This is a genomic window from Streptomyces sp. NPDC056061, from assembly GCF_042266885.1.
GTDB lineage: Bacteria > Actinomycetota > Actinomycetes > Streptomycetales > Streptomycetaceae > Streptomyces.
On sequence record NZ_JBHJWQ010000032.1, the window covers coordinates 1 to 57,671 of the forward strand.

The window sequence follows — 57,671 nt, forward strand, 5'->3', positions numbered from 1 at the left end:
GTTTGTGGGGGGTTTGTTTTTTTATTTGACCTGCTGGGTGGGTGGGCCCCGCGTGGGCCCCCCCCGGCTCCGCACCGCTGTCGCCCGGTGGTGGAGGATGAGGCGATGACCACCTCTCCGCGCGGCTGGAAGCGCACCGAACGGCTCGACGCCCACCGTCTCGCAGAAGCCCTGTGCACCGGGACGGGCGTCCGCCTGACGGTGGAGGGACCGTGTCCGGGCGGCGAGGTGGGGGCCGCGTACGTGCGATGGCCGGACGGGCACCGGTCGGTGCTGAAGTCGCGGCCGGGCGCCCGGATCGAGGACCTGCGGGCGGGTCCGCTGGCGGTGTGCGAGGTACTGCGGCGGCACGGGTACCCCTGCCCGTCGACGGAGTTGGCGCTCCAGGTGGGCGGCGCGGCGGTCCTGGTCCAGGAGCTGCTGCCGGGCGCGCCGGTCACCCGCCCGGACCACGCGGATCTGGACCGGGCACTCGCCCTCAACGAGGCGCAGGCGGGGCTGCTCGCCGACCGCGCGGACGTCCCGGAGATGAACCTGTACCTGGTGGACGACGGTCCCGGCTACTGTCTTCACGAGCCGCTGCGTCGACACGGTCGGCGCAGCGGTGACCTGGAGCGCCGGATCGCCTCGCTCGGGGCCGCGCATCCTCCCCGGCTGTCCGGCGGGGACGTGGTGCACCACGACTTCCACCACGGCAATCTGCTCCGCACGGACGGTGCGGTCACCGGTGTCATCGACTGGGACGGCGCCTGCCGCGGGGACCGCCGGTTCGACCTGGTCACCCTGCGCTTCGGCCTGCACGCGGACGAACAGGCCCCGGGGGTGGTCGACCGCCTCGACGCGATCCTGGACGGTATGCCCGACGACGTCCTGCGGCTCTCGTGGGCGCACATGGGGCTGCGGATGGTCGACTGGGCCATCCGGCACTTCGCCCCGGGCGATGTGGACCACTGGATCGACCTGGCAGAACAACGTCTTTGACGCGGACGCGAGTTGACGCCCGGAGCGTGCCGCTTGCGCTCCGGCGCCGCTGTTCCGGGCGGTGGTTCGGAGCGGCGCGTGGGGTGCTGTAGGTTCCCGTGGTGATCGTTGACGGGAAAACGGACCGAACAGTCGGCACCCCGCGGGGCGGCCGAACACGACCAGTGGTCCTCGGTGGTCCTCCGCCCGCCATTGCCCCGCCCGCCCCCGAGCCGCGCGGAGGGAAGGCGTGAACACCGCGGCGGACCGGGACACCCCGCGCCTCGCCCCCTTGCGCATACCGGCCTTCCGGCGATTCGTCCTCGCCAATCTCGTCTCGGCGACCGGCACCGCGATGGCGCCCCTCGCGCTCGCCTATGCGGTGATCGGCCAGGGCGGCGGAGCCGGCTCGCTCGGTGTCGTCCTGGCCACGAACTCCGTCCCCACGATCGTCCTCACGGTCGCGGGCGGCGTCCTGGCGGACCGGTTGTCGCGCAGCCGGATCCTCTTCCTGGGCAACCTGCTGGCCGCCGCGGCGCAGGGGGCCCTCGCCCTGCTGGTGGTCACGGAGCAGGCGACCACCGCCTCGATCGCCGCCTGCGGCTTCGTGTCCGGGACCGCCGCGGCATTCATGGCACCGGCCGCGACGGGTGTGGTGGCGCAGGTGGTCGCCGCGGAGCAGTTGCAGCAGGCCAACGCGTTGCTGCGGCTTCCGAGCAATGCGGTCAAGGTGCTCGGACCCGTCCTCGGGGGCGTCGTCGTCGCCTTCGGCGGCCCGGCGTGGGCGCTGGCGTGGGATGCGTTCAGCTTTCTCGTGGCGGCGGTCCTGCTGCTCGGACTGCGGCTGAGCGCGCCGGTCACGACCGGCAGCGTGCTCGCCGACCTGCGGGGCAGTTGGTCCGGGTTCCGGTCCCGCACGTGGCTGTGGACGTACACCGCGGCCGGAACCGTGGTGGTCGCCGCGTGGCTCGCCGGTTTCCAGATGCTCGGGCCGGTGGTCGCCGACGCGCACTACTCCGGCGCGCGTTCCTGGGGGCTCGTCCAGGGCGCTTTCGCCCTCGGGCTGTTGGCCGGGACGGTGGTGTGCCTGCGCTGGAAGCCGTATCGCCTGCTGGCCGTCGCCGTCCTCACCGGGGCCGCGCTCTGCCTGCCGCCGACGGCGCTCGGGCTGGGCCTGGCCCTGCCCTGGGTGCTGCTGGGCGCGGTGCTCGCGGGGGTCGGGCTCGACATCGCCATCGTGGCCTGGACGACGGCGCTCCAGCAGCACGTGTCCCAGGAGGAGTTGGGCCGCATGAGCGCGATGAACGGCATCGGGGAACGCGTCGCCGTGCCCCTGGGCTACCTCGGCGCCGCACTCGCCGCGCACGCCTGGAGCGACCGCTCCACGCTCCTGGTCTGCGCCGGCGCCATCGTGGCGGCGACCGTGCTCAACCTCTGCGTGCGCGACGTGTACCGCGTCAACCGCCGCTGAGCGCGGGGCGCGCGGACGGCGCGCCCCGCGGGCGGACCCGCGTGGCGACGGGCTCAGTAGGAGTGGCCGGCGGTGACGTCGGCAGACAGATGAGGGGTCCGCTGCGCCGCGGTGGCCCGGAGCGGGAGCAGGGTCTGGGCCAGGGCGTCGACGGTGACCGGGTGGGCGATGCGGCTGGTCGTGGTCTCCAGTCCGAAGACGAGGTCCTGCCCGCCCGCCACGAGGGTGTGCGTGCAGATCTCGCTCAGTGGTGACTGGGCGTAGCTGGTGAGACCGACGACCTCGGCCCCGGCCTCACGGGCGCGGCGGGCGGTGTCGACGGTGCTGCGGGTGGCAGCGGTATGGCTGATGGCCAACCGCTACGGCCCGGGCCACACCCGGTTCGACAACGACTGGGACCGGGAGATCGGCTCCGCGCTCGCCCTCAACGACACCGCTGTGCTGCTCTACGACGCGCTCGGGACGGAGCGGCTGGGCCGGATCACCGGGGCCGTGCGGCACTACACGCCCGATCCGAACCTCTGGCGGGCCGACCTGCAGACAGCGACCGGCGCCAACCGGGTGTGGATCTCCACCGTGGTCGCCGTCAACGCGGTCCTCCGCGACAACGGCGACGACCTGGCACGGGTCCGAGACGCCCTTCCGGCGTCGAGGGGTTCCGGCGCCAACGGCGTCCTCAACGGGCACGAGGGCGGCGCGGAGTACGACCTGCCGCGCAAGATCGGTGCGCTGCGGGGCGTGTTCGGCCGCTGAGGCCGGGGGGCACCCGGGGTGGGTCCCGTCACCGGCCCAGCGCCGCCATCGCGGCATTGTGGCCGGGCACCCCGCTGACCCCGCCGCCGCGCACCGCGCCCGCCCCGCACAGCAGCACATTGGCGCGGTCCGTCTCGACACCCCACCGTCCGATGGACTCGGTGGCGTACGGGAACGCGAGATCGCGGTGGAAGATGTGGCCTCCGGGCAGTCCCAGCTCCCGCTCCAGGTCGAGCGGGGTCTTCGCCTCGATGCACGGTTCGCCGTTCCCGTCCACGGCGAGGCAGTCGGCGATCGGCTCCTCCAGGTGCGCGTCGAGCTGGGCGAGCGCGGCGGACAGCAGCTCGGCGCGGGCCGCCGCGTTGTCGGCGGCGAACAGCCGAGCGGGGGCGTGCAGGCCGAAGAGGGTCAGGGTGTGGTGGCCGCGGGCGGCGAGGTCGGGGCCGAGGATCGAGGGATCGGTCAGCGAGTGGCAGTAGATCTCGGACGGAGGGGCCGTGGGGATCCGGCCGGCCGCCGCTTCCCGGTAAGCGTCGGCGAGTTGCCCGTACCCCTCGGCGATGTGGAACGTCCCGGCGAACGCCTCGCGCGGGTCCACGGACCGGTCGCGCAGTCGGGGCAGCCGGGTGAGCAGCATGTTCACCTTCAACTGCGCGCCCTCGGCCGGGGCGGGCGGCTCGTCGCCGAGCAGCGCGGCGAGGGCCTGCGGCGAGGCGTTGACGAGGACCTTGCGGGCCGCGACGACGCGTTCCGCTTCGGGTGAGCGGACGGTGACCTCGGCCCGCGTCCCGTCGGTCTCGATGCGGGTCGCCTCGTGCCGGACGCGGATCTGCGCCCCCGCCCGCCGTGCGGCCAGGGCGAGGGCGTCGGTGAGCGCGCCCATCCCGCCGACCGGTACGTTCCAGTCTCCGGTGCCGCCGCCGATGACGTGGTAGAGGAAGCAGCGGTTCTGACGCAGGGACGGATCGTGGGCGTCGGCGAAGGTGCCGATCAGCGCGTCGGTGAGCACGACGCCGCGGACCAGGTCGTCGTCGAAGTACCGCTCCACGGCGACCCCGACGGGTTCCTCGAAGAGCATCCGCCAGGCGTCCGGGTCACCGATCCGTTCCCGCAGCGCGTCCCGGGTGGGCAGGGGTTCGGTGAGCGTCGGGAAGACCCGCTCGGCGACACCGCCCGTCATGCCGTGGAACCGCTGCCACGCCTCGTGCTCCCGGTCCGATCCGGTGAGTGCGGCGAAGGATTCCCGGGTGCGGGCCTCGCCGACGAGCAGCCCGGTGGCCCGGCCCCCGCGCACGGTCGGGGTGTACGAGGAGACGGTCCGTCTGCGGACCGCGAAGTCCAGGCCGAGATCGCGGACGATCTTCCGGGGCAGCAGGGACACCAGGTACGAGTAGCGGGACAGACGGGCGTCGACGCCGTCGAAGGGCCGGGTGGACACGGCCGCTCCCCCGGTCGTGTCCAGACGTTCCAGGACCAGGACGGACTGTCCGGCGCGGGCGAGGTAGGCGGCGGCGACCAGGCCGTTGTGGCCGCCGCCCACGATCACCGCGTCGTAGCGGTCGGGTGCGGGCATGGCCCTTCGTAGCACGGGATGCTCAGGTGTGGCCAGAGGCCGTGCGTTCCGGGCCGTGCGGCGGTCCTTCGGGCGCCTCGCGCAGCGCCGCGGCCCGGCGGTGCAGTTCGGCGGCCTCCACGCCCCGGCCGACCTGTTCCAGGCAGTGTGCCTCGTCGTCGCGGGCGGCGAGCGTGTCGGGGTGGTCGGCGCCGAGCGCGTGCTCCCGGGTGTCGGCGACCTGCCGGTAGCGGGCGAGGGCCTCGTCCCAACGGCCGAGCCAGCCGAGGCCGACGGCGACCTCGCGGCGGCTGACCAGGGTGTCCGGGTGGTCGGGGCCCAGGACGCGCTCCCGGATCGCGCAGACGTCGCGCGCCTCGGCAAGGGCCTCCTCCCAGCGGGCCAGGCGCCCCAGGTTGACACCGAGGCCGTGCCTGGCGCGGAGCGTCTCGGGGTCGGCGTGGCCACCTACCCTGGTCCGGTCGCCGACGAGGGCGCGGTACAGCTCCAGGGCCTCCGCGCTGCGGCCCAGCCTGCCGAGTCCGATGCCGACCTCGTAGCGGGCGGCGAGAGTGTCGGGGTGGTCGGGGCCCAACGACCGGACCCGGCCCCGGACGACTTCCTGGTAGGTCCGCAGCGCTTCCGTCCACCGCCCCAGCCGGCCCAGCGCGTATCCCACCTCGTAGCGCGTGGCGAGGGTGTCGGGGTGGTCGGCACCGAGCACCCGGGCACGGGTGGACGCCACCTCGCGGGCCACCCGGCAGGAGTCCTCCGGGCGGCCGAGTCGGCTGAGGTTGACGGCGAGGTTGTGGCGGCAACGCAGGGTGTCGGGATGGTCGGGGCCCATCGAACGCTCGCGGGAGGCGAGGACCGCGGCGTACACCTGGTGGGCCTCGGCGTGCCGCCCGAGCTGCCCCAGCACGTACGCCGTCTCCTGGCGGGCGGCGAGGGTGTCCGGGTGGTCGGCGCCGAGGACATCCTCCCTGCCCCGGGCCACCCGGCCGAACTCCCGCAGCGCGTCCTGATGCCTGCCGGTGCGCGCCAGGGAGAAACCGACCTCGTACCGGCTGGCGAGCGTGTCGGGGTGGTCGGGGCCCAGGACCCGCTCGCGTTCGGCGGCGACCTCGCGATGCACCTCGCCCGCCTCCTCCCAGCGGCCCAGCCGGCCCAGGTCGAGGCCCGCCCCGTGCCGGCCGGCGAGGACGGAGAGGAGTTCGGGCGCGGGGGTGGGCCGTTCGCTCCCGGCCGACGACTCCTCCACGTGGCCGGTGAGGTGCCGTGTCCCGAAGGCGGTGGTCCACACGCCGGTGAGAGCCGCGCCGTGATCGGGCGCGGGGATCGCGGGAAGGCCGCCCACCGCCTTGTGCCCGGTGGTCATGCCACGGGTCCAGTCCGGCAGTCCGGACCCCGGACGCACACCCGGCACGGAGGGCGCGAGCGGGAGCGCCCGCCCGCCGGGCCGGTGTTGTTCGCCGGTGCGGCCCGTGACGATCCGTCGGCGCAGGTCGCCCGCGTCGGCGGGGCGCTCGGCCGGTGCCTTGGCCAGCAGGTCGAGCACGACGCGGTCGAAGAATCCCGGGAGTTCGGCGCGGCGGGTGCGCGGCGGCTCGGGCTCGGTGTCGCGGTGCCCGACGAGCACCCCCCAGGTGTCGTCGAGGTCGAACGGCGGTGCCCCGGTGGCGATCTCGTACAGGACGCAGCCCAGCGAGTAGAGGTCGCTGCGGTGGTCGACCTGGCCGCCGCTGATCTGCTCCGGCGACATGTAGTGCGGGGTGCCCATGGCGATGCCGGTGCCGGTGAGGCGTGAGGTGAAGCCGATGTCACGGCCCAGTCTGGCGATGCCGAAGTCGCAGATCTTCACGGTGCCGTCGGTGAGGCGCATGATGTTCGCGGGCTTGAGGTCGCGGTGCACGATGCCCTGCCGGTGGGTGTAGCCGAGGGCGTCGGCAACCTGTTCGGCGATGTCCACGACGTCGGGCACCGGAAGCGGGTGCTGCTCGTTGTCCTCCAGGAGCTGGCTGAGGTTGCGGCCGTCGAGGAGTTCCATCACCAGGAAGAGGACGCCCTCGTCCTCACCGAAGTCGTGGACGACCGTGACGCCGCGGTGCTGGAGCGAGGCGGCGACGCGCGCCTCGCGGCGGAAGCGCTCGCGCAGGACACGGGTGAACGACTGGTCGTGCTGGGAACCCAACGGCTTGAGGCACTTCACGGCCACCTGGCGCCCCAGCGACTCGTCGCGGGCCCGCCACACCTCGCCCATGCCTCCGCGCCCGATCAGATCGAGCAGTCGGTACCGGCTCTGGACCAGCCTGGTGTCCGCCATGTCCTGCTGTCGCCCCCGTCGCTGCGCCCACTGCCTCTGTGCCCTCCCCGGCCCGTCCAGTATGGCGTCCCGGCTGCGTGGTTTGTACGCGGTGGGACGGCTTTCGCGACCGGGTCGGTCCATCGTGTCCGTGATGCGTCCGGGCAAAAGCGCCGGCGGGGCCGGCCGGGAACGCGGCGCGGCACGTCCCCGGCGGCGCGCGGCCGGCGGTCGGCGCCGTGAACGGAGGACGCGGGTCGCCGGTGGGGATGGGGGTACGGGGCGGCGGCCCGTGGACGACGTGCGGCCCGCAGGTCCGTTCCGTCAGGCCGACGCGGGCCCGGCGGGGGTGCTGCGCGTGTACGTGAGGAAGAGCGCGCCGCTGCCGAGGACGTGGTGGTCGGTGAGCTGCCAGGTCCTCGGGTCGAAGCCGTGGTCGTGGCGGCCGAAGAGCGGGATGCCGGTACGCAGCGTCATCGGGGCCGTCTTGAGGACGAGTTCGTCGATCTCCGGGTAGAGGGCACCGGCCAGGTCGCCGCCGCCGATCAGCCACACGTCCTTGCCGTCCTGCCGCTTCAGTTCCCGGATCGCGGCGAGGGGGTCGTCGGCGACGATCTCGACGGCCGGGTCCGGGCTCTTCCCGAGGGTCCGGGAGACGACCAGGTGACGCAGGTGCGGGTAGGCGTCCGTCAGGCCCGCCCGGAGACCGATCTCGTAGGAGCGGCGACCCTCCACGACGGTGTCGAACCGCGTGCCCTCGACGGTGATCCCGAGTGCCTGCCGGGCCGGGCCCGGCAGGGTCTCCGGGTAGTGCTCGGCCAGGTACCGCAGATAGTCCTCCGGGATGGGCCAGAAGCCGTCGGGCCCGGTGGGGTCCGCCCCGTCCGGTCCCGCGACGAAGCCGTCCAGCGTCGACGCGACGTAGTACACGAGCTTGCGCATGAGGAGCTGCTCCTTGAAAGGGGTGGCCGGGCAGCGAGGGGCTGCGGCGAGGTGCGACCGCGCCCGGTCGGGCGTCAGTCGCTGCCCAGCATGGGCTCTTCGCCTGATCTGCGACAATGCCCGAATTCGAAGCGTCTGCTTAGCAGAACTCAGCAATGACGGGGATTTGATGGAGCGTCACGAGATCGAGGCATTCCTGGCTCTCGCGCAGGAGCTCCACTTCCGGCGCACTGCGGAACGGCTGCACCTCAGCAGCGGCCGGATCAGTCAGACCATCGCGAAGCTTGAGCGCCGCATCGGCTCGCCGTTGTTCGAGCGGAGCAGCCGCCAGGTGCGGCTCACCGAGATCGGCCGCCGTCTGTACGACGACATCGCGCCGCATCACCGGGCGATCGGTGAGGCGTTCGCGCGGGCCGCGTCCGCCGCGCACGTCGGCCGCGACGCGCTCCGGGTGGGGTTCCTGGGCCCCGCGACGGGCGCCGTGCTCTCCCGTGTGATCGGCGTGTACCGGGACCGCCATCCGGGCCTGGAGGTGCGGGTGACGATGGAGGCGCCGCTGAGCAACCACGTCGGCGCGCTGCGCGAGGGCGAGGTCGACGTGATGGCGACCATGCTTCCGGTGGAGGAACCCGACCTGGTGACCGGTCCGGTCCTGCTGCGCGAGGGACGTGTCCTGGCCGTGCCGAGCGGCCACCGCCTCGCGGAGCGCGAGCATGTCGTGCTGGAGGACCTCGCCGACCGGACCGTCATCCACGCCGCGAGTCCGGCACCGGCGTACTGGCAGGAGTACCACCACCCCAGTCGCACTCCCGCAGGCCGCCCCATCCACCGGGGACCGGCCGTCGACACCGTCCAGGCCGCGCTCACCCTCATCGGCGCGGGGCTGGGCATCGCCGTGGCGACGGCCCAGGCGGGCCAGTACTTCCGGCGCCCCGACATCGTCTACGTCCCGATCCTCGACGGCGCCCCCGCCGATTTCGCCCTGGTGTGGTCCGCGGCGCACGAGAGCGAGCAGATCCGTGCCTTCGCCGCGGCGGCCCGTTCCCTGCCCGCCCGGTGACGTCCGGCCGGGGCACGGTCGACGCGTCCCGGTCGGCGTCGCACGGCGGACCGGCCCCGGACGTCCGGAGCGGCACGGGCCCGCAACCGGAACAGTGGGCCTGCTCCCACCATCTGCGCCTGCTGCGCAATCTCGACCCGGTGGTCGGCACGCGCAAGGGCCGCTCGGTGGTCTCCTCCCTGTACGACAAGACACGTCTGCGAACCGCTCGACCGGGCCCCGTACCACGTCGAGCACCTCCGGCTCGGCCTGAGCGACACCGCCGCAGCCGTCGCCGAGCCGGAACGGGAGACGGTGGCCACCCCGAGCGCCTGATCGCCCTCGGCGAGGGGTGTGACGCTTCGTGCTCACAGGAAAGGTCTTCTCGGAGAAGATCAGCACCCGGGTCAAGGTGCGGCCGGATTTCGTCAAGCCGATGGCCCTCGCCCGCACCATCGGGAAGGCCGTCCCCCACCCACGGGTGATCTTCACGGTGCACGAGATGAAGCGCCCGGGACGCGGCGTCGCCGAAACCCCCGGTCCCCGAGAGCGCCCGCAAGCTGCTCATCGCCTCGGGCAAGAACCAGGGCGAGCGGCCCTCCCCCGCCCCCGTCCACCGCATCCTCGCCGAGGACACCGAGTGAACCCGGACGCATTCAGAGACTCATGATCAACTCATTGTCCCTTTGACCCGCATCCCGGCGATACCCGATCCGGACGCGTCGCCCTTCTCCCGGGGCTCCCGGGGCCGTGTGCCCGGTGCGGCCCGCGCGTGTCGGCCACCGCGTGGGGGCGGGTCCGCACGGAGCAGGACTCGCCCCCACGGTGCCGTGCGGGCGCCCCGGTCAGCCGCCGACGTAGGCCGCGAGGTGCTCGCCGGTGAGGGTGGAACGGGCGGCGACGAGTTCGGCGGGCGTGCCCTCGAAGACGATCCGTCCGCCGTCGTGACCGGCGCCGGGGCCGAGATCGATGATCCAGTCGGCATGCGCCATGACCGCCTGGTGGTGCTCGACGACGATGACCGACTTGCCGGAGTCCACGAGCCGGTCGAGCAGGCCGAGCAGCTGCTCGACATCGGCGAGATGCAGGCCGGTGGTCGGCTCGTCGAGAACGTAGACACCCCCCTTGTCGGCCATGTGCGTGGCCAGCTTGAGCCGCTGCCGCTCGCCGCCGGAGAGCGTGGTGAGCGGCTGGCCGAGGCTGAGATAGCCGAGCCCGACGTCGGCGAGCCGTTCGAGGATGCGGTGCGCAGCCGGTGTCCGCGCCTCGCCGCCGCCGAAGAACTCCGCCGCCTCGGTCACCGACATGGCGAGCACCTCGCTGATGTCGCGGCCCGCGAGGTGGTGGTCGAGCACCGATGCCTGGAAACGCCTGCCCTCGCACTCCTCGCAGGTGGCGGCGACCCCGGCCGTCATCGCCAGGTCGGTGTAGACGACGCCGATGCCGTTGCAGGTGGGGCAGGCCCCCTCGGAGTTGGCGCTGAACAGGGCCGGCTTCACGCCGTTGGCCTTCGCGAACGCCTTGCGGATCGGGTCCAACAGCCCGGTACAGGTCGCCGGGTTGCTCCGCCGGGAACCGCGGATCGGGCTCTGGTCGACCGACACGACCTCCGCGCCGGCGGGGATCGAACCGTGCACCAGCGAGCTCTTCCCGGAACCGGCCACGCCGGTGACGACGGCGAGCACGCCGAGCGGGATGTCGACGTCGACGTCGTGCAGGTTGTTCGCCGTCGCACCCCTGATCTCCAGCGTACCGATGGGCTCGCGCACCGCTTCCTTGACGGCGACCCGGTCGTCGAAGTGCCGGCCGGTGACGGTGCCGCTGCCCCGCAGCCCGGCCACCGTGCCCTCGAAGCAGACGGTGCCGCCCGCCGTTCCGGCGCCGGGGCCGAGGTCGACGACGTGGTCGGCGATGGCGATCGTCTCCGGCTTGTGCTCCACGACGAGCACCGTGTTGCCCTTGTCCCGAAGCCTCAGCAGCAGGTCGTTCATCCGCTGGACGTCGTGCGGGTGCAGGCCCGCGGTGGGCTCGTCGAAGACGTAGGTGACGTCGGTGAGCGAGGAGCCGAGGTGGCGGATCATCTTGGTGCGCTGGGCCTCGCCGCCCGACAGCGTGCCCGACGGGCGGTCGAGCGACAGATAGCCCAGCCCGATCTCCACGAACGAGTCCAGGGTCCGGCGCAGCGACGCGAGCAACGGCGCCACCATGGCGTAGCCCCCGCTCGTGGTGTGCGGGGAGGACTCGCCGAGGCCGCGGATCCAGGCGGCCAGATCACTGATCTGCATCGCGCAGGCGTCCGCGATGCTGATGCCCTCGATCTTCGACGACCGGGCCGGCTCGGCGAGCCGGGTGCCGTCGCACTCGGGGCAGGTGGTGAACGTGACCGCCCGGGCGACGAACTCCCGGATGTGCGGCTGCATCGCTTCCGGGTCCTTGGAGAGCATCGACTTCTTGAGCCGTGGGATCAGCCCCTCGTAGGTCATGTTGATGCCCGCGATCTTCATCCTGGTCGGCTCGCGGTGCAGGAAGTCCTGCAATTCCTTCTTCGTGTACGCGCGGATCGGCTTGTCCGGGTCGACGAGTCCGGATTCGCTGTAGAGGCGGTGGTTCCAGCCGCCGGACTTGTACCCGGGGATGGTGAGCGCGTCCTCGGCGAGCGACTTGGACTCGTCGTAGAGCTGGGCGAGGTCGACGTCGGAGACCGTTCCCCGGCCCTCGCAGCGCGGGCACATGCCGCCCGTGCGGTTGAACGTCGCCTTCACCGCCTTCTTGGCACCGCGCTCGACGGTGATCGCCCCGCTCGCCCTGACCGAGGGGACGTTGAAGGCGAACGCGCCGGGCGGGCCGATGTGGGGCTCGCCGAGCCGGCTGAAGAGGATGCGCAGCATCGCGTTGGCGTCGGTGGCGGTGCCGACCGTGGAACGGGGGTCGGCGCCCATGCGCTGCTGGTCGACGATGATCGCGGTCGTCAGCCCGTCGAGCACGTCGACCTCGGGCCGGGCGAGCGTCGGCATGAAGCCCTGCACGAAGGCGCTGTAGGTCTCGTTGATCAGCCGCTGCGACTCCGCAGCGATCGTGTCGAACACCAGTGAGCTCTTGCCCGAGCCGGAGACACCGGTGAACACCGTCAGCCGACGCTTCGGTATCTCGATGCCGACGTCCTTGAGATTGTTCTCGCGTGCGCCGTGCACACGGATCATCTCGTGGCTGTCCGCGATGTGCGGCGTGGGCGGCTGTGCGTCCGGCGTCGTGGCCGTGCTCATCGTCTCTCCATCCGTTCGTGCGGCGTCCCGGTCGTGCGGCGCCCGTCCGTTGCGTGCCGTGCCCGTCGGCGCCGGTCGGTGCGGTCCGACCGTTGTTGCGAGGTGTGCCCGGCCGTCCGGCGTCGGCGGGCTCGCGGCATCGGCGCCACCTGCGGTCCGGGCGGTGGCGCCCCGGCACATGTCCACCGGGCGTGCCGACCGAGGATACGCGGGGTACGGGGACCGGGATGTCCGTGCGGCTTCGGCCCCCGCGGGGGCGGTGCGGTCCCGGCGGGCCGGGCCGATCAGTGGCCGTCGTGCTCCGGGCCGCGGTGGGCCCGGCCGTGCGCGGTTCGCCGGGTCCGGGGACGGCACGGATCGACTCGGCGGGCCGGTGCGCGTCCCCGGGTCCCGGTCTCAGCGCTTGCGGGTCTGGGTGAGGCGCACCATGTTGCCGGCGGGGTCGCGGAAGGCGCAGTCGCGGACACCGTAGGGCTGGTCGACCGGCTCCTGCAGCACCTCGCCTCCCGCGGCGCGGACGCGCTCGAAGGCGGCATCGCAGTCGTCCGTGCCGAAGATGACGCCGCGCAGCAGCCCCTTCGCCAGCAGTTCCGCCACGGCCTGCCTGTCGGCGGGCGAGGCGTTCGGGTCCGCGAGGGGCGGTTCGAGGACGACGCTCACCCCGGGCTGCGAAGCCGCGCCCAGGGTCACCCAGCGCATCCCCTCGAACCCGACGTCGTTGCGTACCTCCAGGCCCAGGGCGTCCCGGTAGAAGGCGAGCGCCTTGTCGTGGTCGTCGACGGCGATGAAGCACTGCGAAATGTTGATCTCCATGTGCTTCACGCTACGGGCGCGGGTCGGGATTCGCTTCTCCGTTCCTGACCGGTCGCGTGTAGATCTTGGCGATGCAGGCCGGGACGGCGGCTCCCTCGTCGTGGCGGCGGGCCCGGTACGCGCTCGGGCTCTCGCCGACGAGCTCGGTGAAGCGGGAGCTGAACGACCCCAGCGATGTGCAGCCGACCTCGAAGCAGACCTCCGTCACCGTCCGGTCGCCCCGCCGCAGCAGGGCCTTGGCCCGTTCGATCCGGCGCGTCATCAGGTAGCTGTACGGCGTCTCCCCGAAGGCGGCACGGAAGCTGCGCGAGAAGTGGCCCGGCGACATGAGCGCCACGCGCGCCAGCGCCGGGACGTCGAGCGGCTTCGCGTAGTCGCGGTCCATCAGGTCACGGGCCCGGCGCAGCCGGACGAGATCCTCCACCATCACCCGGCCACCCTGCCACACGGCCGGAGACCGGGAGGCGCGGCCGGCGCACGGCCCGTGGCCGGGGCAGGCAGGCCGTGGTCGAACGGCACGGAGGCGTCACTCGTGGGGGACGATGGCGACGGGGCAGCGCGCATGGTGAACCGCGGCCTGGGCCACCGGTCCGAGGTGCGGCGCCAGGGGGCGGCGGCGCCGCCGTCGGCCGACGACCAGCAGTGCGGCGCCCTCGGCGGCCCGTGCGACGGCCCTGGACGGGCTCACGAGTGCGGTGCCGCCGTCCACCTCCACCCCGGGGAATCTGTCGCGCCAGGGGCCCAGGGTCTGGTCGAGGAGCTGCTGCGCGTCCCGGGCGAGTTCTTCCGCGACGTCGTGGTCCACACCCCACGGCACGTACGCGTCCACCGGCAGGCTCCGGCCGTGGACGACCCGGAGCGTCGTGCCCCGCGCGGCGGCCGTCCCGAAGGCGAAGGCCAGCAACTCGTCGCAGGGGCCGTGCAGCTTGAGCGCCACCACCACGTCGCCCGTCGCGCCCGGGGCGGGCCGCCCGCTCTCCTCCCCCGTTCCCGCCCGCACCAGTACCACCGGTCCCTCGGCGCGCGCCACGACGGGCATGCTGATGTCCCCGAGGAAGTAGCTCTGGACGGACATCAGTCCCCGCGAGCCGAGCACGACCATCTCGGACTCCTGTGCCGCGCTCAGCAGCGCGTGCTCGGCGTCGTCGGCGACCAGACTGCCGATGACCGTCAGGCCCGGGTGGTGAGCCTGGAGCTCCGCCCTCGCCTTGTGCACGATCCGCCGGGCCCAGTAGTTCTGGTCCATCTCGGCGGGAACGCGAGTCGGTTCCGGCACCAGCAGGGGCCACGCGTGCAGCAGACGCAGCGCGAGACCGCGCCGCTCGGCCTCGTCGGCGGCCCAGTGGGCCGCGGCCAGGCTCTCCGACGACCCGTCGAGACCGACGGTCACGACTGGTTCCATGGCGGCTGCCTCCCTCTCGTGCGGGGCCCGGTCGGCGGTGCGGGCGGACCGTCGCTCCGCCGATGCCGCCGTCCCGTGCGCACGACCGGAGCCGCGGGGCATCGACCGGCGTGCCGCCGCGTGCAAGTCCTCCGCCTTCGACAAGTACCCCAGAATCCACGTCGCCGCATGGGGAACCCGGCTGGCCCACGGCGCGCACGGGACCGATAGTGGGAGGACCCACACACCGCTGTCCCGCGCCGACTCTCCCCAGGTCGTCATTCGCCTCCCGTCGGGAACGGGCCCCGGCCCGCCGCCGCGGAGGCATCGGCCGTGCGGTCCGGCCGGGGAAGGAGAGGCCGGACGGGACCACGGCGGGGGCCGGTCGGCCCATGTGCGCTGCCCGGGCGCGCGGCGATGCTGGCCGCGGACCCCGATCCACAGGAGGCTGTCGATGAGCACTTCTCCGACCCGTGTCACCGCTCTGCCCACCCAGTACCGCACCCGGCTCCTGCGTGTGGGCCGGGAGACCAACTTCGACCAGGGCGTCCGCCTCTTCGACGAGGGAGACGTCGCGGACCGCTTCTGGATTCTGCGCTCGGGCACCGTCACCCTGGACTTCCGCGTCCCCGGGAGTCGCACCGCGACGATCGAGAATCTCGGGCCCGGTGAGCTGGTGGGCTGGTCCTGGCTCTTCGAGCCCTATCTCTGGCACCTCGGTGCCGAGACGATGACTCCGGTCCGCACCCACGAGTTCGATGCCGCGACGATACGGATGATGATGGACGCGGACCCCGCCTTCGGTTCCGCCATCGGCCACTGGGTCGGGCAGGTCCTCGCTCACCGGCTGCAGGCCGCACGGTTCCGTCTGCTCGATCTCTACGCGCCGCACGGCAGCGGCAGCTCCCTGTGAGCGTCCCGCCGACCCGTCTGCGCCGCCCCGCCCGGGGCGCGGTCCGGCCCCGCCCGGCGGCAGCCGGGGCCGGACGCGGGCTGCCGCCGGGCAACCGGGCGACCGGTCCGCCGTAGACCACGCGCCGGGGGCGCGGTCGCCGTCCGCAGCCCCCGCTCCGCGGTCCTGTGGCGCCGCATGCCGCTACGGCGCTCCGTTCTCGGGCGTGGTACTTCGCCGTCGCGGTCGGGCGGGCGACCGCCCGCCGAGCAGCACCGCGCAGGCGCCCAGCGTCACCAGCCCACCGGCCAGAAGAGTGCCCCGTACGCCGACCAGCGAGAGGACGAGTCCCCCGAGCGCGGCACCCGCCGCGATACCGGCGTTGTAGAGACCGGAGTTCGCCGCGAGGGCGATGTCGGTGCGGCCCGGTGCGCAATGCAGCATGGCGTGCTGGGTGGTCATGAACACCGGCCCGAGCGCACCGCCCACCAGCATCAGGAACACGACCGCCGCTGCCCGATGGGCACCGGCCGCGTACAGGCCGAGCATGCCCACTGTCTGAACGACGACGGCCGTGGTGAGCGCGGACCGCGGAAAACGGTCCAGCAACGAGCCGGTGATGCCCACTCCGGCCAGACACGCCACGCCGAAGGCCACGAGCAGGACGCCGACCGTGCCCGGAGGGAACCCGCTCACGTCACCCAGGAACTTCACGATGTAGGTGTATCCCGTGAACGCCCCGGTGGCGGACAGGGCCCCGGCCGCCAGCACGATCCCGAACCGGCGGGCATCGGGACCGGTTCCGAAGGCGGCGCGTTCCTCCCGCGGACGCGAGGTCGGCAGCAGGACGGCGATAGTCACCAGGGAGACGAGCCCCAACGCCGCCGGCACGGCGACGGACACCCGCCAGTCGCCGTGCCGACCCAGCCAGGCACCGGCGGGAAGACCGAGCACCAGGGCGAGCGAACCGGCGACGGACAGCGCCCCGACCACCCGCCCACGGGCCGCGGGCGGGAACAGCCCCACGGCCACCGGTCCCATCACGGCCCAGAACAGGGCCTGGGCGAGCGCTGTCAGCAGCCGCGCCACGAGGAGCAGCCAGTAGGAGGTGGCCAGTGCCGCGATCAGGCTGGACACGACGAGTGCGGCCAGCAGCCCCGTCAGCACGTGGCGTCGGGGCACGTCCCGCGTGACGTGGGCGAGCGGCACCGATGCGACGGCCACCGTCACGCCGTAGCCGGTGACCAGGAGGCCGACCGCCGACAGGGACACCCGCAGGCTCGCGGAGATGAGCTCCAGGAGGCCGACCGGCAGGTTCTCCGCGGTGTTGAAGGTGAAGGCGGCCAGCATCAGGGCCGCGAGCACCGCCGGCCCGTGCCGCGGCGCCGGTTGCCCGTCGATCGCACGGTCTCTTCCGGCCCTCGCCCGCTGCGGCTGCTCCGCGGCACCGTCCATGGAGGTACCCCACCCGGCCCACCGGTCCCGCCGCAAGCCGATTCACCCGGCCGTCGGCGGGTGGGGCCCGACCCCGCGCCCTGCCCCGGTCCCCCGCTCGGGTTCCGGGAGCACGGGTGGGGTCCGCCCGCGTGGCGGTGTCGAGCGCGGCACGCCGCGGAGAGCACCACGCCCGACCGGCCCCTCGACTCGTCCCCTGCTACCGGGATGCGGTGGACCCGGGGCCCATCGCACCCCAGTCGAAGCCGAGTTCGCCCTTCTCCTCAAGGATCCGCTCCCACCAGTCGCGGTGCTCCACGTACCAGTCGACCGTCTCGGCCATGCCTGCGGCGAAGTCGTGCACCGGCCGCCAGCCCAGCTGCGTCTCGATCTTCTCCGGATCGATCAGGTACCGGCGGTCGTGGTTGGGCCGGTCCGGAGTGTGCTCGATCCACTCCGCCGGGTCCAGGCCGAGCGCCGTGACGACCCGACGGGCGATGTCCAGGTTGGTGACCTCGCAGCGGGCGGACACGTCGAAGATCGGCAGCAGCTCCGGTTCCGTGGCCGCCCGCGGCGGGACCGGCCCCAGATCGGCGTGCAGCACCCGGTGCACCGCGGCGCAGTGGTCGGCCACGTGCAGCCAGTCGCGGCTCTGCAACCCGTCGCCGTAGACCGGCACCTTCCGGCCGCGCAGGACGTTCGTCACCGCCAGCGGAACCAGCTTCTCCGGCAATTGGTACGGGCCGTAGTTGTTGGCGCAGTGCGTCATCCGGATGTTCAGCTCCGGATAGGTCTGCATGTAGGCCCGTACGATCTGGTCCCCGGCGGCCTTGGCCGCACTGTACGGCGTCTTCGCGTTCAGCGGGGAGCGCTCGGTGAACCACTTGTCCCCGGGGGACAGTTCGCCGTACACCTCGATCGTCGACACATGGACATGGGACCGGACCGGCACCAGCCGACTGCACTCGGCCATCACCTGCGCCCCGAGCGCGTTGGACCGCATGAAGGCACTCGGCCCCAGGATCGCGCGGTCGTTGTGCGACTCCGCCGCGAAGTTCACGACATGGTCCGGCCGGTACCGGCGGTAGATCTCCTCCATGACGTCGAGGTCGGCGATGTCGGCCTTCTCGAACACGACACGGTCGGACACGGGGTCCAGGTTCGCCCGGTTGCCTGCGAATCCCAGATGGTCCACCGCGATCACTTCGACATCCGACGACTCCCACTCCAGCAGGTGGTGTACGTAGTTCGCGCCGATGAAACCCGCGGCGCCGGTCACGAGGTAGACGGACATGGTCACTCCGGAGGTAGGACGACTCTGGGACAGCCCTCAGTGCTCGCCGTAGCGTTCGGTCAGGTGATCCGACAGGGCGGCGGCGGTCGGATGCTTGTAGATGTCGGAGACGCGCAACCGTCGGTCGATGCGCACCATGCTTCTGATCGCCTTCATGGAATCACCGCCGCTCTCGAAGAAGTTGTCGTGACCGTCCAGACGGTCGGAGCCCAGGACGTCACGCCACGCATCGAGCACCACGCGGTACCAGCCCCCGGCCCGCTCCGGGTCCCGCCGCGGCGCTGACGGGGCGGTGGCACTCTCGCGCGCCGGTGAACTCAGCGCGCGCCGGTCCACCTTGCCGTTCCTGTTCAGCGGGAGCGCGTCCACGATCTCGATCGACGCGGGAATCATGTGCTTCGGGAGCCGAGCGTGCAGCGCGTCGAACAGTGACGTGTAGTCCAGCGCCGCGCCGCGCCCGGGGGTCACGTACGCGACCAGCGTCGCATGCCCGTCCGCAGCCGTCCGGGAGACCACCACCGCACGCTTGACCCCGGGATGCGCGGCCAGGGCGGATTCGATCTCCCCCAGTTCCACCCTGATCCCGTTGATCTTGACCTGGAAGTCCTTCCGCCCGAGGATCTCGATCAGCCCGTCGGGCCAGAACCTCGCCATGTCCCCCGTGCGGTACACACGTTCCGCGAGCCGGTCGCCACAGAACCACCGGACGAACCGCGCACGTGTCTCCTGCGGGCGGTCGAGGTACCCGCGGGCCAGGCCGGCCCCGGCGAGACAGAGTTCTCCGGGGACGCCGACCGGTACCGGCATCATCCGCTCGTCGAGGATGTACGTCCGCTGGTTGGCCAGCGGACGACCGTACGGGAGGTGGCCGCCGCCCCACTGCTCGGGCGCGTCCCACTCGTAGGCGGTCGAGTGGATGGAGGCTTCCGTGGCGCCGCCCAACGCCACGAACCTGAGACGGGGGGCGACCTTCCGGAACCGCTCCGGCATCGCCGCCGGCACCCAGTCCCCGCCGGTCATGCAGAGCCTCAGCGGAAGCGGGCGGCTGCCGCCGACCTCGACGAAGTCCAGGAACAGCTCGATCAGCGGCGGTGCCGTGTTCCACACCGTGACGCCGTGCCGGTCGACGAGCTCCCACCACGAAGCCGGATGGTGTCCGGCCTCCGCCTCCGGGATGACGACCGTGCCGCCCGCGATGGTGATGCCGAGGAACTCGTACACCGACATGTCGAAACTCGGCGAGGACAGTGCGAGGACCGCGTCGTCGGGGCCCACCCCGTATCTCGCGTTGAGATCCGCGAGGTTGTTGAGCACGCCGCGGTGGGACAGGGCGATCGGCTTGGGCGCTCCGGTGGAGCCCGAGGTGTGGATGACGTAGCAGAGGTTGTCCGGGCGCACCCCGGTGACGGGGTTCTCCGCGGGCGCGCCGGACCGGCTTGCGGGGTCGTCGACCAGCAGCCGGTGGCGCACCTGTGCGGCAAGGGTCCGGTCGAGTGCCCGGCTGCTGATCACCACCTCGCAGCGGGTGCCGAGGACCATCGTCTCCAGACGGTCCTGCGGGTACTGCGGATCCAGGGGTACGTACGCCCCTCCGGCCTTCAGTACGCCCAGGATCGCTATGAGGAGATCAGGGGTCCTTTCGAGATGGATCCCCACCCTGGCATCCGGCCCGACTCCGTGTTCGATCAGGCGGTGGGCCAATTCGTTGGCCCGTCGATTCACCGTGCCGAACGACCACGAGGCGGCTCCGAAAACGGCGGCCACCGCGTCGGGATCCTTCGCGGCCCGGGCCTCGAACGCCTGGTGGAGGCAGATGTCCTCGGTCAGCCGTGTGTCCGTGTCGTTCCATGCGCAAAGCATGGTGTCGGCTTCCCGGGCCGTCAGGATGTCCAGCCCTGCGACCGGGGCGTCCGGGTCGCGCACCATCCGGTCCAGGAGCACCCCGTAGTGACCGGCGACCCGGTCGGCGTAGGCGTCGTCGAATCCGGCGGCATCGAAACTGAGCGTCACCGTGGACGCCCCCGGGTCCGCGAGGAGGACCAGCTCGCGCGCGGCGGCGGGGCCCGGCCCGCGTGCGGCCGAGGCGTCCCCACTCGCGCCACCGCCACCGTCGTCGCCGCCGTCGCCGCCGCCGTCGCCGGTGAACGAGAGGGCGAAGGGGGCGGGTTCGCGATCCGGTCGCGGGGCGGTGCTCAGCCCTGCCACGAGATCGGCGGTGCTCGACTCGTCGGTGAGGGTGACAACGAGTGCGTCCCCTCCGTCGAGTACGTCGACGGGGACCCGGTCGAGGGCGGTGTACCGATGGACGAGAACGGCCAGCGCCACCGTCAGGATCGAGGCACGGGAGGGTTCCCGGCTCTCCGGCGGCAACACGACGTCGAGCGATCGTTCCAGGCGCTCGCCCGGCAGCCCCCGGTTCCGCACCGAACGGAATCCCGGCCCCGGAGGAAAGAAACGAGACGCCGACTGAGCCATGGAACCGGCGAAATTCATGCCCTGTGCCACCTTCCGATCGGGTCGGGTCGGCTACTTGTCATCGAATTGCAGCGGGAAACGCGCGCAGAGCACTTTCACGCGCTCGCGCGCCGCATCACGGAGCGCCCCGTCCATTGCGTAATGACTGGAATCCCGGACGTCGATTCCGGAGAGTACGTCATGAATGATTCCCGCGCAGGCGCGAACCTCGAACGGCCCCATTCCACGCTGCGCAAGGACATTGGTACCAAAACGCAGGCCGCCTCCCACCGCGGGCGGGAAAGGATCTCCCGGAATCTTGTTCCTGTTGACCAGGATTCCGCATTCCTCGAGCGCCCGTTCCGCCACGATGCCGGTGAGCCCGGCGCTCCGGACGTCGACCAGGACCATGTGGTTGTCCGTGCCGCCGGTCAGGACGTCGTACCCGAGCGCCACGAGTTCGTCCGACAGCGCCTTCGCGTTGTCCACGACGCGTTTCATCGTGGCCTGGAAGGCGCCGCTCGACACGATGGCCAGGGCGCGCGCCTTGGCCGCGATCGAGGACGGGTCTGGCGTTCCCTGGAACCCGGGGAACACGGCGCGCTGCATCAGCTTCCACAGTTCGGTGCGTCCGTCCGGCGCGGTCCGACGGTGGTCCTTGCCGAGCAGGATCAGCCCGCCTCTGGGGCCCGCGAGCTGCTTGTAGGTGCTGGTCGTGGTGATGTGGGCGTAGTCGACCGGACTCGGGTGCAGCCCCGCGGCGACCAGTCCGGCGATATGGGAGATGTCGGCGAGCAGATAGGCGCCGACACGATCCGCGATGGCCCTGAACCGGGAGAAGTCCATCCACCGGGGGTAGGCACTCGCTCCGGCGATGATCACGTTGGGGCGGTGTTCGAGCGCGCGGTCGAGGATCGCGCCGTAGTCGAGGTGTCCGTCGGGTCCGACGCCGTAGTGGGCCACGTCGTAGTACGTGCCGCTGACCGACGCGGCGGCGCCGTGTGTCAGATGTCCGCCGGAATCGAGATCCAACGAGAGAATCCTGCCACCACGGGGCAGCAGCGCCCCCATGACCGCCAGATTGGCGGATGAGCAGGAGTGCGGCTGGACGTTCGCGTACTCGGCGCCGAAGACACGCCTGGCGCGTTCGACGGCCAGTGTCTCGATCGCGTCGAAGTGCACGGCGCCCGGATGGTAGCGCGCCCCCGGATAGCCCTCGGCGGTGACGTTCGACAGGACCGTGCCATGCGCGCAGAGCACGGACGGCGGGGCCATGCTGGCCGAGGCGACCATCGACAGGCTTGCGGTCTGGTAATGCGCCTCGGCGTCGAGGAGCGCCCCGAGATCCGGATCGTCTCGCGTCAGCACATCCCAGCCCAGCTCGGCGATGGACCTGGTCGTAGGGTTTGTCGGTTGCCCAGATTCAAACACGGGAGATTCCTTAAGTGCGATCGCGCGGTGCAGGTCGCGCCGAATAAGGCAGGGAATCCATTACTGGGATCTTCTCGGCCACGCAGAGGTGCCGAGAGAAGCCCTTCACGGGCTGTACGGCGTTTTTCGCGGACCGGCACGAAGCCGAGTGCGCCCTTTCACGCCGGGCGGGTCGAAACTAGCCGAAATTCTGCTTCAGCCAGGAATCATCAACATATTCGGTCGCCGCATGGAAATCAATCTCCAATTGACGCAGGAAGGAACTGATCACATACATCTTGCTGGGTGAGAAATTCCGTAGCGCCGCCACCAGGCCCGGAACGTCGAGGGAATGGGTCTCGCTCACGACGAGGGCCTGCGCGGCCTCCGCGGCGGAGGACAGGGTGTACATCCCCGGAATCGCGGTGACCACGGGAGTTCGCGGGCGGCTGAGCGGGTGCTCCTTCAGCAGCGATTCGAGACGTCGGCGACTGGGCTCACGGAACGGCGAGTGATACGCCTGATGCGCGAGGGACGGCTCCACGACCTGCAGATCGGCGGGACCCTCGGCACGCGCCGATTCCAGCGCCGAACGCAGGCCGGACACCATGACCATGCGGCCGGCGCCGCCGAGGACCGGACCGAAGTCGCAGGAGATGGTCATCCGTCCGGGCTGCTCGTAATAGCGCCAGTCCACCGGCGCGGGCACGAACGCGAAGCCTATGGCCTCGTCCCGGTCGGTGTCCTGGAGGTGCCTCTCGCGAAGGAAGTTGACGACCATTTCGGTCGAAACCGCTCCGGAGGAGCGCAGGGCGGCGAGCTCGCCCAACGAGATACCGCCGTACGCGAAGGCCGCCCCGTGCCGGTGCTCCAGGATCCGCCCCACGCCGACCATGGCGGCCGTCTGCCGGATCCAGCGCAGCAGCACCGGATGGAGGTGCGGCACCTCTCCCTCGATGAGGTGGTCCACCGGGACATCGACCGCTCCGGCGAACTCGCGGTAGACCGACTGCGCGACCGCCGAGCTGCGCAGCATCGGCTCGTATCCGCGGAAATCCACTGCGGCGTCGGCGGGGCCGAACAATATGAACGTCGTCATGGAAACTCCACCCTTCGCTCCTGCGGGAATCTTCGGCCGTGCGGGAGATCAGAGCCCCACCACCGTTTCCGCACTGCTCGGTGTCTTCTTCGATGCGCCGATGGCGAGTGCCAGCAGCGCCCATGCACTGAGTCCGAGTACGGCCGCGACGGCCGGCAACACTCCGGCACCCAGGCTGCCGAGGGCCAGTCCGCCGAGGGCCCCGCCCAGCGAGACCCCGAGGTACGTGCTCGACGTGTTGAGCGCCAGTGCCTGAGCGGCGACCGGTCCGGCGAGCAGATACAGACGCGCCTGGATGGCCGGGGAATTCCAGAAGGCCATGCCTCCCCAGATCGTGCCCACCACGAGGAGGACGGAGAAGGGCACGGGACGTACGAACCAGAGGAGCCCGAGGGTCACCATGATTCCGGTGAAGACGCTGATTCCGATGACCAGGGCGCGGTCCGGCCCCCATCGGTCGGTGGCCTTCCCACCGGCCCAGATGCAGACGATGCCGGCCAGCCCCGACAGGCTGAACGCGAGTGCGCGCTGGTCCACACTGGCCTCGCTCACCGCGGCGAGATAGGGGGCCATGTACGTGAGCATCATCATCGAACCGGTCATGAGCGCGCAGTTCGCCAGGAGCCCGAGCGATACCGGCGGCGCGGCGAGGGTGCGCAACTGCTCCCGGATGCCGGGCACTTCGCCCGCCTCGGTGCCCTTGCGAGGCAGGGTCGCGAGCAGGAAGGCCAGGGCCAGGACCCCGCCCACCGCCATGGCGACGAAGGTGGCCCGCCAGTTGTAATGGCCGCCGATCCAGGTGCCGATCGGCACTCCGGCCGCGATCGAGCCCGTGACACCGAGGGCCACGACGGCGACGTACCGTCCGATGTGGCTTCCCGGAGCGTGCTCGGCGGCGAAGGCGAACACCGCCGGAGTCGACGACGCCGCCGCGAGCGCCGCCACGATCCGCAGGGCCACCAGGAGCCCGAAGCTCGTCGTCGTGGCAGCCACCAGGTTCGCCGCCACGAAGACCACGAACGTGCCGGTGAACAGGTAACGGCGGGACACCCGCGCCAAGGTGACTCCGGCGATCGGCGCGGCCACGGCGACGGTGAGCGAGAAGACCGTCACCAGCTGACCGGCGTGCGCCTCGCTGACGTCCAGATCTCGCGCGATCTCCGGCAGGACCCCAGCGATCACATAATCATCGGTGTACAGGACAAAAGCCGCAGCGAGCAGCGCGAACAGCCACGCGGGCACAACGGGTCTCCTTAGGTACTTCGACCGTGCCCGACACGCAGACGTCGGGTCAGTCGTGGATCGGTGCGGCGTCGGCACCGGGGGCGGTCACCAGGACCGATCGCAGGTGCGCCTGCAGCGTCGCGCGAAGGCGCTCGACGCTGAGCGAGCCGTGCGGCGTCACCGAGTCCAGGACCAGACCGCCCAGGAGCGCGATGAGCCGTTCGGCCTCCTCGGCCGGGTCGTGCACGTCGAGAACGCGCAGGGCATCCGTGATGACCAGGCGCATATCGGCGGCCATTTGCTCGGTCACCGGGCGGAAAATCGGATTCACCCGGGAGGCGACGATGAACTCCGTGAGCACGATCGATTCGACGCGACGTTCCTCGTCGATCGGCAGCAGTTCCTCCAACCGCTCCTGCAGGGCATCCACGGCGGATTCACCCGTGAGTCCGGCCAATGCGTCGGTCGGATACCGGGTGAGCCTTTTCCCCATGCGATTACCGACCTCGGTCACAGCCGCCACAAGAAGATTGCGGTGATCATCGAAGTAGTGGCGCACCGAACCGATGTTCAATCCCGATTCGGCAGCGACCTTCCGCAGCGACAAGCCGCTGAGGCCTTCGGCGACCAAGAGGCGAAAAGCCGCCTCGATAACGTCCTTGCGGCGCTGTTCGAGGTCAATCCGAGCTGGCATTGCCAAACAGTATCACAGGTGTGACACCAACGGGGGGCGAGCGTGCGCCGGCAATTCGGCCGGGCCTCACAAGCCCCCGGGCCGGGCCACAGATGATCTCCGTCCCGGAATCACGAGAACTCGGCACGGGATGACGGGAATCACCGGCGGAGCACGTGCGCACCGCACGGGAGCCACCGCCCGCCACCCCGCCCGGCCGAGGACTCACCCCCGGCGCCGGGCCACACGCTTCTCGTCCCACACCGGCTTGGGCGACTCGTAGACGGTGCCATCGGAGCCGAAGACCAGGAACCGGTCGAAGTCCCGTGCGAACCACCGGTCGTGGGTGACCGCGAGCACGGTCCCCTCGAAGCCGCGGAGGGCATGCTGCAACGCCTCGGCCGAGACGAGGTCGAGGTTGTCGGTGGGCTCGTCCAGCAACAACAGCGTCGTGCCCCCGAGTTCGAGCAGGAGGATCTGGAAACGCGCCTGCTGCCCCCCGGACAGGGAGTCGAAGGTCTGCTCGGCCGCACCCGCCAACTCGTATCGGGCCAGCGCCCGCGACGCCTCCTCGCGCGGCAGCCCCTCTCGGCGCTCGTCGCCGCGGTGCAGGATCGACACGAGCGTGCGGCCGGCGAGATCGGGCCGTCCGTGCACCTGCGCGAACCACCCGGGGCGCACCCTCGCACCCAGACGCGCCACCCCCGTGTGCGACACGGGCTCGACCGGCAGGTCACCCACCGGCTCGTGCTCGGGCTCGGGGACGCTGCCGCCGCCGGCGAGCAGCCGCAGGAAGTGCGACTTGCCCGAGCCGTTGGAACCGAGCACGGCGACCCGGTCGTCGAACCAGACCTCCAGGTCGAACGGCTTCATCAGACCGGTGAGTTCGAGACCTCCGCAGACCACAGCCCGTTTGCCCGTACGCCCGCCGCGCAGCCGCATCGACAGATGCTGCTCGCGTGGCTGCGCGGGGGGCGGTCCGGCCTTCTCGAACCTGTCGAGCCGGGTCTGCGCGGCGCGGTACCGGGAGGCCATGTCCGAGTTGTAGGAGGCCTTCTGCTTGTACATCTGCACCAGGGCACGCAACTTGGCACGCTCTTCGTCCCAGCGGTTGCGCAGCTCGTCGAATCGCTCGAACCGCTCGACCCTGGCCTGGTGGTAGGTGTCGAAACCGCCGGGGTGCACCCAGGCGGTGTTGCCCGCCGCACCGAGCTCGATCGTGACGATGCTCTGCGCCGTGCGGGCGAGCAGTTCGCGGTCGTGGCTGATGTACAGAACGGTCTTCGGGACCTCGATCAGGCGGTTTTCCAGCCATCGCTTGCCGGGGACGTCGAGGAAGTTGTCCGGCTCGTCGAGCAGCAGCACCTGATCGGGTCCGCGCAGCAGCGCCTCGAGCACGAGCCGCTTCTGCTCGCCGCCCGACAGCGTGTCCACGGCTCGCCGTTGGCACCGGTCGAAGGGCATGCCGAGGGCCTCCGTGGTGCACACGTCCCACAGCACCTCGGCGTCGTAGCCCCCGGCGTCCCCCCATTCGGTCAACGCGTCGGCGTATGCCATCTGCGCCGCGGTGTCCCCCTTCGCCTCCATGGCCGCTTCCGCCTTGTCCACGGTCGCCGCCGCCCGCCGGATGCGCGGGTCCGCCACGGATAGGAGCAGATCGCGCACCTGGTCACCCTCACGGGCGATGAACTGCCGCATGACGCCGAGGCTTCCGCTCCGGTTCACCGCTCCGTCATGAGGTGCCAGGTCTCCGGCGATCATCCGGAGCAGCGTGGTCTTCCCGGACCCGTTTGCACCGATCAGCGCGGCCTTCGTCCCCTCGCCGACCCGGAACGAGATCTCGTCCAGCAGCACCCGGCCGTCCGGCAGTCCGTAAGAAACAGAGTTGACGTCGATATATCCCACGGACGCGATCTTATCACGGGCGTGATACGAAGATGCTCCGGTTTCACGCCGCCCCGCCTCCGCGCAACCTCACGAACTCGATGATGCTCTCCGCCACGTAATCGATCTTCTCGATACTCAGTCCGGGATAGACCCCCACCCAGAACGTGTGCTCGGTAATGACATCGGTGTTGGTCAGCTCACCGGAAATCCGATGGTCACGCCCGATGTACGCGGGATGCCGGGTGAGGTTGCCGCCGAACAGCCGCCGGGTCCCGATGTGCCGATTCTCCAGGAAGGCCACCAACTCCTGCCTGGTGAACGGCGCGTCCGGCAGCACGGTCAGCACGAATCCGAACCAGCTGGGATCGCTCCCCGGGGTCGCCTCGGGCAGCAGCAGGCCGGGCAGCCCGTCCAGGGCCTTCCGCAGGTGATTCCAATTCCGGCGCCGAATCTCGCCGAATTCCGTCAGCTTGCCGAGCTGACTGAGGCCGAGCGCCGCCTGAAGATCGGTCGCCTTCAGGTTGTATCCGATCTCGGAGAAAATGTATTTGTGGTCGTAGCCGTGCGGGAGGGTTCCGAGCTGGTAGTCGAAACGCTTGAAGCAGGTGTTGTCCTGGCCGGGCTCGCACCAGCAGTCCCGGCCCCAGTCGCGCAACTGCTCCACGAGCCGTGCCAGTCCGAGATCGCTGGTGAGCACGCAGCCACCCTCCCCCGTGGTGATGTGGTGGGCGGGGTAGAAGCTGACCGTGGCGAAGTGGCCGAAGGTTCCGGTGAGCCGTCCCCGGTACGTCGAGCCGAGGGCGTCGCAGTTGTCCTCGATCAGGTAGAGGTCGTGCTCCTCGGCGAGTGCGGCGATCTCGGCGACCTGGTACGGATTGCCCAGCGTATGGGCCATCGCGATCGCCCGGGTACGGGGCGAGAGGGCCGCCTCCACCCGCTCGACCGTGGTGTTGTACGTGCCGAGCTCGACATCGACGAACACCGGAACCAGGCCGTTCTGGACGATCGGGTTCACCGTGGTCGGAAATCCCGCGGCCACCGTGATGACCTCGTCGCCGGGGCGCAGCCGCCGCTCGCCGAGCTGCCGCGAGGACAACGCCGACACGGCAAGGAGGTTGGCGGACGATCCCGAGTTGGTCAGATGCGCCTTCCGCAGCCCGAGGTACTGCGCCAGGCCCCGTTCGAACTTCTTCGCGGTGACACCGGCGGCGATGCGCATGTCCAGCGCCGCGGCCACCAGGGCGACACGGTCGTCCTCGTCGAGGGCCGCGCCGGAGGGCCAGATGGGCGTGACGCCGGGAACGAATTCCTCCGTGACACCGGTCCGGTGGTAGGTGCGGGTGAGCTCAAGAATCTGGTCTTTGTCGCTGCCGGCGGACACACTGCCTCCTGATGGGTCACCTGTGCGGTCTCGGACGTGCTCGGTCAATCGAGGCCCCCGAAGGCGGACTTCGGGGCGGTCGCCTTCACCAGGGTTTCGGCGTACTCCGCCTCCGGGTCCGACAGCAGGGTGATGGCGCCCCCGACTCCGAACGACGCGGAGTCCTTCTCCAGGACCAGGGTCCTGATCACCACGCTCAAGTCGGTGCGTCCGTCGAGGGACACCCATCCGAGCACGCCGGAGTAGATGCCTCTCGGCTCACCCTCCAGTGCGGCCAGTATCTCCATGCTGCGCAGCTTCGGCGCGCCGGTCATCGACCCGGGCGGAAACGCCCTGCGGATGCAGTCGACCGCCGTGACGTCGTCCCGGAGTCTCGACTCGATCGTGCTCACCATCTGGTGGACCGACGCGAAGGTGTGGACCCCGAACAGCTCGACGGGCCGCACGGATCCGATCTCGGAGACACGGCTGAGGTCGTTGCGCATCAGGTCGACGATCATGAGATTCTCGGCGATCTCCTTCTCGTCGCTCGCGAGCTCCCGCTTCAGTGCCGCGTCCTCGTGCTCGGTCGCGCCGCGCCGGCGCGTGCCCTTGATGGGACTCACCCGCACGAACCGGTCGCCGTCTATGGTCATGAACCTCTCCGGCGAGGCGGAGAGCACCGAGAATTCCGGCGTCCGCAGGAACGCGCCGTAGGGAACCGGGCTGGCGGCGCGCAGCCGGGTGTAGGTCTCGGCGGCGTCGAACTCACCCGATATCGAGGCGGTGTTGGTCAGGCAGAGTTCGTATGAGTCACCGGTGCTCAGGTGGTCCTGGCACTTCAGGATCTTCGCCAGGTACGCCTCCTTGCTGTCCCGGAAGACGACATCGCCCGGCTTGGCACGGGGCGTCGCCGCCCTGCCACGGGGATGCGACGCGCCCGCCCGCGCCACCGTGCGGGACGCGCTCTCGAACCACTCCTGCGCATCGGCGCGTTCCCCGAGACCGGGGCCGCACGCGAACAGCAGATAGACCCTGCTCTCACGATGGTCGACGACCACGTAGCGATCGGTGAGCAGGAAGCGCGCGTCGGGCAGCCGCGAATGCCGGGAGACGGTCATCCTCTCCGTATCCGCTCGCAGTTCGTATCCGAAGTAGCCGACGAAACCTGGGCGGAACTGGAACGGCAGCAGCTTCTCCCTGTCCACGCAGACGATGCGCTGCTGGTCCTTCAGAAAGCTGAAGATGTCGGCGTCGACGTACCGCACCGAACCGCCGGGCTCCGTCACCGTGGTGCGACCGTCGGCCACGCGGTAACTCACCGTGGTCGACCGGGCGCCCGGCAACCCGCCGATGATGGAGAACCGCGCCCGACCGGTGTCGGAACTGTCGAGCCAGAAGCTCTCCGTCGACGAACCGCAGAACGCTTCGAAGAGGTCCCGGCCGTCGGCCTGTGCGTCCACGCACACCCACATGCAGTCGATCGCACCGGTGCGGACGGCACGGTCGGGCGATGTGCCACGGCTCTCCTCCACGATCTCGGCGAAGTTGCGCAGCAGAGTCCTTCCGTCCTCGCTGAGAATCGACTCCGGATGGAATTGGACACCCCATACCGGTCTGTCGCCGTGCCGGATCGCCATGGCGACACCGTCCTCGTCCTCGGCGATCACCCGCAGCGGCTCCTCGATGCCCGACAGGGCCAGGGAGTGGTACCGGACCGCGGCGAACTCCTCGGCCATACCGCGGAACAGGCGGTCACCTCTCTGGCGGATTCGGGACGTCCTGCCATGCATGATCCTCGGCGCCGGTCCGACCTTTGCGCCGTGCACACTGCCGATGAGCTGATGTCCGAGGCAGACGCCGAGAATCGGCAGGTCCACGGAGGTCACGAGTGTGCGGGAGATTCCCACGTCGGCAGGTACGTCGGGGCTTCCCGGACCCGGCGAGATCACTATGCCGTCGAACTCCTCCAGGCGTATCGACGACAGCGGGTCGTCGTTCTTGACGACCACGCATTCGACATCCGGGAGCTCGCTCAGATACATCCAGATGTTGTAGGTGAAGGAGTCGTAGTTGTCGACGAGAAGGATACGAGTCATCGGACCATTCCAGGTTTTTCGCGGCCGAGCGCAGAAATCAGCTCGTGCCTCATGATCTTTCCGCTTCCTGTGCGCGGGATCTCCGCCACGGGCGTCCATCGCTTCGGAACGCGAAAGGGTTCGAGATTCCGGCGAAGGTGCGTCCGCAGCGCGGTGAAGAACTCCTCGGGGTCCCCGGCCGACGGGGCGAGGACCACGAGTGCGCAGAGTGTGGAGACGCCGTCGGCAAGGGGGGCGAGCACGGCGCAGTCCGCGACGCCCGCACAGCTGCCGATGGCCGCTTCGATCTCGACCGCCGACATGGAGATGCCGCCGACGTGCAGGAAGTCGTCGGTGCGGCCGACGACCACGAGCCCGCCGTTGTCGGCCCAGTATCCGTAGTCCTTCGTCTCCAGCCACCCGTCGACGAGCAGCTCCTTCGTCCCGTCCGCGGTCACCGCATGGTGCGGGACGGTCGGTCCCGCCACCCACACCGCGCCGATCTTGTGTTCCGGTCCGGCCGCCGGAAGCGGGAAATCGGGGTCGCTGCGCAGTTCCACGTCATAGCCGGGACAGACGAGACCGGCGGTGCCCGCGGCCCGGCGCGTCACTCCGTTCGCGCAGAAGGCGTTGCCCACTTCCGTGGAGCCGATCTGATTCAGTACCGGGACCTGCCAGCGGTCTTCCAGGCGGCCGGCGACGGCGTCGGGAAGGGGTTCGCCCGCGGAGACGATCGCCCGCAGTCCCGCCGGACGTTCGACGGCCGCCCGCTCGATGTGGTCGGCGAGCCTGGCGAGCGCCGACGGGACGGAGAACGCCAGGGTGGCGCCATGCCGATGCAGGGCGTCGGCGAACTTCTCCTCGTTCCTGCGCTGTGGGCTGAGTACGACCGCGGCGCCGCTGAACAGCGGATAGACGAACTGATTGTTGAACCCGTACGTGAAATAGTATTGCGAGAGCGAGACGATGGTGTCGGTCGCCCGTATGTCCAATCCGTTCACGCCGCCGACCGCATCGTAGAAGAAGGGCAGATCGGCACTCGTATGTGCCACGGCCTTCGGAATCCCGGTCGTGCCAGAGCTGTACAGGTAGTAGCGGAAGTCCGCCGTCCCGCTCCCGTGGTCGTCGTGACCGGCCGGAATTCTCGTACCGCGGCGCTCGACGTGCAGCCCGCGCTCCCGGTACGAGAGCACGAACTCGGTGGGAAGAATTCCCAGCATCCTCGACCGCACGTGCTCGTCCAGGTCCGGATTCACGACCAGCGGAACGGCTCCGATGGCGTTCAGGGCGAGGAAGGCGGGCATCCATTCGGGCCGGTCACCCACCAGGAATCCGACGTGATCACCCGCACCGATCCCATGTTCGAGGAATTCATCGACGAGAATCCGGGCACGGGCGTGAACATCCCCGTGCCGATGGATTTCACCCGTCTGTTCGTCAATGACGGCGGCCATGTCCGTCCAGCCGCCCCCGTCCGCGAGACGCGCGGCCAGAAGAGATGCATCGCTGTTCATGGATCTCCCGGTTCCATGGATATGCCCTGGTACGGGCAGATTCAGCCGAGCGCGACCGGCGTCGCCGCGTCAGGGGCGAGGGCCGCGCGTATGGAGTCGGTCAGGGTGAACCGCCGCGCCCAGCCGAGGTGTGCTGCCGCGCGTGCGATGTCGGCGCGCTGCCACGTCGATCCCGTGCGCAGGCCGTCGGGGTTCCGCACGAACCGATAGGGGATTCCGGTCTGCTCCGCGAAGCCTTCGAAGAGCTGCCCGATACTCGTCGCGGTCCCCGATGCCGCGTTGTAGGCGGCCACCGCCGGTCCCGAACGGCGGGCGGCCAGGGTCACCAGGCCGGCCACGTCCCGGACGTCGACCAGGTCCCGCGCCGTCTCCGGCAGCGGAACGTTGGCCACCACCCGGGCCGAGCCCGCTTCCGCCGCGGCCCGGTACAGCCCGGCCGCCACGGCCCAGATGCCCTGCGTGCCGTGACCCGGTCCGATCACGTTGAAGGCGCGGATCAGCGTCACCGGCCTGTTCATCCGGTAGGCCGCGCGCACCAGGTAGGAGGCACCCACGACCTTGGACCTCCCGTACTCCGTCACGGGAGCCAGCACGCTCGACTCGCTCACCGGCACGTCCGGGACGGTGTCCCCGTATTCGTGCGACGACCCGAGGTGCAGGATCGACTCCGTCGTCCCCGACCGTTCGCACGCCTCCGCGAGACGGCACGGCCACACGACATTGTCCCGACGCACCACCGAGGGGTCGGTGGACCAGGACGCACCCACGGCGTTGACGACGACGACGGGACCCCGGTCCCGCAGGAAGCGGGACAGAGCGGCGGACGACCAGTCGTTCCCCGAGTAGTAGGGACCGCCGACCCCCCCGGCGCCGCCCGTCGCCCGCCCGTACCGGTCCACCCCCGTGCAGCGCCACCCATCCGCGGCGAGCGCCGCGGACACGTACCGTCCGATGAACCCCTTGGCACCGAAGACGATCACATCCGTCGACACCCTGGCACCCCGTCATTTCCGCGCGGTGGCACGGGCCGTATCGAGCACGACCTCCGCGGCCACCTTCGCGCCGTCCTCCCCCACCTTCTCCACCAGGCCGGTCCAGACGTCGGCGGGAAGTGCCAGGCACTGCGGAATCAACCGCTCCAACTGCGCGCGGAAGGACCGGCGCGTGGACTCGCTGCGCAGGCGGAGGCCGTCCGCGATCGCCCCGTAGACGTAGCCGTTCCCGGCCGCCTCGGTCTCCGCGGCCTTCCGCGCGACCACCGCTTCGTCGACCACGTCGGTGGGCCACGTCATTCCGGTGTCGGCCCCGGTCGCGATTCGGTGGATCTCCGCCTGCGGGAACCCCGAGACGTTCTGCGGTGGCAGACGGATCAGCGGCGTCCCGCAGGAGCTCGCCTCCAGGAGGCTCATGAGTCCGGGCTGGCTGAGACAGAGCGCGCTCTCCGCGATGCGCGTGCGGTACTCGGCACGGGGCAGCGGACCGGAACGGAACTCCGCACGCCCGCGGTACGGCGCGACGATGGCGTCCAGGTCCGCCCGAGGGGTGTTGCCGACGATGTGGATGCTGTCGAATCCGGCTGCGATCAGGGCCTCGATGGCTCCTGGGAGCACCAGGGACGGGTAGGTCGTGGTGTCCTGCGTGGTCAGGCCGAGCATCCCGCCGAGCGTGACGATCGCCCGCCGGTTGCCGTCGGCGTATCCGTACGAGTGTCGTGTCGCCGCGAGCGGCTGCCAGGGCACCACCGCGCCGATCCACCTCAGATTGCGGATGCCCCGCATCCAGCCGAGGGTTTCCCGGGACAGCCCGGGAAGCCTCAGGGCGAGGTAGTGGCTCACCTCCAGCGGTGGCACGGCGAGGTCCGCGCCGTGCCACAGGAACGGCATGAGGTCGACGAAGACGGTGCGCACGCCCGCCGCCTCGAAGGCGCGGGCGGCGAAACCCTCCAGCGTCACGAGCGCCACGTCGAGGTTCTTCGCGGCGGCGGCCCGCGTCAGCGCCTGGTAGTCCGAACCGTCGAACTCGCACCACTCGTCGACGACGCCGTCCATGAGGGACCGCCCGTACTCGCTCCCGAAGGCGACGATGTGGCAGTCCTCCGGCGCGGTCCGCCGGATCTCGCTGATGACGGTCTCCAGCGCGGCGTGCGGCCCCCAGCCGAAGTTCACGCCCAGGATGCCGATCCGGACTCCGCCGGAGGCTGTGGCCGGTGCGTTCACTCCGCTCCTCCCGGCGTACGGAACTTGAGCGCGCGTGCGACGTCCGGGCTCTCCCAGAAGCGGTCCGACCGCCGGTACTCCGCACCGAGGTCGAACGCTGCCGAACATGCCTTCTCGACGACCGCCGGACTGCCCGCGTCCCCCTCGACCACCTCGAGTTCGAGCAGGGTCCCCATGCCGCGGATCATGGACGACAGCGAGTGGAAGGACGAGGTGACGAGGACCGTGGGCCGGCGGACCGAGGCCGCGTAACCGAGTTCGAACGCCACTCCGGCCGACGGCTCGTCGCCGACGAGTGCGCACAGGCTGTCCGCCGCGTGCAGGGCACGGAGGTCGTCGCGCATGCAGTCCTCCGGCGGCAGCCCCGCGGCGCCCCACTCCTCGTTCATGTGGGAGCTGAACACCGAGGCACCCAGTTCGCGGAGCCGTGTGTGATAGCTGAGGATCTCGGCCTTCTTCTCCGGCAGGAACACCTCACCGCGTACGTAGTTCCCGAAAGGCGCCGCGAGGAACACCTTCGGACCGTGGACGATGGAACCGCTCATGCGCTGACCGCCTTCACTACGATGCTCCCGCCGAATCGTCCGCGTGCCTGCCCCGTGACGTAGTCCCGGAAGCCGAGGCTCACCACCTCGAACCCGGACTCCCCGAGCAACCGGGCCACTTCGGACGGGCTGAACAGATGGACCGGGGTGTGCAGGACCTCGTCGCCGCTGCGGTAGGACGCCGTGAAATCACCCCCACCGGGCAGCACACGGTCCCTCACGACGTTGCGGATCACGCTGAGCGGACCGTACGTGACCGCGTTGTACCGGTTGTTGACGTCGAACACGAACGCACCGCCGGGCTTCAGCAGGCTTCTGATCTGCCGGAGCCCCGGTACCAGTTGCGTCCGCGGGATGTGGCCCAGGACATTCGACAAACAGGTCACCAGGTCGAACTTCGCCGAGAGCGCGGCCGACAGCTCCGGCGCCGCGAGCGGCAGCGCCAACACCTGGGCTCCGGGGCAGTTGCGCCGGGCGAGGGCGGCCATCTCGGGGCTCTCGTCGATGGCGGCGACATGATCGGGGCGGATCTCCGCGACCACGCGTTGCAGGCGTTCGCCGGTGCCGGTGCCCACGTCCAGCAACGCGAGACCCTTCCGGTTCCCGGCCGCTGCGGCTATCTCCTCCTCCACGGCACGGAAGTACCGGGTATGACGCTCCAGGTAGGTGGCGTAGCCATGCGCGTAGACGTCGTAGAACCGCTTCGACGTCACCGAGGTGGCCTGCGGTGTGGAACCCTTGGACATAGGTCTCCTAATTCCGGATGTATCCGAGGCAGCTCTCGGTGTCGAAGCGCCCCCAGTCCGCCGCGTGCTCCAGGCCGGCAGCAACGGTGTGCTTCGGCAGTTCCCCGGTGGCCCGCAGCACGAATTCGCACACCTTCCGCAGCTGCTCGACCGGCACGCCACTGGACCAGGCCAGGTAGTAGAAGGCGTCCGCACCGTGCCCGAGGGCGCGGAACTCCTCGTCCGCCGTCGACAGCAGCAGGTCCTCGACCGCCTGCGGAGCTCGCCACGGGTCGTCCACGGTGGGACTGCGCCCCGCGGGAACGGAGAGGTCCTCCCAGAGCGCCGCGGTGATCGTGTCCCAGGGGACGAACTCCCGCGGCCGGTATGCCTCCGCCACGTCCGCGTAGACCGCCGTGTACTCCGCGGCCAGCGAGCGTGTGGACAGACGCTCGGACAGCGGGCGCGCGGCCGCGACGAGCCGTTCCCTGGCCTCCGGGTCGAACCACAGGGTGCGCAGTGCGTGCGCGATCAGTCCGCCGTCAGGCGCGTCCACGTACAGCGCGCCCGACTCGCCTCCCAGATATTCGCCGATGCCCCCGGCCCGGGTCGCGATGACCGGGCAACCGGCCGCCTGGGCCTCGACGTTCACCAGGCCGCCGCCCTCCGACTTCGAGGCCACGACGGTGGCAAAGGCGCCCTTCAGCAGGGAGGCCGCCTCCTCGATCGGCACCTCCCCGATGAAGTGGACGCGGGAGGTCAGGCCGAGTCGGCCGGCGTACTCCTCAAGGGCGGCACGCTCGCTGCCGTCCCCGGCCACGACCAGGTGGAGCTCCGGGATCTCGTCCTTCAGCAGACCGATCGCCTCGATCGTCCTGTCCACCGACTTGGCGGGCTCCAGTCGCCGCAGCGACAGCACGTAGGGGCCCCGGGCGGCCGCGCTCCCGTGGGGTTCCGCGGTGCTGAACAGGTCGTGGTCGATCCCCACGTAGAGGGTGGGCACCGGGGCCTTCTCACCGACCAGCAGCTCGGTCTGCCGGGCGAGATCCTCCGACGCCGCGTTCAGCAGGTCCGCCCGCCGCATGGCCGGGAGCACGAAGTCCTGGCCGGTCAGCCAGACGAGCCGCGGGTCGGGGTCGACCACATCGGGGATGTCGTAGCCGCCGACCGTCTGGATGACCGGTACGTGCCACAGACAGGCCAGCAGCTCCGCGATCATCGGAAGCGGCCGCCGCAGGCCGATGACATGGATGACGTCCGGCTTCCGGACGCTCCGGACGAACTCCTGCAGTTCGCCGGTCAGCGCCCTGAAGTCGGAGGGCAGCACCGCGTTGGGGATCCGGTGTATGTGCACCCCATTGCGTACCTCCTCCTTCGGTGTGGTGTCGGGAACATGCCTGGTGAGCACGTCCACGTTGTGTCCGCGTGCGACCAGCTCGGCCCCGAGCTGGTCGACGGGATCCTGTGCCCCACCGGTCACCGGGTAGTACACGCTGCATACGAAAAGAATGTTCACTGGCTTCGACTCCTCGTCCCGCGCTCGGCCTTCCCGGGCTCAGTGGTCGGCCTTGTACCGCTTCCCCTTCAAGCCGTGCACTTCCTCCACCGGGAATCGGTCGATGTTGACGGCCAGCTTCTTGTCCGCCGACTCGATCAGATCGAAATCGCAGTAACGCGCGAGGCGGATCAGGTAGTTGAGGATGTCCGCCGCCTCGAACGACAGGTTGTTCTTGAACTCCCGGTCCGTGCGGAGCAGTTCGACCACCTCGGGCTCGCTGAGCCACTGGAGTTCGGCCAGCAGCTCGCCGGCCTCGCCGCCGACCGCCATTGCGAGGCTGCGGGCCTCCTCGAACTGGTCCCAGCCGCGTTCGCGGACGAACGTCAAGAAACGTTCGGTGTATGCCTTCAGGCGATCGGAATTGCGTCCCAGGTGGGTGGTCTCACCCGGGAGCCAGCCCCACTGGGCGGCCACCCTTCCCGCCGAATACGCCTCCGGGAGCAGGCCCTCGAGCGTCCACATCTCGCTCTGGAACGCGGTCACCACTGCCGGATCCACATGCTGGTGCGTGTACAGCTTGTGTGTTCGCCCCTCCGCCCAGGACTGTGCGAACCTGAGGGTCTCCTGAAGTGCGCGCTGCGAGGTAGCGCTCAGCGGCATGAGCTTGACCGCACCGCCCTTCTTCGGACCGAACGCGATGACCGAGCTGAGGACGTCGGATTCGTAACCGAGGTAGATCTCCTTGTACTTGGACTCCACCTCGCGCGAGTTCCGCCGCTCATGCCCCGCCACCAGGGCCCGGACGAAGTCCTCGTCTATTCCGTCGACGAAGACGTCCATGCGGGAGATGAGGAACTGCGCGAGCTCCTCGTACCTCGACGGGGAGTACTCCTCGAACTTCAGCGGCTCCCTCACGGGATCGGACTCGCCGCTGTCGACGTTGTAGTAGATCGCGTGCTCGACGACATCGGGACGGTACTGGCTGTTCGACTGCGACCCGCAGGTCCAGCCGCGGTTCAGGTAGAACGTCTCGATCCAGGAACTCGGCTCGGCGACGGTGCCGTAGAGCTGCCGGACGCCGCGGGCCCTCGCCACCTCGACGGACTTCGCGAGCAGCGCGGATCCGGCGCCCTTGGAGCCACGGAAGTCGGGGTCGACGATGAGCGGGCTGATCTTCATCGTGCCCTGGCGCTTCTCGGCGATGTTCATGACGCCGACCACCTCGCCGCCGGCCTCGGCGACGTAGACGTGCTGCGTCTTGGAGAAGTGGCCCACGGGATCCTTGCCGCCGCCGAGATGCGCATCGATGATGCGGTCGGCCTGGGCGACGTGATCACCGTCGTAGTTCCTCCTCAGGGATCCGTGCAGAAGCCCTTGGATGACGGCACGGTCCGCTTCCGTGGCATCCCTGATGACGATCTCGTCGGCCGACACGTCGTTGTTTTCCTGCTGAACGGTCAATTTCCACTCCCTTGGTTTTTGGTGGGAATCAGGCGAGCAGGCGCCGACGGGCGACCGCGGCATCGACCAGACGGTCGGGGGTGCCCACGTCGAACCACCCGGCCTCCTCGGGCACGGCCACGGCGGCGAGGCCCCCGTCGTCGATGTACGACTCGAGCAGGGAGGTAATTTCCAATTCCCCCCGGCCCGACGGAACAATGGACTCCAGCCGCTTCCACATCGAGCCGTCGAATGAGTAGAGGCCCGTGCACACCTGACTTCTGCGACGCACGTCGACCTTTTCGCGGACCCGGACGACCGTCCCGCTCTCGGTGCTCTCGACGACCCCGAAGTCCCTCGGATCGGGGTGCTCGATGACCGCGACCGCAGCGCTGCACCCGGTGGCCTCGGTCTTCTTGAGGATGTCTCCGGCCCAGGTCGAGCTGTACACGTAGAGCGTGTCCCCGAGCGCGACGACGATGCGCTCGTATCCTTCGGGCTCCAGGTACTCCCGGGCACAGGCGATGGCGCCGGCGATGCCGTTCGGTTCTTCCTGGACAACCGTCCGGATCTCGATGTCGGAGTACCCGAGCCAGGCCGGAATACTCCGGTATATCTCTTCGTCCGCCGCATTGCAGACGAGGACCAGAGTATCGACGCCGCATTCTGTCATCACATCCATGGAGAATGCGATGGTTGGCTTGTCATAAACCGGAAGCAGATGCTTGTTGACAACGCGGGTCGCCGGAAACAGCCGCGATCCGGTGCCTCCTACCAGCACGATTCCGGCGACTCGTTCTTTGACAGGGTTCGTTGCCCCCATGGCCTACCGCCTTCTCGGCCCGCAGCGGGGCCGTGGTCGATCTACGGTCGAGAGGTGTGGGTTACGCGGAAAGGGCTGCCGTTGCTTCTTCCAGCACGGCGATGCGGCGCAGAATGGCCGAACGATCGACCAGGCCCGCCGTCCTCGCGTCCCGCGCGTACCGCGTTCCCGCGGTCAGGCACGCGCGCGTCGCGTTGGCCGGCCCATGGGCCGTGGCGACGGCCTGCCCGGGTTCGCCGGGTCTTCTTTCGACGACCCCGACCGGGGTGTCCACCGGCGGGGAGAACACACGGAGCAGTTCCAGACGCCGCCGAGGGTCCGCGACGACGACGCCGTTGGCGTAGGAGTCGCCGATCGCCCACGATCCGGCGTAGGTGACGGTGTTCCCGTCGATCACGCGACTGGTGAGCGCCGCGCCGCCGTCGGTCTCCGAGCCTCCGAGCAGCACCGCGCCGAACTTCAGGTCCTCGGCGACGGCGCCGAGCCTCACCAGCGCGTCGACGCAATAGGTCCCCAGGTCCGCGGCCGCCCCGCCGTGCTGGGGGCGGCGACGGAAGTCCGTCGGTTCGCGCCCCGGTATGCGGAAGACCGCGGAGACGGACACGGGGCCCGCCCGGTCGGCGGCGCGCACCCGTGCGAGGAAATCGTTCCAGGCGGGGTGGTACGGGTAGGAGAGACACTCGAAGACCGTGCGGTCGCGGGCACGTGCCGACGCGTCCAGCTCACGAGCCTCCGCCGCTGTCAGACAGACCGGCTTCTCCACCAGCACGTGCTTCCCCGCGGCCAACGCCGCCCGGCAGTCGGCGAAGTGACGGCCGGTCGCACTGGAGATGTAGACGATGTCGACGTCCCGGTCGGCCAGCACCGCGTCGCGATCGGTGAACTCGATCCCTTCGGTCGGTACGGCGGCACGTGTCCCGCGGGGATGGTCGGTACCCACGAGGAGCGGGGCGTCGGTGCGGTTCAACTGCCGGAGCAGTGGCGCGGTCCGTCGGGCCAAGTACTCGGAATTCCCCATCGCCGCGATCACGGTTTGAGGGATCCGATCGCGATGAGGCCCTTGATCATCGTCAGACAGGTGCGTAATTCGACGCTGAGCCGGTCCCCGCGTTGGTCGAGCGCCTCCACCTCGTTCAGAGCCATCCATCGGTCGGCCGACTGCTCCTCGACGGCGTCGGCGAGCAGTCCCACGTGGTAGGTGGCGATGGCGCCGCGGAACCGGCCGCCCTCCTCGGCGTGTACCGCGGAATGGATTTCTCGGCAGTGGGCCAGAGCCGACGACTCCGCGATCATCGATCGGCGCCGGGACTCCGTCGTGTGGTCGGCGATGTCACCCCGCTGGAACCGGGCCTCAAGGCTTGGTCCGCGGACGGATCCGATCCGGACTCTTTCCGCGACGAGCAGCTCCGGTCCGTCGGCGCCCGGCCGGATCAGCAGCGTGCACTGGCCCATGCCGGCCGGTGCCAGCAGCGGCTGGTCCCAGGACGCGACCTCACGGCCCTGCCCTTCGACGCGGCAGCCCACGACGGAGAAGAACCGACGCTGTCGGTGCTCGATGCTTTCCGCCATTTTCCAATGCGACAGCCGGTCCAGCGGAACGATCTCGGGAGCCGAGCCCGTCGGTACCGGATCCGGACCGTCCTTGCGCGGTCGTCTCCCGGGCGGCACGAATGCCTCCGGGACCGCGGTGGCCTCCAGCGGCCACATCGACAGGACCGACCGCAGATCCATATTGAGGAGGCGGCTTTCCAGTGCCGCCTCCAGCAGAACCGGAATCGGTACCCATCGGCTTTCCGGAACACTCCGTGCAATGTCGACCGCCTCGGCCACGTCGAGCAGAACGATGCGGTTTCGGTTGACCTTTCCGAGAAACCACGACTCCTGCTCGCGCTGCACGGCATCGGCGAGCGTGCACACGTCCTCCGAGAGTGCGATCTCGGCGGCAGGCACCCGCTTTCCGCCATGCGCGGCCTCGTAGTTGCTACGGGTGGCCTGCACGGTCGGCGCGACTTCTATGCCATCGGGAGTACCCGGCTCGAATTTGAACGTGATCAAGCCATGGAACTCACCGTCGAACCGTGCGACGAACAGGCACAGCATTCCGACTTCGCGCTGCTCTATCAGCGGCTGCTCCAGAGGCCGACGGGTATCCGTCAGATCTCTGGCACCGACGATCCTGAAGAAACGGCCGGTTTCATGCGCCAACGCCCCGCCATCGGTCACGGCCCAGGAGCGTAATTCGGCCAGCGGCACGGGGAGGACCCGCGCGGTGAGCGAATGACGTCGGCGCAGGCACTCCGAGCGGAGTTCCCGAACGGTGTCGATGACCTGTGTGCCGGATTTTCTGATGTCCTGTGAGATCCCCGTCACGTATGCGTTCATGCCACGCATTCGCATAACCGGTCGCAGACGTAGTCGATCTCGTCGAGGCTGATCAGCGGATGGATGGGGAGGCAGATGACGTCGCGGGCGAAGCGTTCCGCCACCGGTGTGGGACGCGGCGCGTCGAGCAGAAACTTGCCGAGTGGCCTGAAATAGATCTCGGACTCGATTCCGGCGGCGTCGAGTTCCTTCCGGACACGTTCCCGATCGTCGACCAGGACCGGCACGGCGAAGCCTCCGGAGCGATCGGACTCGTGGGGTTCACGCACGAGTTCCACCGGCGAGTCGGCCAGTCGTTCCCGGTAGCGGCGCACGATCGACCTGCGCTTCTGCAGCTTCTCCTGCAGACCTTCCAGTTGGGCGAGGCCGACCGCTGCCGCGATGTCGCCCATGTTGTACTTGAAACCGAGCTCGGGGATGTCATAAGGATTCGACCAGGAACGAGCGCCCATGTCGATCCCGAGCCTGCGCAGCCGCGTGGCCCGCTCGGCGGAGGCGGCGTCGGGAAAGGTGACGCATCCGCCTTCACCGATGGCGAGGGCTTTCGTCGCATGGAAAGAATAAGCCTGTATATGCGGCGACTCGCTCATCGGACGTCCCTGCCACATCGAACCGATGGCATGGGCGCAGTCCTCGACGACCACCACTCCGTATGTGTCCGATATCTCGCTCAGGCCCGCTATGTCGCAGGGGATCCCCGAGTAGTGGACGGCGATGACGGCGCTGACGTCCGGCTCGGTGTCCAGGATTTCGCGCACCGAATCCAGGTCGATGTTGCCCGTTGTGCGCTCGATGTCGGCAAGTATCACGCGGCACTGATGCTGGAGCGCCACGGCCGCGGTCGAGACGAATGTATTGGCGGGTACGATCACGGCACTGCCCTTGGGCACGTCCGCCACTACCAGCGCAAGATGAAGAGCCGCGGTACCGGAATTCACGGCAACCGGATGCTTGCCGACCAAATCCGAGTGCGCTAACTCCTGTTCGAACTTCTTCGTAACGGGCCCGAGTCCGATCCAGCCGGACTCCAGAACCTCTCGGAGACGTTCCAGCGAGGACGGATCAACTTGTGGTCGGTACATTCTGATTTCGCTTTTTGGCGGTACAGACTGCATTCTCACACGCCCCCTTCACCACTTCCGTGGCGATCCTTTGGTCAAGAACAAGGTAAATGCGTGCATACGTGGACGCCCATTGGCGAATTCCCCTCGAACCGCCCCCCGACCGGCGACTTGATCACACTCTATCTCGCCTGTGATAAAAGGTAAAGCTTTGGCATGGACTGCTGGTCGTGAACCTGTGTGACCTGCGCCTATCCGCCTCGTGAAGCCCGGACACGGCCCACGTGACACCTCCTGCCCGCCCCGGTCCGGCGCGCCGGACCGGGGCGGCGCGGGCCGCGGTCCCGGGGTGGTGCCGGCCTCCGGACGCGGGGGGTGACGTTGCGGAAGTGAAGCCCGGCGGGCCCGATCGGGGCCGCACCCGCCCGCGTCCCCCGCCCGTGCGGAACGCCGGGGCTTGCCTGCCGCCCAGGAGGCACGGGCCGCCTCCCCCGGTGCGGGTGCGGCCGCCCCGGGGTGTCGCCCGAGGGCTGTCCCGCAATCCCCGACGGACTACGGGACAGCCCTCAGGGCCTCTCGCCGGGAATCGACAGATACGTCTCGACGAGTCCGTCCAACACCGGGTGCGCGGCGGCGAGTCCGGTCTCGTCGATCGCCGCCAGGGCGCGGACGCCGATGCTCGTGTTCGTCGCGAACGCGGCCGCCATGCCCTTGGCCTGTTCCAAGGTGACGGTGGCAAACCGGTGTTCGGCGCGCTCCCGGAGCAGCGCCATGGTGACGCCGGGCAGCACGTCGCCCCGCGGCCACACCACGGCACCGTCCCGATCGACGAAGCCCACGTTCCAGGTGCTGCCCTCGGTCACGCGCCCGTCGCGGTCGACGAACAGCGCGTCGTCGTACCCGGCGAGTTGTGCCGTGCGGCGGGCGTGCAGGGCACCGAGGAGCCCGACGTGCTTGACGTGGGGAAGGTCGCGTTCGTAGGTGACGCTCATGGCGCGCAGCGGCGCGGGGGGCATCGCGCCGGCCGCGCGCACCGACACCAGGACATGCGGATCGTCGGCATCCGCCAGGTGTCCCAGCTCCGCGCCCGGGTCGTAGACCGTGACGCGGACGACGCAGGGCAGGGCCCGCCCTGCCAGGCCCCGTCGGACGAATTCGCGGACGCGTCCGGTGTCCAGGTCGGCGCCGAAGACGGCCTCGCAGTCCCGTGCGAGGCGTTCCAGGTGGAGTGACAGTCCGCGGATGGTGCCGTCGGCGTCGACGCGTATCGAGGTGAAGTGGCCCAGGTTGGTCAGGGCCAGCGGGAGCAGGTCGTCGGCGGATACGGGCTTTCCATCGAGTGTCGCCATGCCGCCCAGCATGTCAGGAAGGCGCCCGCTCGCGTCGGGTTCATCGGGGCGGCCCCGGGCCCGGCATCCTCGGGAGCGGCCGCTGTTCCCGGTTCCGGCCGTCCCCGAACCGCGCCGGGCGGGGATCGTTCCCCGGGGCGTCGGCGTCACATGCGTCTCACCGCCGTACGCGTGGCATCCCCAGGCCGATCCACGAGATGATCTCGCGCTGGATCTCGTTGTTCCCGCCGCCGAAGGTGAAGATCACGGCGGACCGGTAGCCGCGTTCCAGTTCGCCGTGGAGCACGGCGCCGGCGGAGCCCTCCTTGAGCGGTCCGGCCGAGCCGACGGCCTCCATCAGCCAGGCGTAGGCGTCGCGTCGCGCCTCGGAGCCGTAGACCTTGACGGCGGAGGCGTCCTGCGGAGTGAGGGTTCCGTCCTGGACGGCGGACACCATCTGCCAGTTCAGCAGCTTCATGGCGTCGAGCCTGGTGTGGGTGCGGGCGAGCAGGGTGCGGACCCAGCCCAGGTCGATGACGCGCCGGCCGTCGGCGAGGCGGGTCCGTGCGCACCAGTGCCGGACGTCGTGAAGGGCGCGGACGGCCATGGTGCCGTGGGCGGCGAGCGTGACGCGCTCGTGGTTGAGCTGATTGGTGATCAGACGCCAGCCGCCGTTCTCGGCACCGACCCGGTGGGAGACGGGGACGCGGACGTTCTCGTAGTAACTGGCGGTGGTGTCGTGGGAGGCGAGGGTGTTGATCACCGTGCAGGAGTATCCGGGGTCCGTGGTCGGGACGAGCAGCATGGTGATGCCCTTGTGCGGGGGCGCGTCGGGATCGGTGCGGACGGCGAGCCAGACCCAGTCCGCGGTGTCGCCGTTGGTGGTCCAGATCTTCTGTCCGTCGACGGCGTAGGTGTCGCCGTCGCGTACGGCCCTGGTCCTGAGCGCGGCGAGGTCGGTGCCCGCGTCGGGTTCGCTGTAGCCGATGGCGAAGTCGATCTCCCCGGCGAGGATCTTGGGCAGGAAGAACGCCTTCTGCTCGTCGGTGCCGAACCGCATGATCGTCGGGCCGACGGTGTTCAGGGCCATCAGCGGCAGCGGCACGCCCGCCTGGGCCGCCTCGTCGAAGAAGATGAACTGCTCCATCGCGGACATGCCCCGGCCGCCGTACTCCTCGGGCCAGCCGACTCCGAGCCTGCCGTCGGCGCCCAGGCGCCGGATCGTCTCGCGGTAGAACACCTTCTGGGCGGCGGGATCGGCGTACCGGACGGAGGCGTCGTCGGGGATGAGCGCGGCGAAGTACTCGCGCAGTTCGGCACGCAACTGCTGCTGCTCAGGCGTGTATTCGAGGTGCACGGCCCCTCCAGGAGTCTCGCGTTCGCGTCGCCCGTGTGCGGCGGCGCACACGGTAGAACGTGTTGCAAGAATCTGGAAGGGGCGGACCGCCACCGGCTCCCGTCAGCGCTTGACGGCTCGCAGGACGACGAACTTCGGATCCCCCGCGACAGTGGTGCAGTTGCCGAAGATGCGGCGCAGCCGGACGTGGTGGCCGAGATGCCGGTTGCCGACGACCCACAGTTCGCCGCCCTGTCGCAGTGCGGCGTGCGCGCCGCGGAACATGGTGCGGGCCGTGGCGTCGGTGGTGGCCTGGTGGGAGTGGAACGGCGGGTTGTTGAGCACCAGGTCCACGCTCGAGGGCGGCATGTCCGCCAATCCGTCGCCGACCACGAAGTCGGCCTCGGCCGCCGGGCCGGTGTTGGCCCGGAAGGTCTCCTCGGCGGAGGCGACCGCCTGGTACGACTCGTCGACGAAGGTGACCCGCGCCGCAGGGTTGGCGAGTGCGGCGGACAGGCCGACGACACCGTTGCCGCAGCCGAGGTCGACGACCCGCTCGGGGCCGCTGCGCTCCGGGAGGTGGCCGAGGAAGAAGCGGGTGCCGATGTCGAGGCGTTCCGCGCAGAAGATCCCGGCGTGGTTCGTGACCGTCCGACCCGAGGCCGGGCCGACACCGCCCGGCAGGTCGTACCGGTGGGGCCAGGGGCTGGGCGTGCGGGCCGTCGCGGGGTCGGGGGTGGAGAAGACGAGGCGGGCCTTCTTGGCCGCGAGGGAGGTGCGGGTCGGACCGATGATCCGCTCGAAGAGCCTGAGGGTGGAGGTGTGGATCTCCTTGACCATGCCGGTGCCGATGACGACGGTGCCGGCGTGGACGGCCGGTGCGAGCCGGTGCAGCTGGTCCTCCAGGAGCGCGAGGCTCTTGGGGACGCGCACCAGCAGGACGTCGATCCGGTCGGGCGGGGTGTCCCTCGTCGACAGCAGGCGTACCGCGTCCGGGGCGGCACCGTTGCGCTCCAGATTGGCGCGGGTGGCCCGCTGCGCCAGGTAGGAGTCGGTGATCTGCACGGGGCGGTGTTCCGCGAGAACGGTGCTCAGGGCACCCCAGCGGTCGCCCACCACGACCACCGTTCCCGACAGGTCGACCGGCTCCGAGTCGTCCGTGGCCCCCTCCAGCCGCCGGAGCAGGTATTCGTCGGCAGCGTCCCAGGCACGGAACGGGTCGCGCGGGTGCTCGGGGAATCGGGCCAGCTCGTACCCGGCCCCTGACGTCGTCAAACGGTTCATCGTGCACCCAGGCTAGCCGAGCCGCGGGGAGCGCCCACACGCTCCCCGCCGCCGGTCGCCGGGCACCGCTGCGCTACGGCAGCGTCTTTTCCATGGCCGAGCGGCCCTCTCTGGCGAGCCTGCGCTCGGCCCACCGGAGGTTCTCCGGAGTCAGGTCCCGCCCGGAGGCGAGCACCAGGTCCTCCGCCGACGGATGGTCGTTGCCACCCGTGTGCAAGAGGCTGTCGGGGGTCACACCCCGGGCTGCGGATATGGATTCGGGCTCGTCACTCATGCCGCCTCCTCGTCCTTTCGGTCATTCTCGCCCCGCGCCCGCACCGCCGCATCCGATGCCTCCGCGTCCTGTTCCGGCACCGGGAACGGATCGTCACTTGACCTGCACATGATAGGTACGCAGCGTTCACACCTTGGTCACGGTGCGTGTGGAAGGCTCCCGCTGACCACGAACCACTGGACCGCCGCGGCGCCGCCCCCACCATGTGACCGGTGTCGCGGCGCCCGCCTTTTCGGAGAGGACACCCCCACATGTCCCGTCTTCACCCGCGTCACCGGCGCCCGCTCCTGGCCACACTTGCCGCGTTCGCGGTGCTCGCCGGCACCGCGGCCGCCGCCCCCGCCGCCACGGCCAGGACCGCTCCCGCCTCCGCCACGCCGCTGGGGACTCTCGACGACACCTACTACCAGGACGCGATCGGCAAGTCCGGCACGGCGCTCAAGAGCGCCCTGCACACGATCATCAGCAACCAGACCAAGATCTCCTACAGCCAGGTCTGGGACGCCATCAAGGACACCGACCAGGACCCCGCCAACTCCTCCAACGTGGTGCTCCTCTACTCCGGGCGCTCGGTGCCCAAGAACAACAGCGGCGGCTCGGTCGGCCAGTGGAACCGCGAGCACGTATGGGCCAAGTCCCACGGCAACTTCGGCACCGCCACCGGACCCGGAACCGACGTCCACCACCTGCGGCCGGAGGACGTCCAGGTCAACTCCATCCGCGGCAACAAGGACTTCGACAACGGCGGCAGCGCGGTCAGCGGCGCGCCGGGCAACTACACCGACAGCGACTCCTTCGAACCGCGCGACGCGGTCAAGGGCGACGTGGCCCGCATGATCCTCTACATGGCGGTGCGCTACGAGGGCGGCGACGGCTGGGCCGACCTGGAGCCCAACGACCGGGTGTCGAACGGGTCGGCGCCGAACATCGGCCGTCTCTCGGTCCTGAAGGCGTGGAGCCAGGAGGACCCGCCGGACGCCTTCGAGAAGCGGCGCAACGACGTCATATTCGACAAGTACCAGCACAACAGGAACCCGTTCATCGACCACCCCGAGTGGGTCGAGTCCATCTGGTAGACGCGGTTCGTACGGGTGGGTGCCGCCGTCCCGCGAGGGGCGGGCCGGCACCCACCCGTCGTCGTGCGTCAGGCATGCGGGCCCGCGGGGGCGCTGGGACACTGGAGTGGACCCCGACGGAGTCGGGAACGGGCTCCGGGGGACGATCCCGCGGAGAGGAGTGATCGCACCGTGCCACGTGGATCGAACGCCAAACGGGAACGGCAGTACGAACACATCAAGGAGAGCGCGCAGGAGCGCGGGGTGAGCGAGGACCGGGCGGAGGCGATCGCCGCGCGTACGGTCAACAAGGAGCGCGCCCGCGCCGGCGAGTCGAGGACCGCGAGCCGCACGTCCCTCGACGACATGTCCTCTTCACGGCGCGGCGGGCTCCGCTCGCACCGCGGGGCCGGGGGCCCCACCCGCGACCAGCTCTACGAAGAGGCCCGGAAGAAGAACATCCACGGTCGTTCGAACATGACGAAGGGTCAGCTGGCCCGCGCACTCGGCCGCTGACCTCCCGTCCCGCGACCGCCCCCTGCTCCACCGGCTCCCGGACCACCGTACGGGTCCGGGAGCCGGTGGCACCCGGGTCGGGCGATGCCGGGGTTCAGCCGCCCCAGGTCCATTCGGCCACCTCCGGCAGGTCCACGCCGTGTTCCCGGATCCAGGCGTGGTGGCGGGTGCGGGCGTCGGCCATCGCCTGGCGCACGGCAACGGCCCGGACCCCGAGTCCGGGCACCCGGTCGATCACGTCCATGACCAGGCGGAAGCGGTCCAGGTCGTTGCGGACCACCATGTCGAAGGGCGTGGTGGTGGTGCCCTCCTCCTTGTAGCCCCGCACGTGCAGGTGGGCGTGACCGGCCCGCCGGTAGGCCAGCCGGTGGATGAGCCACGGGTAGCCGTGATAGGCGAAGATCACCGGGACGTCCCTGGTGAACACCGCGTCGTACTCCGGGTCCGGCATGCCGTGCGGATGCGCCTCGCGGGGCAGCAGCCGCGCCATGTCGACGACGTTGACCACCCGTACGGCAAGTTCCGGCAGGTGGCGGCGGAGCAGATCGGCGGCGGCCAGCGTCTCCAGGGTGGGCACGTCACCGGCGCAGGCGAGCACCACGTCGGGTTCCCGGCTGCCGTCCTCGGTGCCCGCCCACTCCCACACCCCGACTCCGCGGGCGCAGTGCGCACGGGCTCGGTCCAGGGTGAGCCAGTCGAAGGTCGGCTGTTTGCCGGCCACGATCACGTTGACGTGGTCGCGGCTGCGCAGGGCGTGGTCGGCGACGCAGAGCAGTGTGTTGGCGTCCGGCGGCAGATAGACGCGGACGACTTCCGGGCTCTTGTTGAGGACGTGGTCGACGAAGCCGGGGTCCTGGTGGGAGAACCCGTTGTGGTCCTGGCGCCAGACGTGCGAGGTGAGCAGGTAGTTGAGCGAGGCGACGGGGCGGCGCCAGGTCAGCCTGCGGGCGGTCCTGAGCCACTTGATGTGCTGGTTGACCATCGAGTCGACGATGTGGGCGAACGCCTCGTAGCAGGAGAACAGGCCGTGCCGTCCGGTGAGGAGATAGCCCTCCAGCCAGCCCTGGCAGAGGTGTTCCGAGAGCACCTCCATGACGCGCCCGTCGCGGGAGAGGTGCTCGTCGGTGGGCAGGAGTCGCTCCTGCCATGCCTTGCCGGTCGCTCCGTAGAGGGCGTCGAGCCGGTTGGACGCCGTTTCGTCGGGGCCCACCACGCGGAAGTCGCGGCGTTCGGCGGTGGCGGCCATGACGGCCTCCAGCAGTCCGCCGAGCACCCGGGTCGGCTCGTGCAACACGGTGCCGGGCCGGTCGACGTCGACGGCGTGCTCGTCGAGCGGCGGAAGGGGCAGCTCGCGCAGGAGCAGACCGCCGTTGGCGTACGGGGTCGCCCCGAGCCGGGCCTCGCCCTCGGGCACGCAGTCGAGCACCCGGGCGGTGGGGCGCCCCGCCGCGTCGAAGAGTTCCTCCGGCCGGTAGGAGCGCATCCACGCCTCCAGCTGCCGCAGGTGGTCGGGGTTGTCGCGGACGCCGGGCAGCGGCACCTGGTGGGCACGCCAGGTGCCCTCGACGGGTACGCCGTCGACCTCGGCGGGTCCGGTCCAGCCCTTGGGGGTGCGCAGCACGATCATCGGCCAGTGCGGGCGTCCGGCGGTGGTCCCGGCGCGGGCGGCGGCCTGGAGTCCCCGGATGCGGTCGAGGGCCAGGTCCGTCGCGGCGGCCATCGCCCGGTGGACGGTGAGCGGGTCGTCGCCGCCGACGTACAGGGGGTCGTGTCCGTATCCGCGCAGCAGGGCGTCGAGTTCGGTCTCCGGGAGGCGGGCGAGGACGGCCGGGTTGGCGATCTTGTAGCCGTTGAGGTGGAGAATCGGGAGGACGGCGCCGTCGTGCACCGGGTCGAGAAACGTGTTGGAGTGCCAGGAAGCGGCGAGCGGGCCGGTCTCGGCCTCGCCGTCCCCGATGACGCAGGCGACCAGCAGGTCCGGGTGGTCGAGGGCGGCACCGTAGGCGTGGGTGAGCGCGTAGCCGAGTTCGCCGCCCTCGTGGATGGAACCGGGGGTCTCGGGCGCCACGTGGCTGGGCACCCCGCCCGGGAAGGAGAACTGCTCGAACAGCCTCGCCATCCCGTCGGCGTCCCGGCCGACGTCCGGGTACGTCTCGGAGTAACTGCCCTCCAGCCAGGAGTTGGCGAGGACGGCGGGTCCGCCGTGGCCGGGGCCCCAGACGCACAGCGCTCGCACGCCGCGCGAGCTGATGACCCGGTTGAGATGGGTGTGGACCAGGTTGAGTCCGGGTGAGGTGCCCCAGTGGCCGAGCAGGCGCGGCTTGATGTGCTCACGAGTGAGCGGCTCGGTCAGGAGCGGATTGGCCCTGAGGTAGATCTGGCCGACGGCCAGGTAGTTGGCGGCCCTCCAGTGGGCGTCGAGGGCGGCGATCTCCTCGTCCGAGGGCGCCGGCGCGGTCGCCGGGTGGGCGGCGTGGTTCATCCTGGCTGCCTCTCAGGTCTCCTGGGACGGGGTGCCGGCGGCTTCGGGGCCATACCAGACGGTGGTCGCGTTGCAGAACTCGCGGATGCCGTGGCCGGCGAGTTCGCGTCCGTAGCCGGAGCGCTTCACCCCGCCGAACGGCAGGGCGGGATGGGAGGCGGTCATGCCGTTGAAGAAGACGCCGCCCGCCTCCAGGTCGCGCACGCAGCGGCGGGTCTCGTCGGGATCGCGGGTCCAGACGTTGGAACTGAGGCCGAACGGGCTGTCGTTGGCGAGTACCACGGCCTCGTCCAGTGATTCCACCCGGTAGAGCGTGGCGACGGGGCCGAAGGTCTCCTCGCGGTGGATGCGCATGGCGGGGGTGATCCCGGTGAGGACGGTGGGGGCGTAGAACCAGCCGTTCGCCAGTTCCGGGCCCAGCCCCTCGGGCCTGCCGCCGCCGCACAGCACGTCCGCACCCCGCCGTACCGCGTCCTCGACCAGTTCCTCCAGGTCGGCGCGGCCCTGTTCGCTGGAGAGCGGCCCGACGTCGGTGGAGTCCTGCATCGGGTCGCCGACCGTCAGATCACGCATGCCCACGGTGAAGCGCTCGGCGAACTCCTCGTAGACCTCGGTGTGCACGATGAAGCGTTTGGCCGCGATGCAGGACTGGCCGTTGTTCTGCGCCCGGGCGGTCACGGCGGTGCGCGCCGCGCGGGCGACGTCCGCCGAGGGCAGGACGAGGTACGGGTCGCTGCCGCCCAGTTCCAGGACGGTGTGCTTCACCTCGTCGCCGGCGATCGACGCGACGGAGCGCCCGGCCGGCTCGCTGCCGGTGAGAGTGGCGGCGGCGACCCGGCTGTCGCGCAGGACCGCCTCGACGGCGCCGGAGCCCACGAGCAGGGTCTGGAAGCACCCCGCCGGATACCCGGCCCGGCGGAACAGGCCCTCCAGGTAGAGGGCGGTCTGCGGGACGTTGGACGCGTGCTTGAGCAGGCCGACGTTCCCGGCCATCAGGGCGGGGGCGGCGAACCGCACGACCTGCCAGAGCGGGAAGTTCCACGGCATCACGGCGAGGATCACGCCCAGCGGGCGGTAGTGGACGCGGGCCGCCAGGGCCCCGGAGTCCGCGACGTCGGCCGGTGCGGGGTGTTCGTCCGCGAGGAGTTCCTCGGCGTGGGCCGCGTACCAGCGCATCGCCTTGGCGCATTTGGCCGCCTCCGCGCGGGCGGCCGTGACGGGTTTGCCCATTTCCGTGGTCATGGTGCGCGCGATGTCCTGCCGGTCCTCGTCGAGCAGATCGGCGGCCAGGCCGAGCAGGCGGGCCCGCTCGTCGAATCCGGTGGTGCGGTAGTGCCGGAAGGCGGTGGCGGCGGCGGCGAGCCGCTGCTCGATCTCCGCCGTCCCCAGTGCGTCGAACCTTCTGAGGGTTTCGCCGTTCGCGGGGTTGACCGTCGCGATGGGCATGGCTGTGCTCTCCTTGCCTCGGTACTTCGACCGTGCCGCGCCGTGCGCCGCGCCGCAACGCGGGCTCCGCCCCGGCACCGGACCGGCGCGGTCCGTGCGTGCGGTGTGGCACGCGCGGGCCGCGCCGGTGGGGCGTGGGCGTCCCGGACGGGTCGGCCGGGCCGGTGGCCCGGCTCACACGAGGACGGGAGCGGCTTTCGGCGACGCCGTGGTCGCGGTGGCCGCGTCCGGGACGGCGACGGGGGCTCGGCAGAACTCCCGCCCTCCGGGCAGTGGGGCCGGCGGCACCATGTCCGCGGTGCGCGGTTCCTTCGCGTACCGGGTGAACCACACCACCTTGCCCTCGGTGGTGCGGCAGGTCCCCCAGCTGTCGCTCAGCGCCATGATGCGGCTGAGACCTCCGCCCCCGTTGCCGAGCAGCCGCGGCATCTCGGCGCTGTTGTCGGCGACGGAGACCGTGAGATGCCGCCCCGACCATCGGAGTTCGACGACACAGTTGTTGTCGTCACCGACATGCCGGTGGACGTTGGTCAGCAGCTCCTCCACTCCCCGGCACACCGGCCGGACGTGGAGTTCGAGACTCCAGTGGCGGAGGTGCGCGGCGATGATCCGCCGCAGTTGCGAAACACGCTCTGCCGAAACCTGGAATTCGACCAGATAGTGCCGGTCGAGTGGAACGGTCATCGTCGAGGCTCCTCACATCGAGGCCCACTCACTTCGCCTCATCGAACCAACGACCCCCGAACACGAAGAGTGAGCAGATGTCACGTCTGGGTCACTCCACAGAGTGACCCGGTCGAGCGGTTCTCGCAACACGGGAATGTGGCGCCGATCACATGACATGGGCTGCCGGGTCAGAGCAGATAGGGCAGCAGCGTGTCCGGGGTGAGCGGAAGGGTGCGCAACCGGGCGCCGGTGGCGTGCCGGACGGCGTTGCCGACGGCCGCCGCCGCACCCACGATGCCGATCTCGCCGATGCCCTTGCTGCCCATCGGGTTGAGATGCGGATCGTGCTCGTCGATCCAGTGCGCCTCGATCCGCGGCACGTCGGCACCGACCGGCACGTGGTAGGAGGCGAGGTCGTTCTCGACGAAGTCGCCGAAGGCCGGGTCGAGGGCGCACGCCTCGGTCAGGGCCATGCCGATTCCCATCGTCATCCCGCCGATGAACTGGGACCGTGCGGTAAGGGGGTTGAGGATGCGTCCGGCGGCGAAGACGCCGAGCATCCGGCGCACCCGTGTCTCGCCGGTGCGGGAGTCGACGGCGACCTCGGCGAAGTGGGCGCCGAACGCGTGCCGGGCGTACGGCGGCTCCTCGGCGGTCTCCCGCCGGGTGTCGGCGGCGAACGTCAGCCCTTCGGGCGGGAGCGGCCCGGTGCGTTCGCGCAGCTCCCGCAGCAGGCCGGTGCACGCCTTGTGCACGGCCCAGCCCCAGGAGGCCGTGCCGGACGAGCCCCCGGCCATCGAGGCGTCGGGCAGATCGCTGCTGCCGATGTCGATCCGTACGTTCGTCACCGGGGTGTCCAGCGCGGCGGCCGCGATCTGCGCGACCACGGTGCGGGCGCCGGTGCCGATGTCGGTGGCGTTCACCCGGACGCGGAACGAACCGTCGGTGGCCGCGTGCGCCGAGGCGCCGGAGGCCGCGATGTACACGGGGTAGGTGGCGGAGGCGACGCCCGTGCCGATCAGCAGCGGCCCCTCCTCGTGGATGGCGGGGCGCGGGTCGCGGTCGCGCCAGCCGAAGCGCTCCGCTCCCTCCTCCAGGCAGGCGGCGAGGCCGCGGCTGCTGAACGGGCGGCCGGAATCGGGTTCGTCCACGGGATCGTTGCGCAGGCGCAGTTCGACCGGGTCCATGCCGAGGGCCGAGGCGAGTTCGTCCATGGCGGACTCCAGGGCGTACATGCCGGGGGCCTCGCCCGGTGCGCGCATCCAGGACGGGCTCGGCACGTCGAGGGCGACCACTCGGTGGGCGGTGCGACTGCACGCGGAGCCGTACATCGTCCGGGTCGGGACGGCGGCCTGCTCCACGAACTCCTTGACGGTGGAGGTGTGGGTGTCGGCCTCGTGGACGATCGAGGTGAGGGTGCCGTCGTCCTCGGCGCCGAGCCGGATCCGCTGGACGGTGGGCGCGCGGTGGCCGACGACGGCGGCCATCTGCCGCCGGGGCAGGGCGATCTTGACGGGGCGTCCGGTGTGCCGCGCGGCCATGGCGGCGAGGACGGATTGCGGGCGCGGGGTGCCCTTGGCGCCGAAACCGCCGCCCACGTGCTCGGAGACCGCGGTGACCTGCTCGGGGCGGAGTCCGAATGCCGCGGCGAGGCTGTCGCGGACCGTGGTGGAACCCTGGCTGGAGTCGTGGACGGTCAGGTGGCCGTCGTCCGTCCACCACGCGGTGGTGGCGTGCGGCTCCATCGGGTGGTTGTGCAGGGGGCCGATGGTGTAGGTGGCGTCGATCTGGACGGGTGCCGTGTCGAAGGCCCGCTCGGCGTCGCCGCGCTCCCGCACGGCGGGGTAGCCGCCGTTGACCGTCACGGGGGTGTACAGCCCCGGGCGGTCCGCGCTCAGCAGGACGTCGTGCGCGGCGGTCTCGTAGGTGATGCGCAGGGCCGCGGCCCCGGCGCGGGCCCGTTCGGGTGTGTCCGCGACCACCAGCGCGACGTACCAGCCGCGGTGCGGGACCCGGTCGTCCTGGAGGACGGCCAGGACCGGGTCGTCGGGCTCCTTCAACGCCGGGGCGTTGTCGTGGGTGAGGACGGCGTGCACACCCGGCAGGGCCAGGGCCTCCTCGGTGTGGACGGCGCGGACGCGTCCGCGGGCGACGGTGGCCGGCACGGGCCTGCCGTACAGGCAGCCGGGCGGTGTGTGCTCGGCGGCGTAGCGGGCACGTCCGGTGACCTTGTCCCGGCCCTCTCGGCGGACGAGGGGGCTGCCCAGCGGTGACGGGGCCTGGCTCATGACGGGGTCCTCACGTCTGCGGGTCGGTGTGGCTGCGGTTGTTCCCACCGCCGACGGCGAGTTCGGACAGCGCGTCGACGGCAAGGCTGCGGGCGAGGCCGACCTTGAACGCGTTGTCGCGCAGCGGCCGGGCCGCGGCGAGTCCGGCGTCGGCGGCGCGGGCGAAGGTCTCCCGGGTGGCGGGGGCGCCCCGCAGCACCTCCTCGGCGCCGTGCGCCCGCCAGGGCCGGTGGGCGAGTCCGCCGAAGGCCAGCGCCGCATGGGCGATACGGCCGTCGCGGACGCTCAGCACCGCGGCGACGGAGGCGAGGGCGAACGCGAAGGAGGCGCGGTCACGGGCCTTGCGGTAGAGGGAGTCCGCGCCGTCCGGGAGGGGCGGCAGGGTGACCCCGGTGACGAGTTCGTCCGGCCGGATCTCGGTGTCCCGGTGCGGGGCGTCGCCCGGCAGGCGGTGGAACTCGGCGGCCGGCACGGCCCGTTCGCCGTCCGGGCCGCGGAGTTCGACGGTGGCGCCGAGGGCGGACAGGGCGACGGCCATGTCGGAGGGGTGGGTGGCGACGCAGTGCTCGGAGTGGCCGAGTACGGCGAGGTCGCGATGGGCTCCCTCGCGGGCCGGGCAGCCGGTGCCGGGGGCCCGCTTGTTGCACGGTTTGGAGACGTCCTGGAAGTACGGGCAGCGGGTGCGTTGGAGCAGGTTGCCGCCGGTCGTCGCGGTGTTGCGGAGCTGTCCGCAGGCCCCGGACAGCAGCGCCTGCGACAGGGCGGGGTAGCGGGTGCGCACGGCGGGGTGGGCGGCCAGGTCGCTGTTGCGCACGGCGGCGCCGATGCGCAGGCCGCCGTCATCGGTCTCCGTCACCTCGTCCAGGGGCAGCCCGCTGATGTCGATGAGCAGGTCGGGGGCCTGGACCCCGAGTTTCATCAGGTCGACGAGGTTGGTTCCGCCGCCGAGGAAGGCCGCGCCGGGGTGGGCGGAACGCGCCCGGACGGCCTCGGCGGTGGTCCGGGCGCGGAGGTAGGCGAAGGGTTTCACGGCGCCACGTCCTCGATCGCCTCGACGATGCGGGGGTAGGCGCCGCAGCGGCACAGGTTGCCGCTCATCCGTTCGCGGATCTCGGTCGCGTCGAGCGGGACGGGGCCGGTCACGGGTGCGGTGCGCGCGGTGACGTGGGAGGGGAAGCCGCGCGCCGCCTCGTCGAGCACGCCGACGGCGGAGCAGATCTGGCCGGGCGTGCAATAGCCGCACTGGAGGGCGTCACGGTCCAGGAATGCCTCCTGGAGGGGGTGGAGCAGGTCGCCGTCGGCGAGTCCCTCGACGGTGGTGATGCGGGCGCCGTCGTGTGCCACGGCGAGCAGCAGGCAGCTGTTGGCGCGCCGCCCGTCGACGAGGACGGTGCACGCCCCGCACTGTCCGTGGTCGCAGCCCTTCTTCGTGCCCGTGAGGTCGAGGTGCTCGCGCAGCGCGTCGAGGACGGTGGTGCGGTGGTCGAGCGTGAGGGTCCGCTCGGCGCCGTTGACGTGCAGGGTCAGGGTGGATCGGTCACCGGTTGCGCCGACTGCTCCCGGCTGCCGCGCGTCGTCCGGCCCGTATGAGGGGTCCACTCGCTCGTACCTTTCAGGGTGGAATTTTGTCCGTTTTCTACCAGGTCGCGGCATCGTTTTCGGCGCACTGCCCCGTTGCCGGGCCGCCTCACCACTCCACTGCCGGGCCGCCCCGTCCGCGGCCCGGGGCCCGGCCGTCGGCGCCTACCCGCCGCTCCGGTTGTCCAGGCGGAGGCGCACCTCTTCCTCCTGGTCGCCGGAGACCGTCCCGACGACCCGGACGTCGAAGGCGTGCGCGAGACTCCGGCGGAGCCGTTCGACCGCCCAGTAGCCGCCCTGCACGTCGATCGACAGGGGCGCACCGAGCGGTGTCGGCCCCGAGACCACCCGTTCCTCGGCGACGTCGACGGTCGCCGCCCATACGGTGGGACGCTTCTTCGCGAGCTTCCTCGGCACGTCCGCCGAGGCCCGGTCGGTGGTGAAGGCGGCCCGCAACGCGTCGAACACCATGCGCGCGTCGGCCGTGTCGCAGTCGCTGATGACGACCGCGACGTCCTGACCGTGCGGCCCCTCGACCGTCCGCCTCTCCTCGATGCCGTTCACCGTGACTCCCTCTGCTCCGTGTCGCGCGGTGCCCCCGTCGCCCCGCTGCCGGGGATCCGGGGATGCCTCCAGACTCGCCCCGTCGGCGGAGGACGGCGACACGAGCCGACGGCCGGCGGCGGTTCGTGTCGGGCGGAGCGCGCCTCGTCGGCACCACGGCAGCGAAACTCCTTTAAGGTTTATATCCACTTAAAACATGAATTCGGCGCCATGACCGACTGAGGGCTCCCTCCCGGGGTATCCGGGAGGCATGGACGTATCGAACGGAGACCTCGGTTCACTTGCCCTCTTCCTCGCCGCCGGGCGGGGGGCCATCGGTGCGGTGCTGGGCATCGTCGGAATCGCACTGGTGGGCATGCTGATCGGCGC

Annotated in this window: 48 protein-coding genes and 1 pseudogene (1 of these 49 running past the window's edge); 9 read left to right on the forward strand and 40 right to left on the reverse strand. The window is 70.6% G+C overall.

The annotated features are described in order from the left end of the window. Nucleotides 1-105: 105 nt before the first annotated feature. Both ACFC79_RS31940 and ACFC79_RS31945 read left to right on the forward strand, forming a co-directional pair. Nucleotides 106-981 carry an aminoglycoside phosphotransferase family protein gene (locus ACFC79_RS31940; RefSeq protein WP_376247448.1) on the forward strand — a complete coding sequence of 292 codons (876 nt, stop codon included), beginning with the start codon at nt 106-108 and terminating at the stop codon, nt 979-981. Between the two features lie 229 nt (nt 982-1,210). Continuing rightward, a complete protein-coding gene (locus ACFC79_RS31945; protein ID WP_376247451.1) occupies nt 1,211-2,431 on the forward strand; it encodes an MFS transporter in 1,221 nt (406 codons plus the stop codon). 53 nt (nt 2,432-2,484) lie between these two features. Here ACFC79_RS31945 and ACFC79_RS31950 read toward each other — a convergent pair whose 3' ends face one another. Then, nucleotides 2,485-2,787, reverse strand: a complete 303-nt coding sequence (locus tag ACFC79_RS31950; protein ID WP_376247454.1) for an SIS domain-containing protein — start codon at nt 2,785-2,787, stop codon at nt 2,485-2,487. On the opposite strand from ACFC79_RS31950, the gene ACFC79_RS31955 reads away from it, so the two are divergent. Next, nucleotides 2,762-3,184, forward strand: a complete 423-nt coding sequence (locus tag ACFC79_RS31955) for a hypothetical protein (RefSeq protein ID WP_376247457.1) — start codon at nt 2,762-2,764, stop codon at nt 3,182-3,184. The two genes, ACFC79_RS31950 and ACFC79_RS31955, sit on opposite strands and share 26 nt — an antisense overlap. Before the next feature lie 28 nt (nt 3,185-3,212). Here ACFC79_RS31955 and ACFC79_RS31960 read toward each other — a convergent pair whose 3' ends face one another. From ACFC79_RS31960 to ACFC79_RS31970, 3 genes are all read right to left on the reverse strand, one after another. Further along, a complete protein-coding gene (locus ACFC79_RS31960; protein WP_376247460.1) occupies nt 3,213-4,757 on the reverse strand; it encodes a phytoene desaturase family protein in 1,545 nt (514 codons plus the stop codon). Between the two features lie 22 nt (nt 4,758-4,779). Further along, nucleotides 4,780-7,059, reverse strand: coding sequence for a tetratricopeptide repeat protein (locus ACFC79_RS31965; protein WP_376247462.1), 2,280 nt, complete (start codon nt 7,057-7,059; stop codon nt 4,780-4,782). A gap of 303 nt (nt 7,060-7,362) precedes the next feature. Next, entirely contained in the window at nt 7,363-7,980 is a 618-nt protein-coding gene (locus tag ACFC79_RS31970) for a dihydrofolate reductase family protein (RefSeq protein ID WP_376247465.1), read from the reverse strand. Nucleotides 7,981-8,149: 169 nt separating this feature from the next. On the opposite strand from ACFC79_RS31970, the gene ACFC79_RS31975 reads away from it, so the two are divergent. Both ACFC79_RS31975 and ACFC79_RS31980 read left to right on the forward strand, forming a co-directional pair. Then, the gene (locus tag ACFC79_RS31975; RefSeq protein ID WP_376247467.1) at nt 8,150-9,040 is read left to right on the forward strand and encodes a LysR family transcriptional regulator; all 891 of its coding nucleotides are present in this window, start codon (nt 8,150-8,152) and stop codon (nt 9,038-9,040) included. 89 nt (nt 9,041-9,129) lie between these two features. Then, nucleotides 9,130-9,355, forward strand: a pseudogene (locus ACFC79_RS31980) (transcriptional regulator); the annotation flags it as partial. A 509-nt stretch (nt 9,356-9,864) separates the two neighbouring features. On the opposite strand, the gene ACFC79_RS31985 reads toward ACFC79_RS31980, so the two are convergent. The 4 genes from ACFC79_RS31985 to ACFC79_RS32000 all read right to left on the reverse strand — a co-directional run bounded on the left by ACFC79_RS31985 (nt 9,865) and on the right by ACFC79_RS32000 (nt 14,497). Continuing rightward, nucleotides 9,865-12,282 (reverse strand): ATP-binding cassette domain-containing protein, encoded by a 2,418-nt coding sequence (locus ACFC79_RS31985; protein ID WP_376247470.1) that lies wholly within the window; start codon nt 12,280-12,282, stop codon nt 9,865-9,867. A gap of 396 nt (nt 12,283-12,678) precedes the next feature. Beyond that, a complete protein-coding gene (locus ACFC79_RS31990) occupies nt 12,679-13,095 on the reverse strand; it encodes a VOC family protein (protein WP_376247474.1) in 417 nt (138 codons plus the stop codon). Nucleotides 13,096-13,105: 10 nt separating this feature from the next. Then, complete coding sequence (locus ACFC79_RS31995) at nt 13,106-13,522, reverse strand: helix-turn-helix domain-containing protein (RefSeq protein ID WP_376247476.1); 417 nt, start codon at nt 13,520-13,522, stop codon at nt 13,106-13,108. A gap of 99 nt (nt 13,523-13,621) precedes the next feature. Continuing rightward, complete coding sequence (locus ACFC79_RS32000) at nt 13,622-14,497, reverse strand: universal stress protein (protein ID WP_376247479.1); 876 nt, start codon at nt 14,495-14,497, stop codon at nt 13,622-13,624. Between the two features lie 433 nt (nt 14,498-14,930). Between ACFC79_RS32000 and ACFC79_RS32005 the strand changes: the two genes are divergently transcribed. Then, nucleotides 14,931-15,389, forward strand: coding sequence for a Crp/Fnr family transcriptional regulator (locus ACFC79_RS32005; protein ID WP_376247482.1), 459 nt, complete (start codon nt 14,931-14,933; stop codon nt 15,387-15,389). 183 nt (nt 15,390-15,572) lie between these two features. On the opposite strand, the gene ACFC79_RS32010 is transcribed toward ACFC79_RS32005, so the two are convergent. From ACFC79_RS32010 to ACFC79_RS32130, 25 genes are all read right to left on the reverse strand, one after another. Then, nucleotides 15,573-16,718 (reverse strand): MFS transporter, encoded by a 1,146-nt coding sequence (locus tag ACFC79_RS32010; protein ID WP_376247599.1) that lies wholly within the window; start codon nt 16,716-16,718, stop codon nt 15,573-15,575. 304 nt (nt 16,719-17,022) lie between these two features. After that, the gene (locus tag ACFC79_RS32015; protein WP_376247485.1) at nt 17,023-18,096 is read right to left on the reverse strand and encodes a dTDP-glucose 4,6-dehydratase; all 1,074 of its coding nucleotides are present in this window, start codon (nt 18,094-18,096) and stop codon (nt 17,023-17,025) included. Between the two features lie 36 nt (nt 18,097-18,132). Further along, nucleotides 18,133-20,520, reverse strand: a complete 2,388-nt coding sequence (locus tag ACFC79_RS32020) for an amino acid adenylation domain-containing protein (RefSeq protein ID WP_376247488.1) — start codon at nt 20,518-20,520, stop codon at nt 18,133-18,135. A gap of 102 nt (nt 20,521-20,622) precedes the next feature. Then, on the reverse strand, nt 20,623-21,981 hold the full coding sequence (glyA, locus tag ACFC79_RS32025) for a serine hydroxymethyltransferase (protein ID WP_376247491.1): 1,359 nt from the start codon (nt 21,979-21,981) through the stop codon (nt 20,623-20,625). A gap of 178 nt (nt 21,982-22,159) precedes the next feature. After that, nucleotides 22,160-23,059 carry a hypothetical protein gene (locus ACFC79_RS32030; RefSeq protein WP_376247493.1) on the reverse strand — a complete coding sequence of 300 codons (900 nt, stop codon included), beginning with the start codon at nt 23,057-23,059 and terminating at the stop codon, nt 22,160-22,162. 48 nt (nt 23,060-23,107) lie between these two features. After that, nucleotides 23,108-24,301 (reverse strand): MFS transporter, encoded by a 1,194-nt coding sequence (locus ACFC79_RS32035; RefSeq protein WP_376247496.1) that lies wholly within the window; start codon nt 24,299-24,301, stop codon nt 23,108-23,110. A gap of 49 nt (nt 24,302-24,350) precedes the next feature. Continuing rightward, nucleotides 24,351-24,977: a TetR/AcrR family transcriptional regulator gene (locus tag ACFC79_RS32040; RefSeq protein ID WP_376247499.1), complete on the reverse strand. Its 627-nt coding sequence runs from the start codon at nt 24,975-24,977 to the stop codon at nt 24,351-24,353. 204 nt (nt 24,978-25,181) lie between these two features. Then, nucleotides 25,182-26,861, reverse strand: coding sequence for an ABC-F family ATP-binding cassette domain-containing protein (locus ACFC79_RS32045; protein WP_376247501.1), 1,680 nt, complete (start codon nt 26,859-26,861; stop codon nt 25,182-25,184). Between the two features lie 43 nt (nt 26,862-26,904). Continuing rightward, nucleotides 26,905-28,224 carry a lipopolysaccharide biosynthesis protein RfbH gene (rfbH, locus tag ACFC79_RS32050; RefSeq protein ID WP_376247504.1) on the reverse strand — a complete coding sequence of 440 codons (1,320 nt, stop codon included), beginning with the start codon at nt 28,222-28,224 and terminating at the stop codon, nt 26,905-26,907. Nucleotides 28,225-28,268: 44 nt separating this feature from the next. Further along, on the reverse strand, nt 28,269-30,302 hold the full coding sequence (pabB, locus tag ACFC79_RS32055; RefSeq protein WP_376247505.1) for an aminodeoxychorismate synthase component I: 2,034 nt from the start codon (nt 30,300-30,302) through the stop codon (nt 28,269-28,271). Beyond that, the gene (locus tag ACFC79_RS32060; protein WP_376247507.1) at nt 30,299-31,795 is read right to left on the reverse strand and encodes a class I adenylate-forming enzyme family protein; all 1,497 of its coding nucleotides are present in this window, start codon (nt 31,793-31,795) and stop codon (nt 30,299-30,301) included. The genes pabB and ACFC79_RS32060 overlap by 4 nt, the downstream gene beginning before the upstream one ends. 41 nt (nt 31,796-31,836) lie before the next feature. Then, nucleotides 31,837-32,787 (reverse strand): NAD-dependent epimerase/dehydratase family protein, encoded by a 951-nt coding sequence (locus ACFC79_RS32065; RefSeq protein WP_376247510.1) that lies wholly within the window; start codon nt 32,785-32,787, stop codon nt 31,837-31,839. A 12-nt stretch (nt 32,788-32,799) separates the two neighbouring features. Further along, nucleotides 32,800-34,011 (reverse strand): hypothetical protein, encoded by a 1,212-nt coding sequence (locus ACFC79_RS32070; RefSeq protein ID WP_376247512.1) that lies wholly within the window; start codon nt 34,009-34,011, stop codon nt 32,800-32,802. Continuing rightward, nucleotides 34,008-34,556 carry a nucleoside 2-deoxyribosyltransferase gene (locus tag ACFC79_RS32075; RefSeq protein WP_376247514.1) on the reverse strand — a complete coding sequence of 183 codons (549 nt, stop codon included), beginning with the start codon at nt 34,554-34,556 and terminating at the stop codon, nt 34,008-34,010. The genes ACFC79_RS32070 and ACFC79_RS32075 overlap by 4 nt, the downstream gene beginning before the upstream one ends. Continuing rightward, nucleotides 34,553-35,302 carry a class I SAM-dependent methyltransferase gene (locus ACFC79_RS32080; protein ID WP_376247517.1) on the reverse strand — a complete coding sequence of 250 codons (750 nt, stop codon included), beginning with the start codon at nt 35,300-35,302 and terminating at the stop codon, nt 34,553-34,555. Before ACFC79_RS32080 ends, ACFC79_RS32075 begins: the two co-directional genes overlap by 4 nt. A 7-nt stretch (nt 35,303-35,309) precedes the next feature. Next, on the reverse strand, nt 35,310-36,797 hold the full coding sequence (locus ACFC79_RS32085; protein WP_376247519.1) for a glycosyltransferase family 4 protein: 1,488 nt from the start codon (nt 36,795-36,797) through the stop codon (nt 35,310-35,312). 39 nt (nt 36,798-36,836) lie between these two features. Continuing rightward, on the reverse strand, nt 36,837-38,240 hold the full coding sequence (locus ACFC79_RS32090) for a GNAT family N-acetyltransferase (protein ID WP_376247522.1): 1,404 nt from the start codon (nt 38,238-38,240) through the stop codon (nt 36,837-36,839). Between the two features lie 28 nt (nt 38,241-38,268). Further along, complete coding sequence (locus tag ACFC79_RS32095) at nt 38,269-39,042, reverse strand: sugar phosphate nucleotidyltransferase (protein WP_376247524.1); 774 nt, start codon at nt 39,040-39,042, stop codon at nt 38,269-38,271. 61 nt (nt 39,043-39,103) lie between these two features. Continuing rightward, complete coding sequence (locus ACFC79_RS32100) at nt 39,104-40,060, reverse strand: Gfo/Idh/MocA family protein (RefSeq protein ID WP_376247525.1); 957 nt, start codon at nt 40,058-40,060, stop codon at nt 39,104-39,106. Between the two features lie 8 nt (nt 40,061-40,068). After that, nucleotides 40,069-41,433, reverse strand: coding sequence for an NDP-hexose 2,3-dehydratase family protein (locus ACFC79_RS32105; protein WP_376247528.1), 1,365 nt, complete (start codon nt 41,431-41,433; stop codon nt 40,069-40,071). Then, nucleotides 41,421-42,539 (reverse strand): DegT/DnrJ/EryC1/StrS family aminotransferase, encoded by a 1,119-nt coding sequence (locus ACFC79_RS32110; protein ID WP_376247531.1) that lies wholly within the window; start codon nt 42,537-42,539, stop codon nt 41,421-41,423. The genes ACFC79_RS32105 and ACFC79_RS32110 overlap by 13 nt, the downstream gene beginning before the upstream one ends. A 512-nt stretch (nt 42,540-43,051) precedes the next feature. Beyond that, a complete protein-coding gene (locus ACFC79_RS32115) occupies nt 43,052-43,834 on the reverse strand; it encodes an aminotransferase class IV family protein (RefSeq protein WP_376247533.1) in 783 nt (260 codons plus the stop codon). 157 nt (nt 43,835-43,991) lie between these two features. Continuing rightward, complete coding sequence (locus ACFC79_RS32120; RefSeq protein WP_376247536.1) at nt 43,992-45,170, reverse strand: acyl-CoA dehydrogenase family protein; 1,179 nt, start codon at nt 45,168-45,170, stop codon at nt 43,992-43,994. Between the two features lie 102 nt (nt 45,171-45,272). Then, a complete protein-coding gene (locus tag ACFC79_RS32125; RefSeq protein WP_376247537.1) occupies nt 45,273-46,433 on the reverse strand; it encodes a methyltransferase in 1,161 nt (386 codons plus the stop codon). Nucleotides 46,434-46,506: 73 nt separating this feature from the next. Next, nucleotides 46,507-46,707, reverse strand: coding sequence for a hypothetical protein (locus ACFC79_RS32130; RefSeq protein ID WP_376247539.1), 201 nt, complete (start codon nt 46,705-46,707; stop codon nt 46,507-46,509). Nucleotides 46,708-46,958: 251 nt separating this feature from the next. On the opposite strand from ACFC79_RS32130, the gene ACFC79_RS32135 reads away from it, so the two are divergent. Together ACFC79_RS32135 and ACFC79_RS32140 are read left to right on the forward strand one after the other, a co-directional pair. Next, nucleotides 46,959-47,783, forward strand: coding sequence for an endonuclease I family protein (locus ACFC79_RS32135; RefSeq protein WP_376247542.1), 825 nt, complete (start codon nt 46,959-46,961; stop codon nt 47,781-47,783). A 171-nt stretch (nt 47,784-47,954) separates the two neighbouring features. Next, complete coding sequence (locus ACFC79_RS32140) at nt 47,955-48,278, forward strand: plasmid stabilization protein (protein ID WP_376247544.1); 324 nt, start codon at nt 47,955-47,957, stop codon at nt 48,276-48,278. Nucleotides 48,279-48,372: 94 nt separating this feature from the next. Here the strand turns inward: ACFC79_RS32140 and ACFC79_RS32145 are convergent, their stop codons facing one another. The 7 genes from ACFC79_RS32145 to ACFC79_RS32175 form a co-directional block, all read right to left on the reverse strand. Then, nucleotides 48,373-50,760 (reverse strand): phosphoketolase, encoded by a 2,388-nt coding sequence (locus ACFC79_RS32145; RefSeq protein ID WP_376247547.1) that lies wholly within the window; start codon nt 50,758-50,760, stop codon nt 48,373-48,375. Nucleotides 50,761-50,772: 12 nt separating this feature from the next. Beyond that, nucleotides 50,773-52,206: an NADP-dependent succinic semialdehyde dehydrogenase gene (locus ACFC79_RS32150; RefSeq protein ID WP_376247549.1), complete on the reverse strand. Its 1,434-nt coding sequence runs from the start codon at nt 52,204-52,206 to the stop codon at nt 50,773-50,775. Nucleotides 52,207-52,380: 174 nt separating this feature from the next. Then, the gene (locus ACFC79_RS32155) at nt 52,381-52,890 is read right to left on the reverse strand and encodes an ATP-binding protein (protein ID WP_376247552.1); all 510 of its coding nucleotides are present in this window, start codon (nt 52,888-52,890) and stop codon (nt 52,381-52,383) included. A gap of 170 nt (nt 52,891-53,060) precedes the next feature. Then, nucleotides 53,061-55,160 (reverse strand): xanthine dehydrogenase family protein molybdopterin-binding subunit, encoded by a 2,100-nt coding sequence (locus ACFC79_RS32160; protein WP_376247555.1) that lies wholly within the window; start codon nt 55,158-55,160, stop codon nt 53,061-53,063. Nucleotides 55,161-55,170: 10 nt separating this feature from the next. Next, nucleotides 55,171-56,190 carry an FAD binding domain-containing protein gene (locus ACFC79_RS32165; protein WP_376247558.1) on the reverse strand — a complete coding sequence of 340 codons (1,020 nt, stop codon included), beginning with the start codon at nt 56,188-56,190 and terminating at the stop codon, nt 55,171-55,173. Further along, nucleotides 56,187-56,759, reverse strand: a complete 573-nt coding sequence (locus ACFC79_RS32170; RefSeq protein ID WP_376247560.1) for a 2Fe-2S iron-sulfur cluster-binding protein — start codon at nt 56,757-56,759, stop codon at nt 56,187-56,189. Before ACFC79_RS32170 ends, ACFC79_RS32165 begins: the two co-directional genes overlap by 4 nt. 144 nt (nt 56,760-56,903) lie before the next feature. Further along, a complete protein-coding gene (locus tag ACFC79_RS32175) occupies nt 56,904-57,302 on the reverse strand; it encodes a hypothetical protein (protein ID WP_376247562.1) in 399 nt (132 codons plus the stop codon). Between the two features lie 250 nt (nt 57,303-57,552). Between ACFC79_RS32175 and ACFC79_RS32180 the strand changes: the two genes are divergently transcribed. Continuing rightward, nucleotides 57,553-57,671 carry the 5' portion of a DUF6479 family protein gene (locus ACFC79_RS32180; RefSeq protein WP_376247564.1) on the forward strand. Its footprint extends 214 nt past the window's final position, so 119 of the gene's 333 nt are visible here — the first part of the coding sequence; its start codon is at nt 57,553-57,555; its stop codon lies off the right edge, out of view.

Excerpts from the sequence above, each read along its gene's own strand:
- ACFC79_RS32080 (WP_376247517.1), bottom strand. The coding sequence starts at position 35,302 with ATGTCCAAGGGTTCCACACCGCAGGCCACCTCGGTGACGTCGAAGCGG.
- ACFC79_RS32105 (WP_376247528.1), bottom strand. The coding sequence starts at position 41,433 with ATGCGTGGCATGAACGCATACGTGACGGGGATCTCACAGGACATCAGA.
- ACFC79_RS32110 (WP_376247531.1), bottom strand. The coding sequence starts at position 42,539 with ATGCAGTCTGTACCGCCAAAAAGCGAAATCAGAATGTACCGACCACAA.
- ACFC79_RS32155 (WP_376247552.1), bottom strand. The coding sequence starts at position 52,890 with ATGACCGTTCCACTCGACCGGCACTATCTGGTCGAATTCCAGGTTTCG.
- ACFC79_RS31995 (WP_376247476.1), bottom strand. The coding sequence starts at position 13,522 with ATGGTGGAGGATCTCGTCCGGCTGCGCCGGGCCCGTGACCTGATGGAC.
- ACFC79_RS32030 (WP_376247493.1), bottom strand. The coding sequence starts at position 23,059 with ATGACGACGTTCATATTGTTCGGCCCCGCCGACGCCGCAGTGGATTTC.
- ACFC79_RS32145 (WP_376247547.1), bottom strand. The coding sequence starts at position 50,760 with ATGAACCACGCCGCCCACCCGGCGACCGCGCCGGCGCCCTCGGACGAG.
- ACFC79_RS32005 (WP_376247482.1), top strand. The coding sequence starts at position 14,931 with ATGAGCACTTCTCCGACCCGTGTCACCGCTCTGCCCACCCAGTACCGC.
- ACFC79_RS31970 (WP_376247465.1), bottom strand. The coding sequence starts at position 7,980 with ATGCGCAAGCTCGTGTACTACGTCGCGTCGACGCTGGACGGCTTCGTC.
- ACFC79_RS31960 (WP_376247460.1), bottom strand. The coding sequence starts at position 4,757 with ATGCCCGCACCCGACCGCTACGACGCGGTGATCGTGGGCGGCGGCCAC.
- ACFC79_RS32015 (WP_376247485.1), bottom strand. The coding sequence starts at position 18,096 with ATGTCCGTCTACCTCGTGACCGGCGCCGCGGGTTTCATCGGCGCGAAC.
- ACFC79_RS31940 (WP_376247448.1), top strand. The coding sequence starts at position 106 with ATGACCACCTCTCCGCGCGGCTGGAAGCGCACCGAACGGCTCGACGCC.
- ACFC79_RS32125 (WP_376247537.1), bottom strand. The coding sequence starts at position 46,433 with ATGAACCGTTTGACGACGTCAGGGGCCGGGTACGAGCTGGCCCGATTC.
- ACFC79_RS31990 (WP_376247474.1), bottom strand. The coding sequence starts at position 13,095 with ATGGAGATCAACATTTCGCAGTGCTTCATCGCCGTCGACGACCACGAC.
- ACFC79_RS32040 (WP_376247499.1), bottom strand. The coding sequence starts at position 24,977 with ATGCCAGCTCGGATTGACCTCGAACAGCGCCGCAAGGACGTTATCGAG.
- ACFC79_RS32115 (WP_376247533.1), bottom strand. The coding sequence starts at position 43,834 with ATGGCGACACTCGATGGAAAGCCCGTATCCGCCGACGACCTGCTCCCG.
- pabB (WP_376247505.1), bottom strand. The coding sequence starts at position 30,302 with ATGACTCGTATCCTTCTCGTCGACAACTACGACTCCTTCACCTACAAC.
- ACFC79_RS32000 (WP_376247479.1), bottom strand. The coding sequence starts at position 14,497 with ATGGAACCAGTCGTGACCGTCGGTCTCGACGGGTCGTCGGAGAGCCTG.
- ACFC79_RS32135 (WP_376247542.1), top strand. The coding sequence starts at position 46,959 with ATGTCCCGTCTTCACCCGCGTCACCGGCGCCCGCTCCTGGCCACACTT.
- ACFC79_RS32130 (WP_376247539.1), bottom strand. The coding sequence starts at position 46,707 with ATGAGTGACGAGCCCGAATCCATATCCGCAGCCCGGGGTGTGACCCCC.
- ACFC79_RS32150 (WP_376247549.1), bottom strand. The coding sequence starts at position 52,206 with ATGCCCATCGCGACGGTCAACCCCGCGAACGGCGAAACCCTCAGAAGG.
- ACFC79_RS32060 (WP_376247507.1), bottom strand. The coding sequence starts at position 31,795 with ATGAACAGCGATGCATCTCTTCTGGCCGCGCGTCTCGCGGACGGGGGC.
- ACFC79_RS32095 (WP_376247524.1), bottom strand. The coding sequence starts at position 39,042 with ATGGGGGCAACGAACCCTGTCAAAGAACGAGTCGCCGGAATCGTGCTG.
- ACFC79_RS32100 (WP_376247525.1), bottom strand. The coding sequence starts at position 40,060 with ATGGGGAATTCCGAGTACTTGGCCCGACGGACCGCGCCACTGCTCCGG.
- ACFC79_RS31975 (WP_376247467.1), top strand. The coding sequence starts at position 8,150 with ATGGAGCGTCACGAGATCGAGGCATTCCTGGCTCTCGCGCAGGAGCTC.
- ACFC79_RS31965 (WP_376247462.1), bottom strand. The coding sequence starts at position 7,059 with ATGGCGGACACCAGGCTGGTCCAGAGCCGGTACCGACTGCTCGATCTG.
- ACFC79_RS32010 (WP_376247599.1), bottom strand. The coding sequence starts at position 16,718 with ATGCTGGCCGCCTTCACCTTCAACACCGCGGAGAACCTGCCGGTCGGC.
- ACFC79_RS32075 (WP_376247514.1), bottom strand. The coding sequence starts at position 34,556 with ATGAGCGGTTCCATCGTCCACGGTCCGAAGGTGTTCCTCGCGGCGCCT.
- ACFC79_RS31985 (WP_376247470.1), bottom strand. The coding sequence starts at position 12,282 with ATGAGCACGGCCACGACGCCGGACGCACAGCCGCCCACGCCGCACATC.
- ACFC79_RS32160 (WP_376247555.1), bottom strand. The coding sequence starts at position 55,160 with ATGAGCCAGGCCCCGTCACCGCTGGGCAGCCCCCTCGTCCGCCGAGAG.